Annotated in this window: 48 protein-coding genes and 1 tRNA gene; 20 read left to right on the top strand and 29 right to left on the bottom strand. The window is 44.5% G+C overall.

Annotation, left to right across the window (positions count from 1 at the left end; all coding sequences use genetic code 11):
• Positions 1-20: 20 nt before the first annotated feature.
• From QUA24_RS13575 to QUA24_RS13565, 3 genes are read left to right on the top strand one after another with little or no spacing between them, the layout of a single operon-like run.
• Positions 21-899 carry a PD-(D/E)XK nuclease domain-containing protein gene (locus tag QUA24_RS13575; protein ID WP_333230340.1) on the top strand — a complete coding sequence of 293 codons (879 nt, stop codon included), beginning with the start codon at positions 21-23 and terminating at the stop codon, positions 897-899.
• Between the two features lie 49 nt (positions 900-948).
• Positions 949-1452 (top strand): DUF4365 domain-containing protein, encoded by a 504-nt coding sequence (locus QUA24_RS13570; protein WP_333230338.1) that lies wholly within the window; start codon positions 949-951, stop codon positions 1450-1452.
• Complete coding sequence (locus QUA24_RS13565) at positions 1449-1991, top strand: hypothetical protein (RefSeq protein ID WP_333230336.1); 543 nt, start codon at positions 1449-1451, stop codon at positions 1989-1991. The genes QUA24_RS13570 and QUA24_RS13565 overlap by 4 nt, the downstream gene beginning before the upstream one ends.
• A gap of 27 nt (positions 1992-2018) precedes the next feature.
• Here the strand turns inward: QUA24_RS13565 and QUA24_RS13560 are convergent, their stop codons facing one another.
• From QUA24_RS13560 to nuoB, 4 genes are all read right to left on the bottom strand, one after another.
• Entirely contained in the window at positions 2019-2834 is an 816-nt protein-coding gene (locus QUA24_RS13560) for an alpha/beta hydrolase (protein ID WP_333230334.1), read from the bottom strand.
• Positions 2835-2866: 32 nt separating this feature from the next.
• Positions 2867-4066 carry an FAD-dependent monooxygenase gene (locus QUA24_RS13555; RefSeq protein ID WP_333230333.1) on the bottom strand — a complete coding sequence of 400 codons (1200 nt, stop codon included), beginning with the start codon at positions 4064-4066 and terminating at the stop codon, positions 2867-2869.
• 80 nt (positions 4067-4146) lie between these two features.
• Positions 4147-4563: a VOC family protein gene (locus QUA24_RS13550; RefSeq protein ID WP_333230331.1), complete on the bottom strand. Its 417-nt coding sequence runs from the start codon at positions 4561-4563 to the stop codon at positions 4147-4149.
• The gene (nuoB, locus tag QUA24_RS13545; protein ID WP_333230356.1) at positions 4556-5269 is read right to left on the bottom strand and encodes an NADH-quinone oxidoreductase subunit NuoB; all 714 of its coding nucleotides are present in this window, start codon (positions 5267-5269) and stop codon (positions 4556-4558) included. The genes QUA24_RS13550 and nuoB overlap by 8 nt, the downstream gene beginning before the upstream one ends.
• Before the next feature lie 497 nt (positions 5270-5766).
• Here nuoB and cax point away from each other — a divergent pair, with 497 nt between their 5' ends.
• A complete protein-coding gene (gene cax / locus QUA24_RS13540) occupies positions 5767-6888 on the top strand; it encodes a calcium/proton exchanger (protein WP_333230329.1) in 1122 nt (373 codons plus the stop codon).
• Between the two features lie 1109 nt (positions 6889-7997).
• Positions 7998-10073, top strand: a complete 2076-nt coding sequence (locus QUA24_RS13535) for a serine/threonine-protein kinase (RefSeq protein ID WP_333230327.1) — start codon at positions 7998-8000, stop codon at positions 10071-10073.
• Positions 10074-10357: 284 nt separating this feature from the next.
• Here the strand turns inward: QUA24_RS13535 and QUA24_RS13530 are convergent, their stop codons facing one another.
• Complete coding sequence (locus tag QUA24_RS13530) at positions 10358-10996, bottom strand: transaldolase family protein (RefSeq protein ID WP_333230325.1); 639 nt, start codon at positions 10994-10996, stop codon at positions 10358-10360.
• 279 nt (positions 10997-11275) lie between these two features.
• On the opposite strand from QUA24_RS13530, the gene QUA24_RS13525 reads away from it, so the two are divergent.
• Complete coding sequence (locus QUA24_RS13525) at positions 11276-11500, top strand: hypothetical protein (RefSeq protein ID WP_333230323.1); 225 nt, start codon at positions 11276-11278, stop codon at positions 11498-11500.
• A gap of 379 nt (positions 11501-11879) precedes the next feature.
• Here the strand turns inward: QUA24_RS13525 and QUA24_RS13520 are convergent, their stop codons facing one another.
• Entirely contained in the window at positions 11880-13043 is a 1164-nt protein-coding gene (locus QUA24_RS13520; protein ID WP_333230321.1) for a quinone-dependent dihydroorotate dehydrogenase, read from the bottom strand.
• Positions 13044-13273: 230 nt separating this feature from the next.
• Between QUA24_RS13520 and QUA24_RS13515 the strand changes: the two genes are divergently transcribed.
• Positions 13274-16195: a GAF domain-containing protein gene (locus QUA24_RS13515; RefSeq protein ID WP_333230319.1), complete on the top strand. Its 2922-nt coding sequence runs from the start codon at positions 13274-13276 to the stop codon at positions 16193-16195.
• A 182-nt stretch (positions 16196-16377) separates the two neighbouring features.
• Here the strand turns inward: QUA24_RS13515 and QUA24_RS13510 are convergent, their stop codons facing one another.
• Positions 16378-16836: an ABA4-like family protein gene (locus QUA24_RS13510; RefSeq protein ID WP_333230317.1), complete on the bottom strand. Its 459-nt coding sequence runs from the start codon at positions 16834-16836 to the stop codon at positions 16378-16380.
• A 178-nt stretch (positions 16837-17014) separates the two neighbouring features.
• Here QUA24_RS13510 and QUA24_RS13505 point away from each other — a divergent pair, with 178 nt between their 5' ends.
• Positions 17015-18025 (top strand): leucine-rich repeat domain-containing protein, encoded by a 1011-nt coding sequence (locus QUA24_RS13505; RefSeq protein ID WP_333230315.1) that lies wholly within the window; start codon positions 17015-17017, stop codon positions 18023-18025.
• A gap of 139 nt (positions 18026-18164) precedes the next feature.
• On the opposite strand, the gene QUA24_RS13500 is transcribed toward QUA24_RS13505, so the two are convergent.
• A complete protein-coding gene (locus QUA24_RS13500; RefSeq protein ID WP_333230313.1) occupies positions 18165-18428 on the bottom strand; it encodes a hypothetical protein in 264 nt (87 codons plus the stop codon).
• A gap of 18 nt (positions 18429-18446) precedes the next feature.
• On the bottom strand, positions 18447-19946 hold the full coding sequence (locus tag QUA24_RS13495) for an NAD(P)/FAD-dependent oxidoreductase (RefSeq protein ID WP_333230311.1): 1500 nt from the start codon (positions 19944-19946) through the stop codon (positions 18447-18449).
• Between the two features lie 70 nt (positions 19947-20016).
• Here QUA24_RS13495 and QUA24_RS13490 point away from each other — a divergent pair, with 70 nt between their 5' ends.
• From QUA24_RS13490 to QUA24_RS13480, 3 genes are all read left to right on the top strand, one after another.
• Positions 20017-21708: a hypothetical protein gene (locus tag QUA24_RS13490; RefSeq protein ID WP_333230309.1), complete on the top strand. Its 1692-nt coding sequence runs from the start codon at positions 20017-20019 to the stop codon at positions 21706-21708.
• A gap of 182 nt (positions 21709-21890) precedes the next feature.
• A complete protein-coding gene (locus QUA24_RS13485; protein WP_333230308.1) occupies positions 21891-22886 on the top strand; it encodes a pentapeptide repeat-containing protein in 996 nt (331 codons plus the stop codon).
• 97 nt (positions 22887-22983) lie between these two features.
• Positions 22984-24318 carry a serine/threonine-protein kinase gene (locus tag QUA24_RS13480; RefSeq protein WP_333230306.1) on the top strand — a complete coding sequence of 445 codons (1335 nt, stop codon included), beginning with the start codon at positions 22984-22986 and terminating at the stop codon, positions 24316-24318.
• Positions 24319-24519: 201 nt separating this feature from the next.
• Here QUA24_RS13480 and QUA24_RS13475 read toward each other — a convergent pair whose 3' ends face one another.
• From QUA24_RS13475 to ndhL, 5 genes are all read right to left on the bottom strand, one after another.
• Entirely contained in the window at positions 24520-26931 is a 2412-nt protein-coding gene (locus QUA24_RS13475) for an ATP-binding protein (RefSeq protein ID WP_333230355.1), read from the bottom strand.
• Positions 26932-28263: 1332 nt separating this feature from the next.
• Complete coding sequence (locus tag QUA24_RS13470; RefSeq protein WP_333230304.1) at positions 28264-28899, bottom strand: DUF6658 family protein; 636 nt, start codon at positions 28897-28899, stop codon at positions 28264-28266.
• A 504-nt stretch (positions 28900-29403) separates the two neighbouring features.
• Positions 29404-30201: a tryptophan synthase subunit alpha gene (trpA, locus tag QUA24_RS13465; protein ID WP_333056348.1), complete on the bottom strand. Its 798-nt coding sequence runs from the start codon at positions 30199-30201 to the stop codon at positions 29404-29406.
• Between the two features lie 287 nt (positions 30202-30488).
• Complete coding sequence (locus tag QUA24_RS13460) at positions 30489-30794, bottom strand: DUF3007 family protein (protein WP_333104690.1); 306 nt, start codon at positions 30792-30794, stop codon at positions 30489-30491.
• Entirely contained in the window at positions 30795-31010 is a 216-nt protein-coding gene (gene ndhL / locus QUA24_RS13455; RefSeq protein WP_193972727.1) for an NAD(P)H-quinone oxidoreductase subunit L, read from the bottom strand.
• A gap of 198 nt (positions 31011-31208) precedes the next feature.
• Here ndhL and QUA24_RS13450 point away from each other — a divergent pair.
• Positions 31209-31293: transfer RNA gene (locus tag QUA24_RS13450), tRNA-Leu, on the top strand.
• A gap of 280 nt (positions 31294-31573) precedes the next feature.
• On the opposite strand, the gene QUA24_RS13445 is transcribed toward QUA24_RS13450, so the two are convergent.
• The 4 genes from QUA24_RS13445 to QUA24_RS13430 all read right to left on the bottom strand — a co-directional run bounded on the left by QUA24_RS13445 (position 31574) and on the right by QUA24_RS13430 (position 37707).
• Positions 31574-33352: an ATP-binding protein gene (locus QUA24_RS13445; RefSeq protein ID WP_333230303.1), complete on the bottom strand. Its 1779-nt coding sequence runs from the start codon at positions 33350-33352 to the stop codon at positions 31574-31576.
• Positions 33353-33630: 278 nt separating this feature from the next.
• The gene (gene phnD, locus QUA24_RS13440; protein ID WP_333230301.1) at positions 33631-34521 is read right to left on the bottom strand and encodes a phosphate/phosphite/phosphonate ABC transporter substrate-binding protein; all 891 of its coding nucleotides are present in this window, start codon (positions 34519-34521) and stop codon (positions 33631-33633) included.
• Between the two features lie 991 nt (positions 34522-35512).
• Positions 35513-37288: an ATP-binding protein gene (locus QUA24_RS13435; protein WP_333230300.1), complete on the bottom strand. Its 1776-nt coding sequence runs from the start codon at positions 37286-37288 to the stop codon at positions 35513-35515.
• A gap of 236 nt (positions 37289-37524) precedes the next feature.
• A complete protein-coding gene (locus QUA24_RS13430; protein ID WP_333215583.1) occupies positions 37525-37707 on the bottom strand; it encodes a hypothetical protein in 183 nt (60 codons plus the stop codon).
• A 142-nt stretch (positions 37708-37849) separates the two neighbouring features.
• Between QUA24_RS13430 and QUA24_RS13425 the strand changes: the two genes are divergently transcribed.
• The 7 genes from QUA24_RS13425 (at position 37850) to ureC (ending at position 45211) form a co-directional block, all read left to right on the top strand.
• Positions 37850-38773 (top strand): radical SAM protein, encoded by a 924-nt coding sequence (locus QUA24_RS13425; RefSeq protein WP_333230298.1) that lies wholly within the window; start codon positions 37850-37852, stop codon positions 38771-38773.
• Positions 38766-40079: a photosystem II assembly protein gene (locus tag QUA24_RS13420; protein WP_333230296.1), complete on the top strand. Its 1314-nt coding sequence runs from the start codon at positions 38766-38768 to the stop codon at positions 40077-40079. The genes QUA24_RS13425 and QUA24_RS13420 overlap by 8 nt, the downstream gene beginning before the upstream one ends.
• Positions 40080-40141: 62 nt before the next feature.
• Positions 40142-41017, top strand: coding sequence for an urease accessory protein UreD (locus QUA24_RS13415; protein WP_333230294.1), 876 nt, complete (start codon positions 40142-40144; stop codon positions 41015-41017).
• 162 nt (positions 41018-41179) lie between these two features.
• Positions 41180-41482 (top strand): urease subunit gamma, encoded by a 303-nt coding sequence (ureA, locus tag QUA24_RS13410; RefSeq protein ID WP_006635319.1) that lies wholly within the window; start codon positions 41180-41182, stop codon positions 41480-41482.
• 33 nt (positions 41483-41515) lie between these two features.
• Positions 41516-41833, top strand: a complete 318-nt coding sequence (locus QUA24_RS13405; RefSeq protein ID WP_333158442.1) for an urease subunit beta — start codon at positions 41516-41518, stop codon at positions 41831-41833.
• A gap of 336 nt (positions 41834-42169) precedes the next feature.
• Positions 42170-43297, top strand: a complete 1128-nt coding sequence (locus QUA24_RS13400) for a glycosyltransferase family 61 protein (RefSeq protein ID WP_333230292.1) — start codon at positions 42170-42172, stop codon at positions 43295-43297.
• A 177-nt stretch (positions 43298-43474) separates the two neighbouring features.
• Entirely contained in the window at positions 43475-45211 is a 1737-nt protein-coding gene (gene ureC, locus QUA24_RS13395; RefSeq protein ID WP_333230290.1) for an urease subunit alpha, read from the top strand.
• A 227-nt stretch (positions 45212-45438) separates the two neighbouring features.
• On the opposite strand, the gene QUA24_RS13390 is transcribed toward ureC, so the two are convergent.
• The 4 genes from QUA24_RS13390 to QUA24_RS13375 form a co-directional block, all read right to left on the bottom strand.
• Entirely contained in the window at positions 45439-46074 is a 636-nt protein-coding gene (locus QUA24_RS13390) for a hypothetical protein (RefSeq protein ID WP_333230288.1), read from the bottom strand.
• A 253-nt stretch (positions 46075-46327) separates the two neighbouring features.
• On the bottom strand, positions 46328-48016 hold the full coding sequence (locus QUA24_RS13385) for a calcium-binding protein (RefSeq protein ID WP_333230287.1): 1689 nt from the start codon (positions 48014-48016) through the stop codon (positions 46328-46330).
• A gap of 131 nt (positions 48017-48147) precedes the next feature.
• Positions 48148-49818 (bottom strand): S8 family peptidase, encoded by a 1671-nt coding sequence (locus tag QUA24_RS13380; RefSeq protein WP_333230285.1) that lies wholly within the window; start codon positions 49816-49818, stop codon positions 48148-48150.
• A gap of 171 nt (positions 49819-49989) precedes the next feature.
• Positions 49990-50886 carry an aspartoacylase gene (locus tag QUA24_RS13375; RefSeq protein ID WP_333230283.1) on the bottom strand — a complete coding sequence of 299 codons (897 nt, stop codon included), beginning with the start codon at positions 50884-50886 and terminating at the stop codon, positions 49990-49992.
• A gap of 244 nt (positions 50887-51130) precedes the next feature.
• Between QUA24_RS13375 and QUA24_RS13370 the strand changes: the two genes are divergently transcribed.
• Positions 51131-52036: a LysR substrate-binding domain-containing protein gene (locus QUA24_RS13370; protein WP_333083738.1), complete on the top strand. Its 906-nt coding sequence runs from the start codon at positions 51131-51133 to the stop codon at positions 52034-52036.
• A gap of 307 nt (positions 52037-52343) precedes the next feature.
• On the opposite strand, the gene QUA24_RS13365 is transcribed toward QUA24_RS13370, so the two are convergent.
• The 7 genes from QUA24_RS13365 to QUA24_RS13335 all read right to left on the bottom strand — a co-directional run bounded on the left by QUA24_RS13365 (position 52344) and on the right by QUA24_RS13335 (position 57563).
• On the bottom strand, positions 52344-52514 hold the full coding sequence (locus tag QUA24_RS13365; protein WP_333215090.1) for a hypothetical protein: 171 nt from the start codon (positions 52512-52514) through the stop codon (positions 52344-52346).
• Between the two features lie 223 nt (positions 52515-52737).
• Positions 52738-53070, bottom strand: a complete 333-nt coding sequence (gene crn3 / locus QUA24_RS13360; RefSeq protein ID WP_333083735.1) for a CRISPR-associated ring nuclease Crn3/Csx3 — start codon at positions 53068-53070, stop codon at positions 52738-52740.
• Positions 53071-53122: 52 nt separating this feature from the next.
• Entirely contained in the window at positions 53123-54052 is a 930-nt protein-coding gene (locus QUA24_RS13355) for a DUF192 domain-containing protein (protein ID WP_333230281.1), read from the bottom strand.
• A 19-nt stretch (positions 54053-54071) separates the two neighbouring features.
• Positions 54072-55802 (bottom strand): NAD+ synthase, encoded by a 1731-nt coding sequence (locus QUA24_RS13350; protein WP_333230279.1) that lies wholly within the window; start codon positions 55800-55802, stop codon positions 54072-54074.
• 87 nt (positions 55803-55889) lie between these two features.
• Positions 55890-56183 (bottom strand): isochorismate lyase, encoded by a 294-nt coding sequence (locus tag QUA24_RS13345; RefSeq protein ID WP_333159752.1) that lies wholly within the window; start codon positions 56181-56183, stop codon positions 55890-55892.
• Positions 56184-56253: 70 nt separating this feature from the next.
• Entirely contained in the window at positions 56254-57003 is a 750-nt protein-coding gene (locus tag QUA24_RS13340) for an NrtR DNA-binding winged helix domain-containing protein (RefSeq protein WP_333215099.1), read from the bottom strand.
• The gene (locus QUA24_RS13335) at positions 56964-57563 is read right to left on the bottom strand and encodes a nicotinate-nucleotide adenylyltransferase (RefSeq protein WP_333230277.1); all 600 of its coding nucleotides are present in this window, start codon (positions 57561-57563) and stop codon (positions 56964-56966) included. The genes QUA24_RS13340 and QUA24_RS13335 overlap by 40 nt, the downstream gene beginning before the upstream one ends.
• Positions 57564-57671 lie beyond the last annotated feature (108 nt).

Below are 57671 nucleotides of genomic sequence, written 5' to 3'. Positions count from 1 at the left end.
ATAGAAGCAGAAACCTAATTATGTTAACCTCAAACAATTTTAAGAGATACCTTGCTCAGTTTAATGAACTTATAGCTGAGGGAGAGGCTATGTACAAAGCAATAAAAGTCCTACCAGTAGAATATTTTCCATCTCTACAAGCGTCTGAAAGATATGTATTGGATCGAGATTATGATTGGCAAAAGTGGCAGACTAACTACAACTTACTTCTAGAGCAAGTTATCCCATTAACTAACAGTCAGCGAACCTCATTAATTAAAGCATCCTCGGGCGGGAATCTTAAAAGGAATTTAGAGACTCATCTGTCAAAGTTGAAGGCAGTTAAAGAAAATTACGAAAAAGGGTTGCTCATTTCTTCTCAATCTGCTTTAGGCTCCTTTAGCTTGGAAGATGTTAGCAAATTATTAAAACGAGTTCCAGCGGGACTTCGACGTTGGACATGGGAAGAAAAGTCACGCACAAAGGGCGGTACACCTCGGCAATGGTACATAGAAAATGAATATCACGTGCAAAATTTGCTATATTTTTTATTAGCTGCGGTGTTCCCCGATATCAGAGAAGAAGAATATACTAGATCGGTAGGGCAGAAAAAACCAAGAGTAGACCTAGTAATTCCCTCGCTTAAATTAATTATTGAAATCAAGTTCTGGTATCGCAATGACAAGCCCCAAAAAATTATTGGAGAAATTGCCGAAGATACGTCTTTATACCTAGCTCAAGGCTCCCCCCACGAACAAATGATTGCTTTTATCTGGGATGACTCTTGCAGGACAGAAGAACACGACTTATTAGATAGTGGACTAAAAAATTTGAAGGGTATTTTTGACGTAGTTATAGTTCCTCGTCCAGGGCGTATGGCAGACAATACATCAGTAATCAATGAAGAAGATAATGAATGATTAGCTATTTTGTAAAGACCTGTTTAAAATGATCGAGGTTAAAATAAGCGTGGTTCTGAACACCCAAAAAGAGGAATTTAGCTATGCTTATGTCTATGCGGTAACAGCCGCGGCAAGCTACTCATTCCAAATAGCCCCGCGTCCCTTAGATGCAGAAGGAGTTGACGTAATTCTTACAGGTTTGGGACCATCACAATCAACGCGCCGCCCTCGCCTAGATGTCCAAATAAAATGCACCTCCAGAAAATTACTGGATAATGAAATTATCCGATATCCCCTAGAAGTTAAAAACTATGAAGAATTAAGGCTAGAAAACCCTTTCGTCCCCCGCATTCTGATTATCGTTTTAGTACCCGACAGCCAAGAGGATTGGTTGCACCAATCTCAACAAGAACTCTCCCTTCGCTATTGTGGCTACTGGGCATCGTTGCGCGGGCTACCGCCCACCCAAAATCAAAACACTGTCACTGTTCAAATACCCATACAAAACATTTTCAACACAGACGCTTTAAAAACTCTCATGCAGCGCATTGAATCAGGAGAACTCCTATGATAGTAACAGTCCGCGACCCCGATATTCTCAAAACCTTAGAACCGCCTCAAGTCGCTGGTTATTTACAAAAACACGGATGGCACGAACAAAGCCGAGATGGTGACAAATCATCTATCTGGACTCGCAAGAATGAAGCAGGCGAAGACTACGAAATTTTGTTGGCTCTAAAACCCGAAGTCAGCGGTTTTGCTCTGCGGATGTACGAAGTCATGGAAACCCTAGAAATTGTCGAAAATCGCTCTCAAATTGAAATATTAGCAGACTTGATCACCTCACTCCCCAATATGACCTTACAGGGAATTGTCATGCAAGTTCACACCCCCAACACCGACAAATTAAGTGGCGAAATAACCTTAATAGGCGTCATTGCTGACAAATTGCGGAAAATTCAAACTTCACTCGCAGACAAAGATTATATCCTGGCGATTAAAGCTTATCAAGAACGCTTACCGATTCTCTGTAGCGGTGACTTAATCAAAGACAACAGCGCCTTCATCCTCAAAAACCCCCACAACTTAACTCTCGATGAATTCTGGTAAGACTAACAGATTTTGTCTAAACCTAGATTAAACACCTTCCAAACAGATATCAAGTTCCCTAGCAAAGGCCTCTGGCGCATCCAGCATCAGCCAGTGTCCAGTATCGGCGATCGTAGTTGCCGTCAGTGTGGGACGGAGGATGTGGAGGCTGAACGGAAAAGTGTTTGAGGGAGCAATAATGGCGTGGGCCCGCGTTCCAGGGGCTGCTAGGTAGCGATCGAGAGCATCAACAGCTTCAAAGGCAAACATCCCGCGATACATTCCACACAGGCAATCCTGTGGAGTCGCGGCCAAGCAAGCAAGTATCCGATCGCGCGTATGGGCCGTGCTTCCTGTCAGCGCCTCGTTAAAGCTGGTTTCCACAGCAGCCCGCCAATCCTCCGTCTCCAGAGCCCTCTGGTAGGGGACGATCCGTGCCTCGTGTACCTCTGCAGGCACCTTGGTAAAATCTCCAGGTGGGTCTGCCAGGATCAACTGCGCGATGCGGTGCGGTGCGGCGGCTGCTGTGGCGAGGGCAATACAAGCACCGAAACTGTGCCCGACGATCGCCACTCGATCGAGTCCCAGCCCATCCAGTACCGCCAAAACATCCGCTGCACAGGAGGCGGGCGCATAGTTGCCGTCCTCCGGCGGTGCGGAATCACCGTGTCCCCGCATATCAAGGGCGATCGCGCGTCGGGTACGGGCGACATGGGCAAGCTGGGCATCCCAGATGCTCGCGGAAACCGTCATACCGTGCACGAACACCACCGGCAGCGGTTCCGAATCCCCAGCGGTGACAGGGAGGCTGGCTTCGATGATGTGAATAGTGCCGATCGGTCCTTTGATATTTGTCGATCGCATACAATTTTCTCCTAATTGTGAATTTCCTCTTTTCACACAACCAATTTTACCTCTGTTACTCCTTGGCGCAATTCATACTGTCCTTTTACCCAAAATTGTTTAATTTTTTCACCCAAAAACGGAGCAGCTTGCATCATCAATAAACGCAATAATCCATTTTTTCGCAGTTGTTCGCCTTTCCACCCTTCTTGTGCTTGAAGTTGTTGGGCGCGAATAATTTCTGGTTCGCGTTCTGCCTGAATCCGCGATAATGCTAAGTCAATATCCTCGGAATTAGCCCCTGCTTTCAATAAAGGTACAAGGTGATTGGCGGCAACAATTACATCGCGTAACGCCATGTTAATTCCTTGAGCGCGAACGGGAGACATCGGATGTGCAGCATCCCCCAAAAGTATGATTCCTGGCCGATGCCAGCGCGGACAGCGACCAACTACAACAGATAATCGCATCGGAGATTCGATCGTATCCGCACAGTTGCGGAAATGTTCTGCCATCCACGCAGGCGATCGCGATGCGAAAGTTTCTGCCCAGTCTGTGTGTTTCCAATCGGTTTTGTCATCTGCCGATAGCACCCAAGCCAGATGAAGTTTTCCTGATTCTGCCCCATGAAAGACACTAAATCCGCTACCGCCATTCAGGACGGAATAAAATACATTATCCGCCACAAACCGAGGATGAGCGGCAAGTTTAAACCACAGAACATCTATACTATTCTGCTGTTTTACTAACTCTAATTCTGCACGTTGTCGTACCACCGAGTTTCTACCATCTGTACCAATCACAAGTGCAGCAGGAATCTCTCGCCCATCTCCTAGCTTTACACCCGCAATGCGATCGTTGCTGTACAGTAAATCTTTTACGGGAACACCTGGGATAAATTCAAATTCTGGATGCAACTGAGCTTCTGAAATTAGTGCTTCAAGGAATGGCGGTTGAGAAACTAGCGTACAAGGTCGATTTGACCCCATTGGCTCATCAACTCGAAATAACTGCCGATCGCCCACAACGAACTCCCAGGCATCAATTTGTCGGTGTGGAACACCTTCTAGCATAGTGGATAAGCCCATTTGGGCGATCGCATCCAATCCGCTGGGCATTAACCCTTCACCGCGAAACACTCGGTAGGAATCTTTTGCCGCCTCAACCAAAGTTATGGCAATACCTCGTTTCACCAGCAGTAAGGCAAGTGCCGCACCAGTTGGCCCCGCTCCCACAATTACAACTTGCCTCATTGCCATTCCCCATTGCTTTTTAATGTATTCCCCAGCTTAATTTACATCCTTAGAGATAAAGCACTGCCCGCAGCTCTTCATCAAGTAGCTTTCTCCACTGTAAATCCGATTTCTTGCCCGTAGGATAGTTCCAGCGTGTGACCGTCCGGGTCTCGCAAAAAAGCCCAGTAGCCGATCGGAGATCCATCATCTTTTGGTTCCTCAAGCAATAGGCCTTCTTGACGTGCTTGGTCGCAGAGATCGTCCATATATTCGCGGCTTTTGCAGCCAACTCCGAGGTGTGCCCAGGGAGACAGAACGGGATGTACGGAGTCTGTTTGAATTAGCACAATTACAAAAGGGCGAGTGCGATCGGAAAGCCAGACCACAGCAACACCAGTTTCTGCATCGATGCGGCGGTGAACTACTTGCATTCCAGCATATTTGAAGTAAAATTCGATACTGCGATCAACATTTGAAACCGGAAGGGCTATATGAGTCAGTCCAATATCAATCATGAGAGGTATAAGAAGTTAATTGAAACTGTTGGACTGTTGGCAATCCCGATGATGTAATTTCTTTTGGCGGCACCTGTCGCGCTGAAGTCTCCAGGTATTTTCCCTCGTGGGTTGGTGAGACGATTTTCATCCGGTGAGGGCGACTGTAATAGCGGTGGGTTGGTTCCCTCAGTGCCTGTTCTTGGAAGCTTTCGTTGGCAATTTTCTTGCGGAGTTTGACGATCGCATCCATAATCGCTTCCGGGCGGGGCGGGCATCCCGGCACATAGACATCCACGGGAATTAACTTGTCTACACCGCGGACAGCAGTCGGAGAATCTGCACTGAACATTCCGCCTGTAATCGTGCAAGCACCCATTGCAATCACGTATTTGGGTTCTGGCATTTGTTCGTACAGGCGCACCAAAACCGGAGCATACTTCATCGTGATGGTGCCGGCGGTAATCATCAAATCTGCCTGTCGGGGAGACATCCGGGGAAATACACCTAATCGATCCAAATCGAAACGGGCTGCCAGCATGGCGCTAAATTCAATGAAGCAACAGGCAGTCCCAAACATCAGCGGATACAAGCTGGACATTTTTGCCCAGTTATAAAGGTCATCGACTGTTGTGAGGATGATGTTTCCAGATAGCTGATGCGTGACTTCAGGAGCAGCGATCGAATTGGCAATCGGCAAATCTTCAGAAGGAATATGCAGTGTCATGTCAGGTAAGTTCATTTTGACAAACTCCTTAATTAATCTAGCGGTTGGTTATCGGTAGTTGCGTGTTTATTTGTATCTGAATACTAAAAATATTATAAAAAATTGAATAAAAAACAACTGATAAATACAGTTTTTCTTTAATTATGGTATGGCATTTTAGATGTAGCAACCAACTGTAATATACTGTAAAATATCGGATAAAAATAGCGATTTTGGAATTTATACTTCAACTGCGTGGGATTCGCTATCGCGCTGTACAAAAGCTCGATCGACCGGCGACCAACAGCTAGCGGGCCAAAGAGGGCGATCGTCTCAGAGTATCAGCCTCCGGATTTATCGGTGCGGGTCGCTTTCATCAATCTAAAACTTGTGCTAAGCGAAGTCGAAGTATCTAAAATCTAAAATCGATTGACGGAACGCTTAATTCCAGAACCCAAGCTTTTTTTTTTATTTGCCCGCAGGCTATCATTGTCAGTTGACAGCTTTTGAGAATCTAAATGCTAAACACAAATACAATAATTTCCAGCCTGCTGTTATTTATCCCGGTTTCCATCGCCGGACACTTTCTCGGCTGGGAATCCTCCACAATCTTCGTCACCTCGGCTTTAGCCATCATCCCCCTAGCCGCCTGGATGGGGACAGCCACCGAAGAAATCGCCGTCGTCCTCGGCGCCAACTTGGGGGGGTTGCTGAACGCTACCTTCGGAAATGCCACGGAACTGATTATCGGCATCGTCGCCCTCAACGCCGGACTAATAGATGTTGTCAAGGCCAGCATCACCGGTTCAATTATGAGTAACCTTTTGCTGGTGATGGGATTTGCGATGCTGTTGGGCGGCTTGCGCTACAAAGAACAAGAATTTCAGCCGATAGTCGCCCGGTTGAACGCTTCAGCGATGAACTTAGCCGTGATTGCCATTTTGGTGCCGACGGCAGTGAATGCCACCTCTACGGGCATCCCTCCAGAAACTATGCAGAACCTCTCTAGCGCTGTTGCTATAGTCCTGATTGTCGTCTACGTGCTGACGCTGCTGTTTTCGATGAAAACCCACAGTTATCTGTACGATGCAGGGGTGGCAGAAATAGAAATGCTTGAAGAATTAGCCGAAAGTAACTTAGCGCCAGATAGTCCTGACCACAAAGTCAATCTGCCACTGTGGATTGGGGTGCTATTGGCCTGTACCCTGATGGTAGCTGTCGAGTCTGAACTGCTGGTGGGTACTCTGGAAGAAGCGACGGCGCGTTTGGGGCTGACATCACTGTTTACCGGGGTGATTTTAGTGCCGATTATTGGCAATGCTGCCGAACATACGACGGCGGTGACGGTGGCGATGAAAAATAAAATGGATTTGTCGGTTTCTGTGGCCGTGGGTTCCAGTTTGCAAATTGCTTTGTTTGTTGCGCCCGTGTTGGTTTTGGCAGGTTTTGTCTTGGGCAAACCGATGGACTTGAATTTCAACCCGTTTGAACTTGTAGCGGTTGCGGTGTCGGTGCTGATCGCCAATTCTATCAGTTCTGACGGCAACTCTAACTGGCTAGAAGGTACTTTGCTGTTGGCAGCTTATACGGTTTTGGCGCTGGCGTTCTACTTCCATCCGGTAATTGAGGGACTTGTTTAAAAGGCTTTCTTCTGCTGAAGGAAGAGGGAAGAGGGAAGAATGCCGATTTTTTCACTCCCTCACACGCCCACTCTCCCACTCTCACTTCTTTCTTCGAGAGTGGTGGTTGCGATCGTACAATTGAAATGTGGCTGTTCTCTCGTTATTAGTTCTGGTCTGTTTGTACATTATGTGCTCTGATCAGGGATTTGTGACCTCGATCGGCTATGACAAACAACAAAAGCTTTGACCTCAACCCGATCGTTAGATCGCAGTGCTCCCGGTTATAAAAAACACGGAATGCTGAAGTCAAGCGAGACTAAAACCTCCCTTGACTTCAGAGACGCTGCAAGATTTAAATCAAGGGTGCTGATGAGTCTTTTACTAGGTGTGCTACGATCGTCATAAGTTGAAAACTGAGTTGGACTTCCATAGCCAAAAAGTTCACCAAAGTTAGTCATACTTAACTTGACTGATTAACATTCTGGGCGATATGATTAAATCAATTCCGAAAAAAAGGCTTAATTATCTGGGAGAGTAAACCGAGCGTGCAAGTCAAAAATGACCAGCCTGTCACAAGGTAGAACGGGAGCCCGCGTTTCGTTAAATTGGTTGAAAATAGTTGATGAATAATGGCTACAAGCTTCAACTAAAATTAATTCAATTAGGGCGTTGCTCCGCCCGAATTAACGCCTGTGGACAAGAAAGAGCCGACTCCCTTGGGTGAAGCAGGAAACAGACCCTTCAGGAGTAATTCTGATTGAATGGTGAGGCTTAAATAAGTTTGGCCAAGTTTGGTGTAGCAGTAAACGACGGTCGATTTAAAACTGACCAGCCTATAAAAAGGTCGAACGGGATACCACGATTCGTTAAATTGGTTGAAAATAATGGTTAAACAATGGCTAAAAGCTTCCACAATAATAAATAGTTGTATAGACTTCAAAAATAGGGTGCTGCTCCACCCGAATTTACGCCTGTGGACAAGTAAGAGCCGACTCTCTTGGCAGAAGCAGGAATCAGACCCTCTAGAAAATACTTCTAGTTGAATGGTAAAGCTTAGATAAGTTTAGCCAAGTTTTGTATAGCAGTGTCAAAGTAAAACTTGATAGAGCAACCTCAATCAGGGTTATGTGGCTTCTGTGAGTTATTGCCTCAATCCCAAATGCCCGAATCCCTCCGATCCAGCCAACTCTGGCAAATCCGTGTGTATCCACTGCGGGTCTGAACTGTTGTTGCAAGGTCGATATCGGCTAGTCGCGCCTCTCGGAGGCGGTGGCTTTGGCCGAACATTTGAAGTGGACGACAACGGCGCCCGAAGAGTGCTTAAAGTCCTGCTCAAAGACCATCCCAAAGCTGTAGAACTTTTTAAGCAAGAAGCCGACGTATTGGTCAGGCTGAGACATCCAGGTATTCCTAAAGTCGATCGCGACGGTTATTTTACATTTACGCCAGCTCACAGCACAGAGTCTTTTCACTGTCTGGTGATGGAGAAAATTGCTGGGGCCAATTTGCAAGACTGGCTGAAACATCGGGGTCGCCCCATCAGTCAAGAACAAGCTCTGAATTGGCTCAAACAACTGTCGGAAATTTTAGACCAAGTTCACCGACTCAACTATTTTCATCGGGATATCAAGCCGCACAATATTATGTGCAAGCCCAACGGGCAGTTAGTGCTGATAGACTTCGGAACTGCTCGGGAAGTGTCGGGGACTTATTTCGCTAAGGTTGGCCAGGGGCAAAATGTGACTGGTATTGTTTCTCCTGGCTACACGCCGCCGGAACAAACTAATGGCAAAGCTGTTCCGCAGTCGGATTTTTTTGCTCTGGGGCGCACTTTTGTTTATTTGCTGACTGGAAAGCCGCCGACTGCGTTTCCAGAGAACCCGCGCACGGGCAGATTAATGTGGCGCAAAGGAGCTCCTCAAGTTTCCGACGCCGTGGCTAATGTGATCGATTACCTGATGGCGCCTTTTCCGGGCAATCGACCTCAAAGTCCCCAGATGGTTTTGCAGTGCTTGGAGGAAATTAATCTCGACGACGCAGAAACTCAGGTGCCGACTCAGTTGCCGACGACGGGGCAAACTAAAATTCGCGGAACTTCCGGGCCGTCTGGGGCGAAGAAGCAGAGTTCAATGAACCGCCTCAGACCTCTGAATTCGGGATTGAAGAAGCCCGGGCAAGAGGCTTTGGATTGGTGGAAAAATAAGTTGCTGGCGGGCACGGCTGTTTTGATGGTGGGTATTGGCGCGTCTCAAATTTACGGTTCGCTGCGTTACGGGGTGTTCCCGGCAAACCCGGTGTGGCTGCTTTCTAGTTTACCTAGCAGTCAGTTTTTGCAAAGAAGTTTGGATAATAAAGGGAGTGTAAATGCGATCGCCCTGTCGCCTGACGGTCAAACTTTGGTGAGCGCAAGCTTTGGGACGATTAGAATTTGGAATCTGAGGACGGGAGGCGTGCTGCATACTCTCTATTCGGTGCATTCTAAAAAATCGGTCAAGACGTTGGCGGTGAGCCCGGACAGCTCGATTTTGGCCAGCGGCGGCGGCGATAATAATGTGATTCTCTGGGATTTGAAGACGGGGCGACGGATGCGGACGATTGCCGCTCACAAAGCCGCCGTCAATGCGATCGCTTTTAGCAGGGACGGTCAAACTCTCGCTAGCGGCAGCGATGACAAAACTGTTCGTTTGTGGAATGTCAAAACCGGCAGCAGGTTGCGGACTTTGAGCGGCCACGCCGGAGGAGTAAACGCGATCGCCTTGAGCCGGGACGGTAAAACTCTTGCTAGCGGCAGCCAGGACAAGACTGTGCGTTTGTGGAATCTCGATACCGGAGAAGTCAGAAGAATTATCACAGGTCACGGGGGCCCGGTTAATGCTGTGGCTTTTAGCCCAAACGGGCAAATTGTGGCTAGTGCTAGCACCGACAATACGATCCGTTTGTCAAACGTACAAGACGGGAAGCGCACCCGCACTTTTAAAGGGCATTCGAGCTGGGTGAGGACGATTGCCTTTAGCCCGGACAGTCGCACTTTGATCAGCGGGGGCGGAGATATTATAGTTTGGGATTTGAAGACGGGAAAAGAAAGAAGCACTCTTTCTGGTCACACTCAGTTTGTGAGTTCTGTTGCTATTTCCACTAAAGATAGCAAGACTTTTGTGAGCGGCAGTCCCGATCGCACTATTAAGATTTGGCGAATGCCATAGTCATACTATTTTAGATTTTAGATTTTAGATCTAAGAATTGCTAATGACTGCTTTTGTATGGGTTTGGAGTGAGGGTCTACAGTTGCATTGTTTTTTTACTGGCATCAGTAGTCATATCAATTTCAGTTGCATTAGAATGATTAAACTGCTCTTGACCCTCTCAGCGCAGAGGAATAGAACAGAGGGATGAATAATTCCGATAGTACCGGATTTAATATTATTCAAAACCCAGACCAATTACCCATTACCAATTCGTAATTTTCAAGTTTCACATAAATTGGGTATTATCCAAAAATTCCTCGCCCGTTTTTCGCAAATTCATCCACAGTTTGCTGCGATAATTCATGAACTGTCATTGCTTGCAAAACGTCAAAAGGCAATGTCAAATGATGGGCGCCAGCTAATAAAGTCTTCACCGCTTCTTCGGGCGATTTAATGCTAGCTGCCAAAATCTCAGTATTACTTCTCTGCAACACATTTGCCATATCCCGCACTAAGGCAAAACCGTCTCCTAACAATCTGGTGGCGCGATTCACGTAGGCGATCGCATATTTGGCCCCCGCTTCTGCTGAGACAACTGCTTGTGATGCGTTGTAAATAGCTGTCACCGCGCAAGGAATTTCTGGTGACAAATGCGCTACTGCTTGAAAACCAGCCGCCGTTGCTGGAACTTTCAACACTGTTTGCTGTCCAATTAATTCAAAAGCCGCTTTTCCTTCTGCTACCATGCCATCAAAATCAGATGCAGTTAGCTGATAATACATTTCCCCCGGAATAAGTTTCGCCAGTTGTGTGAGCGTCACATCGGGAGCTAAATCGCTTTTTCCCAGGAGGGTTGGATTAGTAGTAATACCCGAAAGCCAGCCGAAATGGCTCGCCTCTTTTGCTTCTGCTACAATTGCAGTATCGAGATAAATTCCCATCAGCTCTACACCTTTATTTTTTTAGTTTATTGTGACTTTTCCGAGGCTTAGTTTCTATTTGATGTCACTGAGCGTCAAATTGATTGTTAGGTATTAAGTGTAGCAGATTTGTGAAAACATCGCTAGGAAGTAAAAATAACAATTAAGTGATGGGTATCACCTCCTTGGCTGATTACGATCGCCATGTAAGAAAACTTCGATCGCCAAATGCCGGAAACAAACAATTTATATTTGTAGTATGGGTTATGTATGCAATAACTCAAGGAGGTGACTCATAAAATGAGAGAAAAAGAAAATCATCAGTCACAAGTCAGTCTTGAGGAATCTTGTGACAAAGCGGATTTGAAAAAACCCGCAGCCACTCAAGACTTGTCAGAAAATAATAATTCTCAAACCGAGTCTAAAGCATTTGAAAATCACGGTGAAGATGGTTTGAAGGCTCTAGCACGCTTAATGATGGTGAGTCTAACTTGGTCGCTGGCAGGACTTTCTAAACCAAAGTAAATTTTTGGGCTATTGGTTATATCGTTTCCGGTTGGATGGGAATGATCAAGTCAAGGTTGCACAATTCCACATTCCCCCACTCCCCACGAACCACTCTCCATCATAGAAAGTGTAACCGGAATTGATATTATTGGTTATTGGTAATCAAGACTGGTATTCTGCCAGAGTGCCATGAATCTTTAAGTTTTAATATCCAATTCCTAATCTCTCGCCTGTGCTTTTTATAGTACAGGCTTGCCCATTTCCCAATCGGATGGGACTCAATGCCTCATCCCTGGGCTTCGCCCAATTCCCCATATCAAACTTTTATTTATATCAACCGTTTTGGCGGTTGCTATAAATCCGCCCCAAAGACACAATATTGTTGTGTCCTGATCTGCTACTTAATATTTTCCGAACCTACTGCCTCAGAAATCGAACTAAATCCGCGTTCTTCTAACTTTTGCAACAAACCTTGGAGAATCCGACGCACCATCCAAGGCCCTTCGTAAACCCAACCAGTGTAAACTTGAATTAAACTCGCACCGGCGGCTATTTTTTCCCAAGCATCTTCGGCGGTGAAAATGCCGCCAACTCCAATTATCGGTAATTCGCCTTTTGTATATTGCCAGATAAATCGGATTACTTCTGTCGATCGCTCTCGCACTGGAAGCCCGCTAATTCCCCCGGCTTCTTCGGCGATTGGTTTGCCTGTTTCTCGCAATATTTGTGTTTTCAGTCCGTCGCGGCGGATGGTGGTATTTGTGGCGATAATTCCTGCTAGTTGGTAGGTTTTTGCTAAGTCGAGGATTGATACGATCGCCTCTGACTCCAAATCCGGCGCAATCTTGACTAAAATTGGCTTGATTCCCTGATTTTCTTGTTGCAAAATTTCCAAAATCGTGCTAAGTCCAGCAGCATCTTGGAGCGATCGCAACCCAGGTGTATTCGGAGAAGAAACGTTCACTACAAAATAGTCGCCCCAATCTTTCAGCAGCTTAAAACTCTCCAAATAGTCGGCTGCTGCTTGCTCTAACGGTGTTACCTTAGATTTACCGAGATTGATGCCCAAGGGGAATGAGGACTGAGGCATGGGGCGCTGGGCATCAAATTTTGACTGTTTCTGTCCTGCCTGAAACCGGGCTGCCATTGCCGCGGCTCCTTGATTGTTAAATCCCATGCGGTTGAGGGCTGCACTGTCCTCCGTCAAGCGAAACAAGCGAGGTTGGGGGTTTCCCGGCTGTGGTTGACAAGTGACAGTGCCAAGTTCGGCAAAGCCAAAGCCAAAATTTGCCCAAATATCGGCAGCTACGCCGTTTTTATCAAATCCGGCGGCTAAGCCGACAGGATTATTAAAGCTCAGTCCCCACAAAGATTGTTCGAGGCGAGAATCTTGGACTCCCAAAGATTTCTGCAATCGAGAGAGCATTTGGCTGGTGGCGGGGTTTGACTGGGTTCGGGCTGCGAGTTCGAGAACTTGGAGAGTGCGGTTGTGCAGCCACTCGGCATCGGTTTTCAATACGGAAAACAACAGCGGGCGTACACTTGATTGATAAATATCCAATGATTTGTACTGGGGCAATTTACAAATTAGAAAGGAGAAGAGAAATAAAAATATTCACGAGCAGGCAGTGAAGGTGAGGTTGTTACTTCAACTTCGATCGACTTTATCCAATGTTTGAGATTGAAGGATAAGTGAGACGATTATATTATAAGTTGATTCTTTGGCATTTTATTTTTTTGAATATTTAAGTTAGTAATTTTAAATTAGACAAGGTGCGGGGAAGCTTGGAAATGGGGCAGCAGCAAAGACCGAAGGATTTAGACGAACAAATCGCGACCCTAGAGCGCGTTCTCCAGACTCTCCGAGAAGAGGAGAATGTTGATGTGCTACTTTCGACCACACTCGGTTACTTGCAAGCGGAATTTGACTGGCGGTTGATTTGGATCGGGTTGTACGATCGACAGGCGCACAGATTGTTCGGGAAAGGCGGCATGACTCCTAACGGCGACCAGTCTTTTCTCAAACAGCGGTTTGCCCTCAGCCCAGGAGATTTGCTCGAACAAGTGGTGATTCAGCTCCGCCCGGTGGGAGTCCCGGATTTGCGATCGGAAAGTAGAGCCGGAGAATGGCGCAAAGCAGCTCAAACTTTCAATATTCAAGGCACGACTCTGTTTCCCCTGCGCTACAAAGACCGCTGCTACGGCGTGATTTTGCTCGGCACTGAGGTATGGGGAGCGTCGCCAAAGTCCGGGGAAAAAACGCAGTTGGCGATCGTATTTGGAGCGCTGGCAACTGCTCTTTACCAAATAGAAAAAGACTGGCAGCGACAACAAGTTAAACACCCAGATGAGTCTCTTTTAGCGCTGATTTCGCAGTTGGGGGAATTGCGATCGCTCGACCAATACTTGCAAGCTGTTGTCGAACAAACTCATGAATTTATCGAGCCGACACGCACCAATGTTTATTGGTTCGAGCGAGAGCGACGCTATTTTTGGCGCCGAGTCAGCAACCGCGAAGTTACTCCGGGTTTGGGCGGGCCGGCCCGACCGGCTTCGGGCATCACCGTCCAAGACTTGGGAGAATTTTATCAGGCTTTGGGCAGGGAAGAAATGGTTTGGATCGGTGAATCTCAAAGTTCTCTGAAAACTGAGCTAACGGGGCGGTTGATGCAGCAAATCCGCGCTCGCTCTCTGTTGGCTGCGCCGATTGTTTCGGAAGGGGAATTGTTGGGATTTTTGGCAGTCGAAGCCGGCGAACCCCGGATTTGGCAAGACAATGAAAAGCATTATCTGCGGGGAGTGGCGCAGTTAGTGGCTCTGACGGCTCCTGTCTCGGAGATGGAGGAGAAAATTCAGCAAATTGAGATCGATCGAGATTTAACTGCCGGAATAGCTCACGCCATCTACAGCGATGCTGACTGGGAGACGACTTTGAAAAATACCGCCGAACAGTTGTGCGATCGGCTCAAATGCGAATACTTTTTGCTGCTGCTGTACGGCGAAGAACAAAATCGCTTTGAAATTGTCTGCCAAAATCTGCCCCGCAACCGCAGGTCAGTGCCGTCGCCACTCAACGCCCTCGATGTGGCTGACGTGGGGCTGTTGGAAGAAAGTGCACCTCTAGCTATTGAAAATTGGGAGGAAGACGAGCGGTTGGGCGCTTGGCGGGATGTGTTGGGGGAAGCGGGGGTGCGATCGCTTTTGGCATCGAGCACGAGGGGGAAAAAGAAAGACGGAGAAAACCCCAATCTAAAATCGAAAATCGCCAATGGCAAATCGATCGAGGGTTTGCTGGTTGTCGGACACAATGCAACTCGCACTTGGAGGCGATCTGAGCAAGAATTAGTTCGGCTAGTGGGCGAACAACTCGGATTGATCCTGCACTCGTGGCAGCAGAGTTCGGCAATCGACAAATATCAGCAATTTGAGCGATCTCTCAAATCGGGTTTGGCGGTTTTGCACCATTATCCTGATGAGCAATCTGAGCAAGAGATAGCTGCTGCTTCACCGACGATGTTCCCAGAGTTGCCGCTACAAAAGCTCGATCGTAACTTTGCTCAACACGTTTCCCAGACAATTTCCTGTCCTTTAGTAGCCGTAATTACTTGGAATCCCGGTGAGGAGGAAGGTTCCATCGTAGCGACGGTAGCTGCCAATCCCGTATTTGCCCTCAATCCCGAGGCGGTGATTCCTGTCAAAACAGATGCTTTGATCCAACAAACCCTGGCTGCTAACTCCGTGGTGCAACAGAGCACGAGCCAACTGCAACTGGCGACGAAGCGGTGGCTCCGCAGTCCGGGAATTGGCGAGATTCTGACGGTGGCGCTGCGGACGGCCCCAGAACACGCTCCGGCGGGCATTGTGGTGGCTGCGGACGCTCCGGGCCGCCAGTGGTCGGAGTTGTCGGTGAGTTTACTCAGCTCGATGGCGTCTCAGTTGGCTTGGTGGCGCAGGTATTTGGCGGTGCAATCGATCCAGGAGTCGCAGCGATTGGATCTGGAGTTGCTCAACTGGTACAAACAGCGCCGTTTTGAGGAGTTTTACCGCACGGTGGGAGCGGGGGTGAAGGAGTTGGGGGAGTTGAGTCAGTCGATTTTGCAGTCGGCGAAGGAACAAAAGGATGCTCTGAAAATTTTGCGCTACCAACAGGTTTTGCGGCAAATGGGCAATGCTTTGGGGTCAACTCATTTGCTGCTGAAACAGGAACATTGGCGGCTGCAATTCGGACAAGATGCGGTGCCTGTGAGCGCTTGGCTGAGGCGATCGCTCGATCGAACGGCCTCCCTGGTCAAACAGTCGAAAGTCTTGCTGGATGTGCACAGAGAAACTGCTGTGTCGATGCCTGCGGGTCAGACTTTGAGCGTTCGCGGGGACAGTATCAAGCTGGATTTGATCCTGTGCGAATTGCTGGCGACGGCTTGCAGGCGCTCTGCTGTTGGCGCCAAGATTGAGATTCGCTCTCAGTTGTTGGGGGAAGATTTGTTAGAATTGTCTGTGATCGATAGCGGCGCGTGCGATCGACAGTTAATTGCTGCCTTCAACGGCGGTTCCGAACCCGATATATTAGCGGTTTCTAGTTCCCATCGGTCGATCGTGCAAAATCTTTTAATTTGTCAGCGAGCAGTACGCTTAATGGGGGGAAACTTTTCTATAGAAATGTTAGAAAACAATTTAATTGTGGCTCGTTTAGTGCTGCCCCTAGCCAATTCTTAAAATTCTGTACGGGCGAGTTCGCCCGTACTTATAGTTATTGTAGGGTGCGTCAGGGTAAAATTTTTTAGTCTTTAGTGGTCACATTCAGCCCTGACGCACCCTACTAACTAAAGGGACTGTGTTTCCCACTTACCGAATTTTTTTATGAATGATTAACCTCCAAGGTATTAAAAACCCTCTGCCTAAACCGATGAAGTAACAGTTTCCGCCGCCTCAGAACTGGGGAAAAACCTTTGAGTAATCCAAGCAGTTACAATATGAGAAAGCAATCCCATCGGCCCAGCAAAAAAACACAAAGCCAAAGAGTGAACCGTCCAAACTCCTGTCCGCTGTCCTTCCCAATAAATCCAGCGCCCGACAAACAAGTCCATCACTAAAAAATGTATCCATCCCGTAGCCGCCGCCGTTTCCTCCCCCAGAAACTTAGCAATATCTGCTAGCTTGGGATTGGACAAAGCTGCCGCATTTTCCGCCGTCAGACTGCTACCAAACAAATATATGTACAAAGCGGCGAGCACTGCAAACGGAATGAAGGAGTTCATCACTTTTCGGGTAATTCCCCAGTTGGGTAATAAAATCATAATTGCCCAGAAAGGCACAACGAACAGATTACCGACATTAAAAATTAGTTCTGGTGTCATAGTTGGCTCTTGGCTCCTGCGAAGGCAATGCAATTAAGGATGTTAAGATTACTTTACACAATTTTTGCGGAAATTTCTCAAAATCCGAAAAAAATCTCATTCACAAATGAAATAGAATTGCTATACTTATCTAAAATTTCAAATCTCGCATCTAAAATCGATTAAGGCAGCACAGCCCATGACAAATTATAATAACTTTGCCGACTGGTGCAAGCACAAAGAAAATATCTCTCCCGGCGTCAAAGATACGGTAGAAATACTGTTGCAAATATCAGATACTTCAGATTGCGATCGAGCTAACGAACTGCTTTCTAATACAACCGAACTTAACCTCAAAAATCTTCAAATTACCGATATCAGCCCCCTCTCATCTTTCACTCAACTTACTAATCTCATCCTCGGCAGTAATCAAATATCTGACATCGCTCCCCTGCAATCTTTAACTAACCTGAAAATTCTGGTTATAGATGTCAATCAAATATCAGATATTAGTCCGCTTTCATCTCTAACAAATCTGAGTATACTTGTTCTCGATACCAACCAAATCTCAGACATCATTCCCCTAACTGGTCTAACTAATCTTACCGCACTTGTCCTGTTTGACAACAAAATTTCCGACATCACTCCGGTGAAAAATTTAACTAACTTAAATGCGCTGATTCTCTACAAAAATCAAATTTCCGATCTCGCTCCTCTGGCAAATTTAACTGAGCTCCAGACACTCTACCTTTACAATAATAAAATATCGGATATCACCCCGCTGGCTTCCTTGAAAAATCTCAAGACGCTGTTTCTCTTCGGAAATGAAATATCTGATCTTACTCCGCTGGAATCTCTAACAAACTTAAATAAATTGGTTTTATTCCAAAATCAAATATCCGATATTAGTCCTTTAAAATCGCTCACTAATTTAATTGAACTAAACCTGGGTAACAATCAAATATCAGACATCAGTCCGCTGAAATCGTTAACTAACTTGACTCAACTTTATCTATTCAACAATCCGATTTCGGATAGCAGCGCGCTACAAGCTTTAAATAATTTATTTTTACTAGACTTGTACAACAATCAAATCTCTGATATCAGTTCCCTGCAATCTTTGCAAAAGTTGACTACACTGGACTTGCGCGGGAATCCCATTGTTAATAAAATTTGTCCTGTCAATCCTGAATCTATATGTAGGTTTTAATTAATTATTAAGGTCGAGGCAAGATTGCGGTTTATAGAGTATAATGTCAAAGGTCAATATCAGGAGAAAGTAATGAGCGGACATGATGCTTTAATGTTAGGATTGCTACTGTTGCCAGGTTTGGCTTTGTCGATCGCAATTATGGGCGCTTTTGCCGCTGGTGGATAATCAGTTTCGGGAACAGGCAGATTTTGTAAAAAGTAGTTTTTCCCTCGTTTTCCTCCTTCCCTGGCTCTGGCTGGGAACGCATTTCACTATTGCTCTGCCTCCTGTTTTTTTGCAAGCGAGGCAGAGCCTCTGGATCTCGGTTTCCAGCCAGAGGCTGGGAACCAGTTAATTTCCCTTCTTCCTTCTTCCTGACATCCGTTACATCCGTTACATCCCGTACATTGCTCGTTGCCAAACTTCCTTCTTCCTTCGCTTACAAAAATTGTGCTGTAACATCCGAATTTACTAAAGTATTCGCGCACAAAATACCCGATGCTGCGACAGCGGGCACGCCAATTCCCGGCATGGTGCTGTCTCCCACCCGATACAAGCCTTTGACTGGTGTTTGCGGGCCGGGAAATGTGCCTTTTCCGGCGGCACTTGCAGGCCCGTAAGTTCCTTGATATCGGCGTAAAAATCGGGCGTGGGTTAGCGGTGTGCCGATCGACTCTAAGACTATCCGCGATCGCAAATCGGGTATAATTTTTTCTAAAGCTTGAAACAGAGATTGCGATCGCTCTTGCTTTTTCGGCTGATACAATTCGCCATATTCCCAACCTTCGTAAGGTTCCAATGTATAAGCGTGAATGGCGTGATGCCCCGGCGGCGCGAGAGTTGCATCCCACACTGTAGGAATCGAAATCATGCAAGTATTTCCGGGTACTGTAATGTCAATCTTGCTGTCGTGAACGACGACGTGGTGGCCGGTCAAACCTTCGAGTCCTTCGGCTTTAATTCCTAAATGTAGGTGCATGAAACTGTCTACTGCTGGCATCGACAAAGCGTCTTTTCGGTAGCTTTCCGGCAAATCTTCAGGGCGCAGTAATTTTGTATAAGTATCCCAGATTGTGGCATTTGAAATGACAATTGGGGCGCGGATAATTTCGCCATTTTTCAAGCGAACGCCGGTGGTTTTGCCGGATTCAACTAATATTTGCTCGACGGGAGATCCCAGGCGCAACTTTCCTCCCCAGCGCTGCAAACCTCTGACTAAAGCATCGACGATCGCACCGCTGCCACCTACAGGATATTCGATCGCACAGCGCGATCGTTCGCCAATCATAAAAGCTATTTCCGGCGCGACAGTTCCGTGCGCTTTCAAACCCGACAGCAAAAAGCACTCCAAATCTATCAAACGTCGCACCCAAGGGTCACGCACGTCCCGATCCATCAAGGAACCTGCTGAACCCGCGATCGCACCTACTAGCGGCAACAGCTTCAGCAAAGCAGGCGAGTACCGGGACAGCAAAACAGGTATTAACTGCCAGTCGGATCTCAGCGCTAAAGCCGGAATTCCACGCAAAGCTTCATACAAAACTAATAAATTTTGTTGAAATTGCTGTAATTCTACAGCACCTTGCGGTGCGAACTTAGCTACAGCATCTAAGTAACTTCTCGCATTAGCATAAATCGGTAAACTTCCCTCTGGAAAATGGTAATGCCCCAGCGGATCGTAGGAAATTGCTGCGATCGATTCCTCCAAAACATTAAAAACTTGCCGCAAAGGATTAAACGACCGGGGGTCAGTCAAACCGCAATAAAAAGAAGGCCCCGAATCAAAGTGAAATCCCCGGCGGGAAAAGCTGTGAGCCGCCCCGCCCGCTATGATGTGGCTCTCGCAGACGAGTACCCGCTTGCCGTAGCGAGCTAGCATCGAGCCAGCGACTAAGCCCCCAATACCGCTGCCAATTACGATCGCATCAAAGTCTTGCATTTATCAAATGTGGTATAATTGTATTATTTCTTGCTGAGTGTTGACAGGGTATTTTTATGGGAGGAAAACTATGAAAGCTTTATCTATTTTAGATGAAGTTGTTCGCGAATTAGAACAAGACGTGAATCTTTCGCGCATTAAAAAAATAATATTTTTTGCTTGTAGAGACTTCTGGGAAAACGACCCTGCCCAACTCGCCAGCGCAGATGTAAGGATATTAATCGAAGAACTGTGCGCCAAATACAGCAGGTTAGAAGATATTGAAGCTGTTTTAAATAGTATAGTCTCTAAGGTTAATAAAAAAACCGAATATGCTTTAGTAACAGATCTTATAGTCTGTCAACTTAGCAGGCTGTATGAATTTGAAGACTTCACTAAATTAGAAATAAACATATCTAGTTTTGGCGGTCAGGAAGCTCCCGCATTTGAAGAGCACTTTAGTTCGGAAGTACCCACCAGCGAAGAAAGGGGCAGAAACCCCGGCAGTTTATTTGATGTCAGACAAAAAATTTTGCAGCAAACAAATCCGCTGAGGGCGAAAATCCTAATTTTTTCTACTCTTTATCACCAGTTTACTTTTAGCGATCGCGACTGGCTACTGCTGAAAACTCAAGAACTTGACATTCTGCTGCGGCAACTGTTTAATGTCTGTGGTAGCCTAGCTGAACTGGAATCTCAGTTGTACAGAACTGCTAGCAATCTCGACAACAGGGATGAAAACGACCAAGCTGCGAGCGTAATCATCAAAGCGATGAATCCTTGTTACGCAAAAATGCAACAGGAAGAATCCTATGAAGCCGAATCTTCGGCTAGTCAAGATTACGATCAGACACATTTAAACAACAGTGTTTATGAAGAGATCGAGCTGGTGGACAAACGCAGCGATTATTTTGATCCAGGCGAGATTACTCACATCCTTCAAGCTGCTCCACCTCATTATCATTATGACCCTCAAAAGAGTTACTTAGTGCCTGACACGGCAGAAAATCTACCGTTTAAAGAACCCGGAACCAGCAATAATTATGCTACCGAGTTCAGACAGGAAATCGTAGAAACATTCCCAGTTGCAGAAATGCCGACTATTATCGAAATTTTAGAACCTGCTGCTCCTGTTATTATAAATATTAGCGATTCCATTAAACAAAAATTGGAATTGGAAGAAGAAATGACAGGATTAGTCAGTCAAAGTGCTAACTCCGCAACGGCGCAAATAGAAAATATATTTACCCAGTTAGAAGCTGCTTTGAACGGAAAATTTTCTACGGGAAGTGCTGAGGAGCGTTTGTACTGGAAATACAAAAATCTCAGAGAGTATGTAGCCAAAGTTCAGAAGTTTACTGATAAATTGCTGGAAATTTTGATTGAACTGGAATCAAAAGAAAGCGGAAAATATCCTTCTGAAATTCCCGAAAACATGGCAGACAATATTTCCGAAATACCGCCGGAAAACTCTAGCCATAAAGCAAATCAGTATCAGCTTCTGGAAATGGCAAAGCAAGGCAAACCAAAGGCGATCGCCCAATTGATTAATCAATTACTACAGCCTAAAGGAATTGCTGCTACAGCGGGATTTAAAGATGGTTGGCTCCATGTAATTCTGGAGTCTGCTGAAGTACCAAACCAACAGGTTACAGCTACATACATTCACAAAAAACTCTGTACTTTAAAATCAAAATATCTTACTCATGTGAAAATTCACGGGCGACAGTTAGGCAGCAAAACAGTTTTTTGGACTCAAGAATTTGTCAATCAAACTTATTAAATGCCATACTCAAGTCTTGGGTAACACAAACTAAGTCCGCCTGGGTAAACTGAAATTCAAGAAATTTTATCAAATTTCTCAGACTCAAGTCTGGCGCTACAAAAATTAAGTCCGCCTGCGCGAACAGAAACTTAAGCAGTCTAGAAATAGCAGATTGTACCTAATTCACAACAAAAACAAATATGAATGCCAGCGAAATTTTAAGGCGATATACATCAGGAGAACTAGATTTTCAAGGTATGAATCTCAGAGGGATATACCTGAGTGGTGCCGATTTAATTGGCGTCAATTTAAGCAGTGCTGACCTCTGGGGTGCAAACTTAGCGATGTCGTACCTGAGCAGAATTAACCTTCAGCGCGCAAATTTAACTAATGCAAAGTTGTGCGGTGCTAACTTAAATCAGGCAAACTTGAGCGGAGCCAATTTGTCCGATGCAGACTTCCACGGAGCGACTTTGCAAGGTGCAGACTTTCGCAGAGCCAATATCTCTTTGGCAGTTTTTATCGATGCCAATTTGAGCGATGCAGATATGCGAGGTGTCAATTTGCAAGGTGCTGATTTGCGCGGTGCGTGCTTGCGGGGTGCAAATTTGCGGAAGGAGCCGCGGATTTTTGAGGGTGCAAATTTGCGGGGTGCAAATTTGCAAGGTGCAGATTTGCGGGGCGTCAATTTGCAAGGTGCAGATTTGACTAAAGCTAATCTCAGCCACGCGAATTTGACAGAAGCATCTCTGGGGGAAGCAAATTTGACTCAGGCAAATTTGAGCGAAGCTATTTTAGATGGCGTATTTTTGACTGAAGCAACTTTGGTAGAAACAAATTTTTCCTGGGCTGTAATGGCAAATGCTAAGTTGGAAAGAGCTGTGTTAATTGATGCTGAATTGGCTGGCGCTAATTTGCGGGGTGCATTTATGACTGATGTTAAGTTGAGCAATGCTAATTTAATCATGGCTGACTTGAGTCGAGCTAATTTGGTGCGGGCTGATTTGAGTCGAGCTAATTTTAATCAGGCAAATTTGAGTGAAGCTAATCTGACTGATGCTTATATGGCTAGAACAGATTTGCGGGAGGCAATTTTGCACCGCACAACTTTGATTAGGGCAGATTTGAGCACTGCTAATTTATCAGGTGCTCAGTGGCGCGGTACAATTATGCCGAATGGAGAAATGCACGGGTAATTACTTCGACTAGCAATTTAACGCTCTCGGCCAAATAGTTAATTTAATAGTTAATAGTGAAAAAGATTTCTTGTAAGTAAAAAAATAGGACAAGGCTGTGTTAAATCCAGAAACAATTTTACAAGAACGTTATCAATTGCAACAGCGTTTAGGACGCACAGCGGCCGGTCATCAAACTTGGCTAGCAGTAGATTTAGAGTCTCAAGAACAGGTGACACTGAAAATGTTAGCTTTTAGCCCGGAAATGCAGTGGGAAGAGCTCAAGCTTTTTGAAAGAGAAGCACAAGTTTTGCAGGCCCTAAATCATCCCCGCATTCCTTGCTATCGAGATTATTTTTCCCTGGAGCGGGAAGCCGGAGCAGGATTGCCTTGGTTTGGGTTAGTGCAAGATTATATTCCGGGATTTTCACTTCAGGAATTTTTAGAAAATAGTCAGCATTTTTCCGAAAAACAAGTACGAAAAATTGCCACTGAAGTGCTAGAAATTTTAATTTATTTGCATGAATTGAGTCCCCCGGTTTTGCACCGAGATATTAAGCCGAGTAATTTAATTTTGGGGGAAGATCAGCAGGTTTATCTAGTAGATTTTGGTGCGGTACAAGCTCAAGCGGCAGTGACAGGCGTAACGTTTACAGTTGTAGGAACGAGTGGCTATGCACCCTTAGAACAGTTTTGGGGGCGGGCGGTGGCGGCTTCCGATTTGTATGCTTTGGGAGCTACTTTAATTCATTTGTTAACGGGGGCGACACCTGCGGATTTACCACAGAAAGATTCTCGGATTCAGTTTAGCGATCGCGTGAGTGTCAATCCTACTTTGGTAAGCTGGATTGAGAAGATGACGGAAATTGGGTTAGAAAAGCGTTTCAGCAAGGCTAGAGAGGCTTTAGCAGCTTTGAAATCGGGCAACATACAAGGGGCTAATCTTCAAATTGTGACTGTTCGGAAAATTGCTAAACCGCCTCACTGTCGCATTCAAGTTAGCAAATCACCGACGGAGTTACACATTAAAATTCCGGCTCTCTTACTCAGAAAGCCTTTATTATCTGCTTATCTAGGAACAGTAATGCTAATGACATTCATCCCGACAATTATCCCCTTCTTAACAGGAAAATTGAGCATAGGGGTAGTAATTTCGGTACTTATAATAGGCTTATTAGTTAAGGTTATTTTTGAAATAAAGCAAGTTAAATTTAATCGCAAATTTTTTAAAATAACACATCAAGTATTGGGATGTAAATACTTACAAGAAACAGGAGAAGTATCAGAAATTTTGGGTGCTTTCATTCACAATAACTCTCTTTCGGGAAATCAAATCAAGATTCGTGCCGGTAACGATATGGGAACTTACTTTTATGTTTTAGGAAAAAATTTGACAGAGATTGAGGCGGCTTGGTTAGCGCAAGAAATTCAAGATTGGTTAAATTTAAGATAAATTTTTGTAGGCGAAGCCGTGGTGATTAATTTTTTGTATAATAGACATCTCCCAACTAAAAATGGGTGACGCGCTCACTTATAGGGTGTCTAAAATACAACTTTAAAAGAGTGATGCCAAGGCTTTCAAAAAAAGACCCGAATTAAAGTCAGTATATCTTATTACGCGATCGCCTAAAAAACATTGAATTTTAATTAAATTTTATCCCTTCACAGGCAAAACGATAGCAAACTCAGTCCCCACTCCCGGCTCGCCATTCACCTCGATGCTTCCGCCATGTTTCTCTACCGCAATCTGGTGGACAATTGCCAACCCCAATCCAGTTCCTTTGCCGACACCTTTCGTCGTGAACAAATGGTCGAATATCTGCTGTTTAACTTCCTCTTTTATCCCAGTGCCGTTATCAGCAATGTTTATTTTAATGTACCCTTCGCCGACTATATCCGTGCAAATCGTGATGCGGTTAGGATTGGCGGTAATTTCGCTAAAAGTGCGTCCTATATTTGACTCTTCTAAGGCATCGATCGCATTGGCAAGCAGGTTCATGAAAACTTGATTCAATTGACCGGGAAAACATTCGATTTTAGGGAGATTGCCGTATTTAGTTATCACTTCGATCTGCGGGCGGTGTTCGTTTGCTTTGAGACGGTGTTTCAAAATTAAAATAGCGCTATCAATGCCTTCGTGAATATTAAAAGGAACTTTGTAGTCTTTGTCGCCTCTGGAGAAGGTACGCAAACTGTTGCTGATGCTGCAAATGCGCTCGCACCCAAGTTGCATTGAGTCAATCATTTTCGGTAAATCTTCCAAAAGATAATCGAGGTCTATTTCTTCGGCGTGGTCGGCTATTTCCGATGACGAGGCAGCGGAGCGATACAATTCTAAGTGTGCGATCACATCTTCCAAGCTCCTTTTACCTTCGCTTAAATTGCCAGAAATAAATCCAATCGGATTGTTAATTTCGTGGGCCACTCCGGCAACTAAATTACCCAATGCCGACATTTTCTCGCTTTGCACGATTTGCAGTTGTGCTTGTTGTAAATTTTTTAAAGTTCGTTCTAGCTGTTGATTTTGCTCTTGCAAAAGTTCGGCTGCTCGCTTGCGCTCAGTGGCATCAACACCCAAACCAATAATCCCGATTGTCTCGCCCTGGGAATTTTTTAACTGCACTTTCGTGATTTCTAAATCGTGTAGTTTGCCGTCAACAAGTCTGAGAATTTCGCTGGAGTAATGCGGCAAATCTTGAGCAAGGCAGGCGGCATCGGAAACCAGACATCCCGCTGCATTCTCCCCCAGTATATCTTGATAATGATCGACAGCTAGGAAATCGCTCAGAGGCACGCCCACATCTTGAGAAAATGTCTTGTTCAAAAACTGTACTTTACCACTGGGATTAACCATCCAAATCCAAATCGGAGCGACATCAAGAATCGCTTGGAGCATTTTTTTCTGATCGGCAAGCTGAGCTTCGGTTCGGCTAATTGTTACTAGCGATCGCTCTAATTGTTGGTTGTAATCCTGATATTTTTTATAGAGAAGAGCATTTTGCAAACAGATGGCTGCCTGGGAAGACAGAAGATTGAGAAGTTGCAGGCGATCGCGAGTAAAAACTCTTGCGGTTAAGCGATTTTCCAGATACAAAATGCCGACTAAGCTGCCTTGATCGAGAATCGGCCAACACAGCAGGCTCTGCGGTTGGTATTTGAGGATGTAGGAGTCGGAACCCCAATCACTTTGTTGAGCGAGATCCCGAACAATCACAGGTTTCAATAAATTTTTAACGCAGTCAACAATTTTCAGGGGCAAGATATCGCTGTTTTCATCGAGTTTTGCGGATGATAAGTCGATCGCCCACTCGACTCCCGAATTGTCGAGCGTGCTGGTAGCCGCGATTTCCCATTGATTGCCGTTTGGCAAAATCAGCGCTCCTTTGTCAGCTCCTGTATTTTTCATCGCCAGTTGCATCAGTTTGGCAATCAGTCGATCGAGTTCTCTTTCACTAGAGAGCGCTTGACAAGCTTTTAGCAGTGTTGAAAAATTCCCGAAATCTGAGACACTCGCCGAAACAGACGGATGAATGGATGGATGAATGGATGGATGAAGCGATGGATTTTGCCCCGCAGGTGTTGGAAAATTTGCTAATGGATTTGCAGGGAGTTTGGCTGGTTCTAAAATCGGTTTTAATAATTGAGGATAACGTTTTTCTAAGTCGTCTATTTTTGCTCTATCTCCCCAGCGGACATAGCAATCATAGGCATCTATCATGTAGAGTCTGGCAATTTTTTCCCTTCCTAATGACAGGTAAAATTTAGCAGCGAGTTCGCAGGCAAGAGCTTCTTCATTGACATATTCGTTAGCTTTAGCTCCGGTAATAGCTCGATCATACAGTTCCATTGCTTCTGCTATCTGTCCCAAAACGCCCAGCAATTCTGCCTCAAGCAGATCGAACTTGTGTTGGTAATTTATCGGCGTATGATGCGCGAATTCTTTGAGTTTTTTCTGACTAGCCCCAACGCGCTTCAGGATTTGTTGGCGCTCCGCCGGTGCGGCATCTGCATAGATTGCCAAATGTGCCAGTGCATCATAAAAGTCGTGCATCATCGTTACTAGCATCAAAACACAATTCCCAAGATAAGGTTTGCCTCCATTTCGCCTGTCGATTGGCTGCGGATTACGGCTCGAATATATCCCGAATCCGTGGCCTCTGTTTGCTAAAATTTATACACCTCAATCTAGCAGGTAACAGGTAAAATCAATTGAAAGATTGGAATGTTTAATGTATTTGTAAATAATCGGTCTGCGTTCGAGTTCGTCGAGAATGTCTGTTCGGGTGAGGACTATTTCTACCGATGCAATTAACGGTCGCTAATGCAACTTTTTGGGATTGTGGCAGCACCGCCTCCCGCAAATCCTCCGCCACAATGACGTAGGTTTGAGAATTTTAGCTGCCAATTGTTGGTCTTTCTCACGCCTGAACCGATCGATAGCCGATCAAGAATCTGTGTACGATTGCGCGATTGCGCGATCGATACCCCGGTATTACGCTAGTCAAATATACTGCATTTATTATTGTGTCCATATTGGCTGACCTCAACCCAGACATTAACTTGACAAAACTTAGTCTATCTATCTTAGGGCATAAACAGCATAATTTTCGAGCTGTCGATCAAAAAATCAAATTATCTATTAAAGAACAATATTTTATACTTGGGCGATCGCGATTAAAGCTTTTTACTTACGTATAAGTTTCTACTGTTAATCTCAAATGCGATTCAATGAACGCGAAAGACCGTATAAACACTGCCTTATCATGTCTTCAAACATACAATTGCTAATTAATTAAATTTAATATAGCTCGATCACCAAAATTTCCGCAAAGCAGATCAAAAAGTTATTACCTTAAAAAGTCCAAATATAATCTATAGAAATTATAAAGAATCCGTCGTGAAAGCAGTGGCACTCCAGTCCCCCCTAGAAAAGGACAGGGCCGTTGGATTGTGGTGAAACCCCCCTGCACTCTACTTCCGGCCTCATAGCCCTCCCTGCGGTTAAAACCCAATCCAATATTAATAGGCAGTAGTCTTCACATGACCGAAAGCACTCAGGATACAAGCCCCCGGATTCATCCGTGGAATCAATGCTTCAATCTAAAATCTATAGCGTTTCTCAGTCAAATGAGGTACATTTTTAGAGCTAAAATCCTTAATGGATAAGGATTGGTTGTACCTGATCAGCTAAGGAAACGCTATAAAATCTAAAATCTAAAATCGATTGACTTTACCTACATTCCGACAGGGGTTAAAACCCCTGTCGGAATGTAGCTTCCAGAAAAGGAAACAGCGTTATTTGAGATTAGTCGTCTGTCGCTCTTTCGGCCGCTCGTTGAGTTCAGTCAATATCTCCATTCACTTTCTAGCAAATATTGTCTGAGGCATCTTGAGCCTTCTATCTTGCATCTCGTGCTGCATCATTGATATTTTCTTGGCCGCCGGCGGTATTATATCTCAGAGACTCAGTACCTTCTGATACTCTTTCTTTTGCTCCCTCGGTGGCTTCTTTAACAATATCTTTTGCTCCCTTCAAGCCTTCGCGAGTGTTTTCTTGAAGATTAGCAAAGCCTTGTTTGGTTTTGTCGCCAAAGTCATCAGCTTTGCGCTGGGCGGTGCGAGCATCGTCCTTGACCTTTTGGCCGATTTGGTCGAGTTTTTCAGGCGCATCATCCGCTACCCGCCGCACATTTTCACCTACATTGTTGCTAGATTTCGTGTCAATGCGGTGCTGCGCTTGCTCTTTGAGAAGCTGAGCTTTTGCTTCTGTTGTTGTCACCTTTTTGTTTCTAGGATCGACATCGCTGTAATCGTTCATGCCGCCTTTGAATTCGGACGTTACAGCGCCGGTCGGCACTTCTTCTCTAATTTGGTCGGCAGTTTTTCCTTTTCCTGTCATCACATCAGTTTTTCCTGCCATAATATCAGGGGCGCTGCTGCAAGCCGTACTCACAAATACTAAAATGCCAGCCAGAAAAACTGTTAAAATTTGTACAGCTCGAATTTTTTTCAGAAATGCAGTTAGTCTCTTCATAAAAATGCTCCTTTCTATTGTGAGATGTTCAAATGCCTTGTGGCTTTGTCGATGTCTAGCCTTACCAAATTAGGTACTTAAACACTTTTTTAAGTATAGGAATAGAAACCGTAGTTTTTCATCTATCCCAAGTTACATTCCTTAAGTTATAGTAAAAGGAAGAAGGAAGAAGGAAGAAATAAGAAGGCTCTTCGGCTTGGCGACCGGATAGAAATCAGCAATCAGGAAGAAGGAATGAATAATCCTCAATCTTCTACCAATTATTAAAAGTCGCAGCACCCTGCGCCGGACAAGGCAATGCCGTTTCCATACATAGCTTTTTTGATCTCCAGACGCGCACTATGTTCAAATGTTGTGCGTGTTCGTCAAAAAAAAACCTTCTAGTCAGGAACTAGAAGGAATGTGGTGTATTATCTCAAGTACAACAAGGTCTTTAATCGCAATTGTGATGGCATATCCCGATCGCACACATCTGTCTAATGGCTGAAAGTATCTGTACAGTTGCTAAGGATTTTGAATCGCTGTTTTTAGACTTTTGCAGAATTCGCCGATCGCCTCTAAGCCCTGTTCGGGAGTACCTTCTGCCAAGCGTTTGACAAAAGCACTGCCCACAATCGCAGCATCTGCACCCCATTCTTTCACTTGGCGAGCGTGTTCGGGTTGCGATATACCAAACCCGACGCCGATGGGTTTGTCGGTGACGGCGCGAAGTTCTTGCAGCAACTCTTTTGCTCTCGTTTCTAAGCCTTCGCGTACTCCCGTCACCCCCGTCACACTGACTAAGTAAATAAATCCTTGAGACTGACGAGCGATCGCCTCTATACGACTTTTGGGACTGGTGGGAGCAACTAATAATGTTAGTTCAATCCCTAATTTGTTGGCAGGTTGGATGAGACTGTCGGCTTCTTCTAAGGGCAAGTCTGGTACAACCAATCCCTGAACTCCAGCACTTTTGATTTGCTGCAAGAAGGTTTCTATACCTCGGTACAAAATCGGGTTGTAGTATGTGAACAGAATGATGGGCGATCGCAAATTTGGACTAACTTTCGCTACCATTTCCAGCACCGCATCTAACCGCGTTCCCCGCTGTAGAGCCCTTGTAGCAGCGGCTTGAATCACCGGCCCGTCAGCTAGCGGGTCAGAATAGGGAACGCCAAGCTCGATCGCGTCTGCACCGTTATCATCCAAAATTTGCAGTGCTTTAGCCGTTGTCTCCAAGTCTGGGTCGCCAGCAGTAATAAAAGGAATCAATGCACATTGGTGGTTCTTGCGTAACGTTTCAAAACAATTAGAAATAGTCATTAGTTATTAGTCATCAGTCATTGGTCATTAGTCATTAGTCATTAGTCATTGGTCATTGGTCATTGGTCATCAGTCAGCGGTCATTAGTCATTAGTCAGCAATCATTTCTTGGCGGTCTATATTCATCTTCCTTAGCTTTTAGTCGGCAGTCATTATTTCACCGTTTATTGCTAATAAGCTGTTTAGCATTTAAACTGCGTATTTCAGAGCCTGAAACCCTTTAGTGGCCTAGATAGCCTCTGAGATTTAAATGGTGAACAGCTTAACTAATGACTAATGACTAATGACTAATTATCTTTTTCCTGCTCAATTTCGGCTTGAAGTTTGGCTAATTCTTCAGGAGTGAGTGCATCTAGCTGCTTCTGCAAGACAGCTTCTTTGTAGTCTTGCAATTGCTGGCTGTAGGTCATATTTTGAGTCAGTGCTCGAAATAAATAAGTCACCAGCCAGCCAATCAAGCCAGCGACCAAAAATAACTGACTCCAAATCCCTGCATTCATGCTGTCGAGTCCGGCAAATTGCAGTAGCAAGTAGACAAACCCACCTGCTACAAAAAAGCCGACACTGATTCCAATTACGTCAATACGTCGCATTTAGGCTTCTATCTGCCGCCGTTTGGGGCGAAAATTCAAAAATGGAGCTAGGAGAAACATACCTGGGAAGAAGAAGAACATCAAGAAGTACATGAAGCCACGCTCAAAAGAGGTAGCGACGTACCAGCGACTGTTCAGGTAAGCGTAGGTGGCTGCGGGTACTACCAGGAGGTAGGCTCCTGCCAAGACGGCGTAAAGCAGTAAGGTAATATACATAGATTTGCTTTAGGGGAATAATAACACGGGTAAGTCAGTTGACACGCTCCGTTAGCTGGTTAACTATTGTACCGCTTGGGGAGATCCAGCGCGACTTTTGAGAATTTTTTGATTAGGGGTTGCGTAAATTGGGGTTTTGCCTGTAGAATAAAAGGCTGTTACTGTTAGTGGCTCAAAACCATAGCAGCTTGACCAAAGGGGGGCGTGGCGGAATGGTAGACGCTACGGACTTAAAATCCGTTGACCCGAAACGGTCGTGTGGGTTCAAGTCCCTCCGCCCCCATCCATTTCAATCCTTTGTGATTCAACGGTTTCAGATTTCTTGTCACCAAGAGTTCAGTTTTCCGCTCAATTCTCGCGCTAATGGTTTTCTACTATGTCCAAAAGCGCCTCTATATCTGCCAAGTTCGCCCCGGACTTTTTGCGTCAGGCTTTCAACTGGTTGAGAAAATAAGCTGGTTCTGGAAATTGGGCGGCTGTCTGAGCTGAGTTTAAATAGTCGAATAATAAATTATGTGCCGTCGTTAACACATTAATGTCCTCAAAATAGACAATATCTAGCTTCAAGTTTGAGATGAGACGGGAAGTGCGATCGCAAACTCTGCTCCCCCTCCAAAAGATGAAATTATCTCTATTTTCCCCCGATGTTTTTCCACAATCTGGTAGCAAATTGCGAGTCCGATACCAGTGCCTTTTCCTGGTTCTTTAGTTGTAAAAAATGGGTCAAATAGCTTACTGTGGATGGCGGATGGAATGCCAGGGCCGTTATCGCAAATTCGCACCAGAATTTGGCTACTATCCAACTTTTGCGTCTGAATTAAAATCTGAGGATTTTTCCCTTTTTTAGAGTCCTGGGATGACCCTTCTAGTGCATCTATCGCATTGGCTATAATATTCATAAATACTTGATTTAGCTGCGCTGGATAACACTCTACTTCTGGCAAGTCTCCATAGTTTTTGACAACTTCAATTCCCTGCTTGAGCCGACTGTTCAAAATCAATAGTGTATTGTCAATACCTTCATGGATATCAACTAATTTCATTTGAGCTTCATCTAAGCGAGAGAAGTTTCGCAAAGACAAAACTATTTGCCGGATGCGTTCTGAACCTATTTTCATAGATTCAAGCAGTTTTAGTAAATCTTCTGTGATAAAGTCTAGTTCTATTTCTGCGATTTCTTCTGCGATCGCCTCTGTGGGTTGCGGGTATTCCTGCTGATAGAGACGAAGTAAACGCAGCAAGTTTATAACATACTCGTTGGCGTATTCTAGGTTGCCGTGAATAAAGTTAATAGGGTTGTTTATTTCATGGGCGACGCCTGCCACCATCTGCCCTAAACTGGACATTTTTTCGGTTTGAATTAACTGGGTTTGGGTGTGTTTAAGTTGGTGAAGCGCTGCTGTAAGCTCTTCTGTTCTTTCTTCTACTCGCTCTTCCAAAGTTTGGCGACCCAGCTCTAATTCATCGGTGTATTCTGCTACCCATTGAACTAATTGATTGATGGATTTTGCTAAGGTTCCTACTTCATCTTCTGTGGTGACAGGTGCTTGCAAATCAAAATTTGCTTGTTGAGTAATAGTTTTAGCAACGCTGGTTACAGCTTGGATAGGGATGGCGATCGCGCGGCTGGTACAGATGGCTAGAAAAGTAGCGATCACAACTGACACTAACATACTCGCTACGATGATTTGCACTCGCAATTTCTCAGCTACCTTAAAATTAATGTAGGCTTGTCTTTGCTGTGCCTTAGCTACTTCAGTCATCAAGCTTAAACTCTCTGACAGTCGCTCAAACTTAACATCGAGCTTAACTGCTCTATCCCCTCTGATTAAATCCAATACCTGCTGCTGTGCCTCTTTAACTTCTTCTGGTTTTAGCGAGGAGGAAGCTATTTCTTGCCAAAAAAATGTGAGCAATTGAGAATACGAATCTGTCGCAGTTGTGTAACCATCTAACAATTTCTTTAATTCAGCATAATTTACTGCTAATTCTGTGGAATGTTTTTCACTAAAAGTGTCTATTTCTGCAATAAGTTTTTTAACGACCTTAACATCTTTCGAGAACTTAGCAGTTTCATATTCAAACCAGATTGAATCTCCCAAGATAGATATTAGTCGTTTGGGATGTGACTGCACTACCTGCACGGAATATTCTAAATCCCTGAGCAAATCCTGTTGCTGGTCGGCGAAAGTTAGAGCTTGGAAAGCTTGGTCTTGGTAATAGTCTCCACAGATCATTCCCCCTGTGGCTCCTAGTACGGCTATTCCAATTGCTAGTGAGTAGCCATAATTAATTTTTTTGGCAATGCTTAACCGAGAAATGAAGCGGTTAATTGCAGTCAAGGGAGTTTTTTTGAGAGGATTTTTGAGGTCGCGAGATCCTTCAGTGACAGCGATATTATTTTTTCGTCTATTTAGGATAATGTTTTTGAACCTCACAGCCCTATTCTCTCCCTGTTCAAACTTGTGCATACTGGCAACCTGAGCTAAATTTTAACAACTTTATTAGTAAATGCACATAAATAAAGTCTCTTATTCATAGTAGGCAATCTTCCCTAGAGTTTATGGAGGATTAAGGGCTAAAGCCCTACTACAAAGTAGGCATTAGATAAAATTTAACCTTAAAAGACATTCCCCTGACCAATAGCCTTATAAACTTCACGAATCATGTTATAATCACTGTCGTTAGCTGGCATCAGTTTAGCTCCTTGATACTTATCATTATCTTTCCCTACTAAAATTGCTTCAATTAGCTGATCTTGATTTTCTACCAAGCGATCGCGAATTTTTTCAACAATAGTATTAGGCAGGTTGCTACTAGCAACAAACAAATCACTAGGTAAGGGTTGCCCTGTGGCAATAATCCGAAAATCATTGGTTGATAAACTGTCTGTTTTGAGTAAATCTTTGTATCTATTCACACCAATTGCTAAGGCATCAACTTGGTCTTGTTTGAGAGCCTGCAAACCCTTTCTTTCCAACATTGAGATTTTGAAGTCGGATTGGGGATTTAAGCCAGCATCCAGGAGAATTTTAATCGGGCCTAGATGACCACCAGTTGCACCTATTTTCCACATAGCTATTGTTTTACCTTTCAATTGTGCTGCTGACTTAATCTCACTATTGGCACGAACAACAATAATTGAGTGATAGTCCGGGCGGGTGATGGCAATGATGGGAACAGCATTTGTCCGGGCCCGCATAATCACATATTCAGATGGCCCTGTTAGAGCTAATTTTAGCTGATCCGACTGGAGAGCTACGGCTGCTGCTATATAGTTATCTACGGGGAACAATTCAATTTTTTTCTCCAAAACTTCCCCAAGAACAGTCCGAAAGGTTTGATAATTTTGCTGCAAATCTTCTGCACCCTGAACATCAGTTACAGCAAATTCAAGGGTTTCAGGTTCACTTACGACCAAACTGGAAGAGCTGCGATTAGATTGATTTACTGTTGTAGAACAGCTTGCTACAGACAATAGCGATAACCCAACAAAATGCCGCCGCTTCATTATTTTTAAGAGTTTGAGTGGCCGTTGAAAATTGCATAACTATTATAAGCTATTTGGAAGAAACTGTCATTAAAATAGATTATCCGTTGGTTAAGCTTCAGTCAACTGTTGTGACCAAATTATTAATAAATTTTTTATCTATAGGTTTTATGGTTGGGAGGATAAGGCAGCGGATCTTGTAAACCTAACTCCTTAAACGCTGGCAGACTTAACTCACAGGAATCGCAAACGCCACCAGCAACTTCACCGCCGTAACAAAACCAAGTTTTTTTCGCAAGGCACTCCCCCATTATTGCCTAATTTATTTAATGATTTATGTCTTCTTTAGCTCAATCAGAAGTATTAAGATAGAGAGTGCATCACGTTCTTTCCCCTATTGTGTCCCTATCCGAAATACTTCTTGAATGGCTTAAATATAATGGGGGTGACAGTCCCGATAGCCGGAATAATCTCAAGTGTTGATACTAATATAAACGCGATCGGCGTTGAGAGTTTCGGCCCCGGCGATGCCAAAAGTTAGAAACATTGTATTGCGATCGAGAACGTAGGTGATGGTGAGGCTTTCGGACATTCTATCGAGGGTACAATCCCGTATCACCAGGACGCCTCAAGAGGACTTTGATTGTCTAATTTTTACAAGTCCCGTTTTTTAAGAAGCGACACAAAATTTGTCAAAAGTTTAAATAGCGACAACAAACCTGTTAAAGTCACTGCTGTACTTTTGTGGTCCAAAAAGCTGCTAGAATCTTTATAGAGCGAGCGCTTCAGTTAATGTTATGGAGACGGGATTAATTTTTAAAAGCGACGAATAATATGTTATTCGGCACTAATCGCCATCTCATGCCCGGTAAAAAAACCATGATGTCTGTAGGCACTGGTTCACCAATATCTGTAATATAAGAATATAAGTTATCTATCCCGTAAATCGGCCTAATCGAGACTTCACAACCTTGAGTCCAGACACATAAAAACGAAGTCGCCCCGCGTGATATTACACAGCAACTGGCAAAGTAATCACAAATTCCGTGCCCTGTCCTATTTGAGAATTTACCTCAATTTTGCCTTGATGCTTGGCAAGGATTTGATAGGAAATAGCCAATCCTAATCCAGTACCTTTGCCGATCGACTTTGTAGTAAAAAATGGGTCAAATATCTGTTGGGTACTGGCGGACGCGATTCCCGGCCCGTTATCCCGAATCTTGACGGTGACAGTATTGTCTGCCGTAATTTCCGTGCTAATCCAAATCGTTGGCGAATAGCCTTTGTCTTCTTTTTTCACCTCCTCCAGCGCATCTATTGCATTGCTAATAATATTCATAAATACTTGATTCAGTTGCGCGGGATAGCACTCAACTGCAGGCAACTTGCCGTATTGTTTAATAACTTGAATACCTTGTTTGAGCCGGTGATTGAGAATGACGAGGGTGCTATCTATTCCTTCGTGAATGTCGGCTGATTTCATTTTTCCGTCGTCGCATCGCGAAAAATTACGCATGGATACGACAATTTCGCGAATGCGATCGGCTCCCATTTTCATCGAAGATAGGGTTTTTGGTAAATCTTCTCTGAGAAATTCTAGTTCAATGTCTTCGATGCGCTCTAGAATGCCATCTGGTGGGTTAGGATAATATTCTTGATAGAGAGTTACCAAACCTGCCAAATCTTCGATGTATTGGTTGGCATAGTCAATGTTTCCGCCGATGAAGTTGACGGGATTGTTGATTTCGTGGGCTATCCCTGCCACCATTTGACCGAGAGATGACATTTTTTCGGTTTGAATTAATTGGGATTGAGTTTCTTTGAGTTCTTTTGTATACTCGCTAACTCGCTGAATTAATTGATTGAAAGAGACCGCTAAAACTCCGATTTCGTCGTCGGTTGTGACTGGTACTTGCAGATCAAAATTTGATTCGCGAGCGACTTGCTGAGCGACATTAGTGACGGTTTCGAGAGGTTGGGCGATCGCGCGGCTGGTTTTGTCTGCTAGGGCGGCGGCGATGAGTGCTGAAATTAGCATACTTCCGAGAATAATTCGGTTTCGCAATTTTTCAGATTCTTCTAATGCTTGAGTTCCTTCCTGTTTATGAATTTCTACGGTAGAAATTAGGTCAGTTAAACTTTGAGCAAGGTTATCTAGTACGATCGCCTCTTGGCCGCTGCTAGTCCTCAACATTTGTAGCTGTGCGGACTCGATGCTGTTGGGCTGCAAATTCCAAACTTCCGCTTCTTTTAACTGCAATTTAATTAGCTGACCGTAGTAATCAATGACGAGGGCAGATTTCTTCAAGATAGCCTGCAATGTGGCCTCTTCTGTTGCTAGTCGATCGGGATGTTCTCGTGCGAAAGATTCAATTTCTGCAATCATAATTTTTGCTTGATTGATTTGCCCGAAAAAGCGATCGTGTTCGTATTGCAGCCATACGGCGTTTCCCAAAACGACTGGCAATCTCGCCGCGTGCGATCGGGCTTCAAATACGGTATTTTGCAAATTTTGCAGCAGTTGCTGCTGCTGTTGCGCCACATTTACCTGAACTAAAGCTTGCTTGCGAAAGTAGTCTCCGAATCTCATTCCCGCACCAGTTCCCAAAATCGCTATGCCGACAGCTAAAGCATAGCTATAGCTAATCTTTTGACCGATCCGCAAATGCTTGCATTCTGCCTTTAGCCCAGTTAGATTAATAGTTGAAGTTTGTAACAAATCTTTTTGAGCATAGTGCTTTTGCTCTACTTTGCTATTCTTGGACTGACTGTGGGTAAATAATAACATTGGAAGTTCCTCCCAAACTAATCAGGAGTAATTGAGCGAAGAAAAGCAGAATGCACTTATGCTGAAGGTCGAAAGCAGTTTTGAGTGTTGAACTTTGAATTTTGAATTCTTTCACTCAAAACTCAACGCTTCCCCTAGTATCTCTCTTTTTAGACTAGAGTGTTTGTGATCTCAATCAACAATCTATGTGATTATACGCAAATTTAGAAAACTTAGGGCTACAGCGATTAGTATTTTTAGTCGGTTGGGAAACAAGGCCCAACTACCGCTTCTCCCCGTTTTTCTTTTTTGGCCAGTTCTAGGTTTAATTCCAGCACTTTTGCTAAAATATCGTCGCTGTCAGTAAATCCGTAAGCTTGCATTACATTCGCGATCGAGCTTAGCGTGGAGTTTAAAGAGCTGACTTGTTGGTTCTTCAAAAAAATTATTGTAAAGTTGACTAATTACCCACTTTTTTGCTAACATTTGTTGAGTGGGGTACAGTGAAGTAGCAAGATAGAAGCGCCCTTGCCTTTCTCATTTATAAACATTTTCCATTTTAATACTGTAGCAGGTTCAATCATGGTAAAGTCTCAGTATGAAGAATATTCCATCGGCAAGAAACACACTGTCGCACTCAAAGAAAACTTCGGAAGTTCTAAAGTGTATGCACAAAATGCACAGTCAGTGCTTAACAAAGCTACTGGATTTATCAGTGCTTACGATTTCACGCTAAATCCTTATCGCGGCTGTCAGTACGGATGCAGCTATTGTTATGCTGCTGCTTTTAGCCCTAATTCGCAGATGCGTCAGGATTGGGGAAATTGGGTTATCATCAAAGAAAATGCCACCGATATTTTAAAGAAAGAGTTGCATAGTTGGTACAAGAAAAACCCGGATCGACCACCTAGCATTTACATGAGTAGTGTCACCGATCCGTATCAGCCCATTGAAACTAAAAAACTATTAACTAGGTACTTGTTACAAGTAATGCTTTCCTATCAACCGACGCTAGTTATCCAAACTCGCAGTCCTATGATAACTAGAGATATCGATATTTTACAGAAATTTCAGCGGTTGCGAATTAACATGAGCATTCCCACTGGTAGCGAAAAAGTAAGGAAAGATTTTGAACCAAAGTCGCCGAGTATTCCTGCGAGACTCAAAGCTATGGCAAAACTGAAATACAGCTTTCCTTACCAAGAAAATTGCGAAGTCAGATTTTCTATAACTGTGACGCCACTACTCCCTACCTTACCGGAAGATGAAGCGGATTTTATTAGCAAGCTGGCAGTTGTAGATAGAGTGGTGATTCAGGATTTTCATGCCAGCAACGGGCGATCGCTAATTGCGTCAACTCGCGAGGAAGCATTAGCTCTTAAACACAAGTACGCTTGGTGGTACAATAGCGAACAACAGAGTTATCGCAAGTTTAAAAATAAATTAATTGCGCTGCTCCCCGATGTTGAAATTATGGAAGGCAAAGAGGGATTTGGCTATGAATAACTCGCTAGCTAACTGGTGGCGTTCCCATCAGTTTAACGAAGCCGTTAAGAGTCAAAATAATCGACTTGCCAAACAACTGTTAAAACAAATAGAAAATTCCGGGGCAAAACTCTCATGGCAGCAGAAGCTATTTAAAGAGCGCCTACAGCTTGAGAAGTTATTACAGAAAAAAAATGACCGCATCAAAGAAGCCGAGCGGCATTTAGAAGAATTAGAAATGCAACTAAGCTTCGGGCAACTTGACCATTCGCTGGCGCGGATTGATCAATTAACATTGTTTCCCGACACAAAGTTCATTGAACATATTTCAAAATCTTTCAAATTGATAGACTGCGATGAGAGTATGATTCAATGCACTGGCATTGACGACAAAACATTTAATAATTTTGAACAACATTTGGCTGGATTTATTAAGAATGAGCTTAATAAGTTGAGCAGGGAAAAAAACAATATTGATTATTTACTTGAACAAGCTATTGACGATATACAGAAACTGAAAGAAGGACAAGATCCTAAATACAATTTTGAGCTAAGTCCTCACGTCTATTTAATTAGGTATTTCCTAGATAACGTCTACTGTACATATCTAGCTTGGTTCCTGATTTACAAGGCTGGATTATTACCGACTAAAGTTAATATCCTCGATATTGCTGCTGGGCCGGGTACTGTTGCTTACGGACTCGGTTTGTTGCTGCAAAGCAGTAGCGACTTTTTTTCAATGCCACCAATGCACATATCATACTACTCTCTGGAACAGCAAAAAGCTTTTCAATATCGCGGACTCCAGTTTTGGCGGCAGTACATGGAACCCCAGGCGATGAATGCTTACTTTCGTTTTGACACTTCTAGTATATTTGATGGGAAAAATCAATCTCAAAGACTGCCTCAAAAATTCTTTGATTTTATAGTGATTTCTCACTGTTTTTTTAACGATGAGGAGAGAAGAGAAAAATCCCTTCTAATTTACAAGGATATATTTACAAACAGCCTGAATGATTCGGGTTACGCTTTGCTAATTATTCAAGATAAGAAGTTGCTGATCCCATACAATGTTCGTCGAGTTGATGATTGCCAACATGAGCTAAGTGTAGTAAGACAATTTGTTGATGAACTGGGCTTAAACTTAGTTTGGTATAAATATTTAAATTCAATCGGTAGCAGGACATCCCATCCTAATTTTGGCAAGTTTGCTAGAGAAAATCTACCTGTACAGAAATTCATCAGTCCACTTTTCCGCCAGCACCTTAAATTACCTTACGAGCCGCATTATGGGCTTGATGACTATGTAATATTAGCAAAAAAATAATAAGTATACATCTCGAAAGAAATGAAAAAAGTTTCCAATTTAACATTTAATCGTAAAAATCTGTGATTCAAAAATCGACTGAAACACCTACCAAGAACATTCAAACTGGATGGCACGGCAGCCTGAATTTAGCCTACGCTAACCGATCCGGTGCAACTCAAATCATTCACAATCAAATGCAAGCACCCCTAAAGGTGCAGCGCCCGTTTTATCCTGAAGGGAAAGAGATTTGTCACAGCGTCATCTTGCACACGGGTGGGGGAGTTGTCGGGGGCGATCGACTTTCCAGCCATTTTCACCTCCAACCCAAGGCGAAAGCCTTGATTACCAGCGCCGCTGCTAGTAAAATCTATCGCAGCAGCGGACTAGAATCACAACAAAATATTGACATTCAGCTAGATACTGGTGCTAATTTAGAATGGCTGCCACAAGAAACTATAGTTTTTGACGGCGCAATATATCGGCAAAATTTGCGGGTAGAATTAGCACCAACAGCGAGGATTTTACTGTGGGAAATTACCAGATTTGGACGCAGTGCTAGGGGCGAAAAGTTATTGTCTGGAGAATGGATCTCGCACACCGAAATTTGGCAACAAAACAGCCCTTTATGGATTGACAGACAATTGCTCAAAGGAGGAGAAAAAATGCTCGAAAGTCCTCACGGCCTCGCAGGAAAACCCGTAGTTGCCACCCTCGCTTGGGTAGGCGAACCCGTTACAGCCGAGCTCATGGAAAAAGTGCGAGATTTGCCATCTGAGGCAACAATTTCTCCTGGTAATTCCACCGTCGGCGTGACTCGTATTCCTAACGGTTTGCTGTGCCGATATCGCGGTACATCCACAGCCGCAGCGAGAGACTGGTTTGTCAGCATTTGGCACTTGCTGCGCTTATCTTTTTCAGAACGCCCTTGCTGTTTACCCAGAGTTTGGATAAAATAGGATGATCTTTGAGTTTCAATGTAGAGTTGCCCTGCTAACAAGATTATTCCTGTCTCTCTTTTCTGACTCTGCGCCCTCTGCGCCCTTTGCGGTTTAATCATTCAGAAACAACCGTAAACGATATCATCACCAAATAATGCGATCGCACTTACAAGAATAAAAATGCAACTCACCCCCCAAGAAAAAGACAAACTGCTGATTTTCACCGCCGCCCTGGTAGCAGAACGCCGCAAACAAAGAGGTTTAAAATTAAACTATCCAGAAGCACTCGCCTACATTTCCGCCGCCATTTTAGAAGGAGCGAGAGATGGCCTCACAGTCGCCGATTTAATGAGTTATGGAACAACTCTCCTGACGCGGGAAGATGTGATGGAAGGGATAGCAGAAATGGTGCATGAAGTCCAGGTTGAGGCGACTTTCCCCGACGGAACAAAGTTGGTAACAGTGCACGATCCGATCCGTTAAAAAATCAACCACCGATACTCAGAGGAGGAAAAAATGATTCCCGGAGAAATGATTGTTTCAGCAGGCGAAATAGAATTAAATGCCGATCGCCCAACGGTGCGGTTGCTGGTAGGAAATAAAGGCGATCGACCCATCCAAATTGGTTCACACTATCACTTTTATGAGGCAAACGAAGCCTTAGAATTTAATCGAGAACAAGCAAAAGGAATGCGGTTGGATATCCCCGCAGGTACAGCAGTCAGGTTTGAACCAGGAGATGAAAGGGAAGTTCAATTAGTGCCGTTTGTTGGTAGTCGTCAAGTCTACGGCTTTAATGGAAAAGTGAACGGTCATCTGGATGCTGAAGTATGAAGCCAGATGACCGTTCACGATTGTTGATTTGGGAATTTGAAGCTTTTTAACTTAAAAGTCCTACCAGTTTCAAAACATAATGCAACTGTAGGCTCTCTCCACACTATCATAGTGACACTCATCCCAATCCCAAATGTAAAATCGCAAATGGTATCATTTCCAGCCCTATGCCTGGAGAATGATAAAGTAAGATAAAAACTTTTTCTCTGCCTTCTGTATAAATGCCTTCGGGCTTTTTTTGTTAGTTCAATCTCCTACTTTTGAGCGAGTTAAAATCTGCCGTTTGCGGTCTAATGTGGTTGTAAAAACTGCAAAGATATACAGCAAAAGTGCGTGATGAACCCAAAATTAGTTGACCAGATCAAACAGAAATTGAAGCAGAGCTTGCTGGCAACATCAAGGCGTGTCTGGAGAACCCCGTTAGACCGACGCACCAGCATCAAATTGTTAGATGACAGCATAGTTTATAAAAAGCAGCACCAACCCATCAATATACCCGCATTAACTTCTGTAAAAAAAGTGCCTTCTAGGTTTTTTGCCACGGAAAAAGCCGTGTCTTTTGACCCAGATTATGTATGGAAGATTTCTTTGAATCAAAAAATAAATTCTTTAACTATTTGTACGTCGGGCAACACGCTGCTGAATAAGAAATTGCTTTTAGACTTGGATTTTCGGATTAGCGGTGCGGGCATTCTGGAATGGCCTTACAAACCTAACCAAATTACCTATCCGCTGGTAGTTGCTCCTTGGTCGCATTTGTGGTGCAGTTATTATGATTATGTGATTTTTGTGCTGGCTAAACTTTGTCGAATTGAGGAGGCTTTAGGTAAGGAAATTTGGCAAGAAGCTAAAATTTGTTATCCTTTACGACATACAGATTTTGAGTTGGGCTTTATGACCAAACTCGGTATTCCTGAAAGTTCACTAATCGACACTCAGGCTAGAGATACGGGATATCATGCAGAAAGTGTGGTGGTGGGAAACAATCAAGACTGGTATTTTCCCAGTCCTTACGATATAGAGCTTTTGCGGAAAAAATTCTGTCTTAAGGAAAAGGTAAAGCCTTATAGAAAACTTTATCTGTCTAGAAGCGGCCGGCGCAAGGTTAAAAATGAAGTACAAGTGCGAGAGGTTTTGAAAGAATTTGATTTTGAAATTTTGGAAGATATCTCGCGCAGTGTTGATGAACAAATTCGTCTGTTTGCAGAAGCGGCGGTGGTTGTCGGCCCTCACGGGGCAGGTTTTACAAATTTGCTGTGGTGTCAGCCGGGAACGAAAGTATTGGAATTCTTTTATGGAGGGTACACTCCGCCATATTTCTATTACATTTGCCAGCTATTGGGATTAGAATACTCTCGCATGGTTGATGACAACAATGTAGCGGAAGATTGGAGTTTCATTGGCATGGATATGACGGTGGATGTGGAGATTTTAAAAAGGCAAATCCAGAAAATACTGGAGTAAATTTGCCCGATTATACCATTTTAGATTTTCGAGGGGCAGAATTGATGACGATCGGGGTTTTAAAGCTTGCCTAATGTTGTATTTTTTTTACTGTTTCAGATTGAGGAACTCGTCACATACTATAATTGAAGTGGGTCTCAACTGCTAACTAAAAATTTATTAATATTAGGAGTGAACATGAGTTACAGAATGGATCGTCGCGCCTACGCGGAAACCTTCGGGCCGACTGTGGGCGATCGCGTCCGGTTAGCCGATACAGAATTATTCATAGAAGTTGAAAAAGACTTCACAACCTACGGGGATGAAGTTAAATTTGGCGGTGGCAAAGTTATTCGCGACGGCATGGGACAATCGCCGATTTCTAATGCAGACGGCGCTGTTGACACGGTGATTACTAATGCTTTAATATTAGACTGGTGGGGAATTGTTAAAGCAGATGTCGGTCTTAAAGACGGCAAAATTTACAAAATTGGTAAAGCCGGAAATCCTTATATTCAAGATAGGGTAGATATTATTATCGGGCCTGGTACTGAAGTAATTGCCGGTGAAGGAATGATTCTCACCGCCGGGGGAATCGACAGTCACATTCACTTTATTTGCCCGCAGCAAATAGAAGTGGCGATCGCCTCTGGAATCACTACAATGATTGGCGGTGGCACAGGCCCTGCAACGGGTACAAACGCCACAACTTGCACTCCGGGGCCTTGGCATATGTACCGAATGCTGCAAGCAGCCGACGCTTTCCCGGTAAACCTAGGATTTTTAGGTAAAGGAAATAGCAGTCAACCCCAAGGATTAATTGAACAAATCTTGGCCGGTGCAATGGGTTTGAAACTCCACGAAGATTGGGGAACTACACCAGCAACGATCGACACTTGTTTGAGTGTAGCTGACGAGTACGATGTGCAAGTTGCAATTCACACGGATACTCTCAATGAAGCGGGATTTGTGGAAGCTACAATTGCTGCTTTCAAAAATCGAGCTATTCATACTTACCATACTGAAGGTGCTGGCGGCGGACACGCACCTGATATTATCAAAGTTTGCGGCCAAGCTAATGTTTTGCCTTCGTCAACTAACCCGACTCGCCCTTACACTGTCAATACTTTAGAAGAACATTTAGATATGTTGATGGTTTGCCACCATTTGGATCGAGGTATTCCTGAAGATGTCGCTTTTGCTGAATCGAGAATTAGAAGGGAAACTATTGCTGCTGAGGATATTTTGCACGATTTAGGTGCGTTTAGTATGATTTCTTCTGATTCTCAGGCGATGGGAAGAGTGGGAGAGGTGATTATTCGGACTTGGCAAACGGCTCATAAAATGAAAGTGCAGCGGGGACATTTACCCCCCCTAACCCCCCCTTACCAAGGGGGGGAAACAGAGGGAGAAAATGATAATTTTCGGGTGAAGCGGTACATTGCCAAATATACAATTAATCCGGCGATTACTCACGGAATTAGTCAGTATGTGGGTTCGGTGGAAGAGGGGAAATTGGCGGATTTGTGTTTGTGGCGGCCGGCTTTTTTTGGGGTGAAACCGGAACTGGTAATTAAAGGAGGGGCGATCGCCTATGGGCAGATGGGAGATGCTAACGCCAGCATTCCCACGCCGCAACCGGTGCATATGCGGCCGATGTTTGGCAGTTTTGGCGGGGCGATTGGGGCGACTTGTCTGACGTTTGTTTCCCAAGCTGCGCGCGATCGAGATATTGCCGCACAGCTCGGTTTACAAAAGCCCACTGTAGCCGTTTCCGGGACGCGACAAATTAGTAAAAGAGATATGAAACTCAACGATTATTTGCCACAAATGGAAGTCGATCCAGAAACTTATGAAGTTAGGGCGGATGGGGAATTGTTAACTTGCGAACCGGCAACTGTTTTGCCAATGGCGCAGCGATACTTTTTGTTTTAACTGATATCTTGCACCATTTTCAGCAACAGGCAAGATGCCTGTTCCACAATAAAATTTATATTTTGTGGAACAGGCATCTTGACTGTTCATAAAAGGCTAACTAACAATTGTGCAATATCTCAGTTTTAACCGATTATACAATCATGTAGTGGCGGGTTTTACAAACAATATTTGTCAATAATAGATAATCTCAAAAACTCGCCCCCACCCAACAGCAAATCTTCATCTTAGTTCCATTCTGTATTTGAGTTCGTGTTAGAAAAATTGAACGATCGCACTATCAAATCCTGGCACACAAACCAAAAATAAAGTGCAATATTAATCCCGCTCAACAGCTTCGGTATTCCCTCCAGCAAGCTCGACACAATCTCGTTTTTTAAGGGCAGCGCTTCTGCAAAAAAGGCAACAAATAACAAACCTACGCCACTCAGCAGTAAAGCATAGGGAGTCGAGGGAATATGCCTCCGAAAAGTTAATCCGTATGCAATTGCGAGCACGGCGTAAAATATGACAATTGTCACTTTCGGAAAACCCGCACGTCCCAGATGAACATGGGTGCGAAAAACTTCATTGAACAGAAAGCAACCTGCAAACAGTGCCGAATATAAAAGAAATCGATTTCCTGGGCGATCTGGTTGAATAATTCTCAGCAATCCAAAGGTAAAAGCGCACACCATTACCGATAAATAAAATAACATTTGAAACGCCAAGAAAAAGAAACCTGCACCCGGATACGTGGCAGAGCAAGGCGGCAAAAACAACCCTTTTACCGAAAAACCGAATAAATTCAGACACGCCGTCACTATCCCAACTAGCACTAAAGTTAAACTATTGAACAAAAAAACTGTTTTATAATTTGCCATAATTAATAACTAAAAGCTAACAACAGTATATTGCGCGTCAAACCATTTTTTGCTAGGGCTTGTGCATGGGGGTTCAGAAACCGGGTTTTTTACGAAAATACTGCGTTGTGACCCGAAGATTCGCAAAAGAACTCGGTTTCTCTGTCGGAGTGCGTAATTCCCGATCGTGTTCTTTGAGTAAAGGTGAGATATTCGGTGAAAGGACAAAGCATTGCTGTGTTTCTACAGCAGGCAATTGAGAATCTACAGATATTTAAACAGAGACGAAATCTTCAGGACCGATGAGATTGGGAGCAACACCTGTCAAAGCAGCTAAAATTTCACCGCTGCTAGCTAATCCAATTAATGTGCCGTTAGTTCCAGCGGAAATTGATAGTTGTCCGAAAGTCAAGCCGTTGATTAATTGAATGGTATCTTGAGCGTTGCCGAAATCAGAGATTGTATCAACTCCCAACCCCGCACCTAAAACAAATACATCGTTGCCCGCGCCGCCGACTAGAATATCGTTTCCCAAACCGCCGTTGAGGGTGTCAAAACCTTTGCCACCAAACAGGTTGTCGCTGCCGCCGCCCCCGACAAGGATATCGTTGCCTTGTCTGCCGATAAGTGCGTCATCGCCGTCAAAACCGTTGATATTATCGCTGCTGGGAGTGCCTATCAGGTTGTCGTTGCCGTTTGTGCCGTTGATGTTGTTACTAGAAGTATTGATGACGCCTGGAGTGTTGGTTAAGTCAACAATAAAGAGGTCTGAGCCATTGTTGGTATCTCCCGGCACGAGGTTGGAGGCCTTAGATGAAAACGCCACTTTCTGCCCGTTGGCGGAGATGGAGGGGCTGTAGGATTCGCCGTTCCCCTGATTGCCCGCCCCTGAAACAGAGACGCGAGTGGTGGTATTGGTTGACAAGTCGCGCACGAAGATGTCAGTGCTATTGTTAGTGTCCCCCCGCACGAGGTTGGAGGCATCAGATTCAAACACCACAAACCGTCCGTCGGCGGAGATCGAACTATAGAGGGAGGAGTCGTTCCCCGGATTGCCTGCTGAGTCAACAGAGACGCAGGTAGTGGTATTGGTTAACAAGTCGCGCACGAAGATGTCGCCGCGATTGTTAGTTTCTCCCGGTACTAGGTTGGTGGCACTAGATACAAACGCCACAAACCGCCCGTCGGCGGAGATGGAGGGAATGCGGGAGGAGTCGTTTCCCTGAATGCCTGCTGAATCTACAGAGACGCGGGTAGTGGTATTCGTTAACAAGTCGCGCACGAAGGTGTCGTTACTATTGTTAGTGTCTCCCGGCACGAGGTTGGAGGCATTCGACGCAAACGCCACAAACCGCCCGTCGGAGATGGAGGGGAACTCGGAAATGCCGTTCCCCTGATTGCCTGCTGAATCTACAGAGACGCGGGTGGTAGTGTTTGTTAACAAGTCACGCACGAAGATATCACGGGTATCGTTAGTGTCTCCCGCCACAAGGTTGGTGGAATCCGATGCAAACGTCACAAACCGCCCGTCGGCGGAGATGGAGGTCAACAAGGAATAGGAAATGCCGTTCCCCTGATTGCCTGCTGAGTCAACAGAGACGCGGGTAGTGATATTCGTTAACAAGTCGCGGACGAAGATGTCGGCTCTACCGTTAGTGTCCCCCGGCACGAGGTTGGAAGCATTCGATGCAAACGCCACAAACCGCCCGTTACCGGAAATGGAGGGGAGGACGGACAAGGCGTTCCCCTGATTGCCTGCTGAGTTAACTGAGACGCGGGTGATGATATTCGTTAACAAGTCGCGCACGAAGATGTCCTTGCTATTGTTAGTGTCCCCCGGCACGAGGTTGGTGGCGTTAGATAAAAACGTCACAAACCGCCCATCGGCAGAGATGGAGGGGATCTCGGAGTCGCCGATCGCCTGATTGCCTGCTGAGTCAACTGAGACGCGATTAATAGTCATACGTCCTCACATTAAAATTGCAAATTTGGTAAATAGACGAGTGTTCGATCGCCCGAAGCTTCTGACAAAACAGATTCGCGCGCTTGTAAGGCGATCGACTAATGTTTCTGAATAGTTGCTGCCTATTTTTTCTAGGCTATTATCTCATTTTGGTTGGCTGTTGCAGTCAAAATTTGCTCAACCTGAGCCGGAGTTAGATTCGGATTGGCATTCAAAACTAAAGCCGCTACACCCGCTACGTGAGGGGCTGCCATCGATGTGCCGCTGTAGGTTTCGTAGGTGTTGTAGGGAGTTGTAGAATAGATGTCTACTCCCGGTGCAACTACGTAATCCAAAGGTCGGCCACCTGCACGGTTAAAGAATTGATCCATCCTGCCATTTATATCAATTCCTCCCACAGCAATTCCGAAGCGATCGGCATATCTAGCTGGATAGTCTGGTTCAGAAAAACCATCATTTCCTGCTGACATGACGACAACAACTCCTTTGTTAGTGGCGTACTGAATTGCCTCATCAACCTCCATGCTAGGCGACCAGCCACCAATACTAACGTTAATTACATTAGCTCCATTATCAGCAGCATAACGAATTCCAGCAGCAAAATTATTAAAGTTCCCAGAGCCAAATGCCGGCAAAACTCTCACAGGCATAATCTTTGCATTGTAGGCAACTCCAGTTATGCCAAAATCATTTCGTTCGGCCGCAATCGCGCCTGCTACGTGAGTCCCATGACCGTCCCAATCCATTGGGTTGTTGTCGTTCCACACAAAATCCCAACCCCGAATATCATCAATATATCCGTTGCGGTCGTCGTCAATTCCGTTATTGGGAATTTCACCCGCATTCTGCCAAATATTGGCATCTAAATCGGGATGGGTGTAGTCAACACCGCTATCGACGACAGCTACAACAATCCCATTTCCGGTAATTCCCCCCTGCCAAACTTCCGGCGCATTTACCATGTCTCTTGCCCAATCATTCCCGCCCAAATTAGGAACTTCGGGGAATTTAACGGGACTGTTAAAAGTGCCGGCTACTGCTGCATTTGCATCTACTAAACCGTATCCGTAATTGCTGCTAAAACCAGTAGCAGGCGTTGCAGCTAGATTCAGGTTGTAATTCTTATAGTCAAAGTAACTATAAACTGCGACATAGTAATCTCCAGGAGTCAGGTTGAAGAAATTTATCTCGCCGGATGCACCGGGCGAGGCATAATCGCTGCCAAGAAGTTCATCATAATCAGCCTCGCCGTTGCGATTCTTATCTTGAATCAACTCGATTCCTGCTCCATTCAAAACATCGATACGCAAGCTTACATCGCTATTGTTGTTAATAGTAAAGCGATAATAATCCTCGTTATCGTCAACTCCGACAAAATCATTGAAGATGAGGGGATTGTTATCAGCAACACCCATGTTGCGTGCAGTGGCTAAGGAGTTGTCTGGGTCTGATAAATTCAACTGATTAGCCGTTCTCGTTCCTGTGAGGGGATCTGTGCCGACAGCGATCGCATCTGAGTTCGATTTTTGTTGAGCAAGAGATGTAATGCTAGCGACTTGATTGTTGGCTGAGTAACTGAGGCTCTCGCTGCTTTGGGTTACTACAAAATCTGCTATTTGTCCTTGTTCGCCGATCGCGCTCGCTGTCAAATTATCAATGTCAAGGCCGTTGCTAGGGATGCTACCGTTAAATTGACTGGATGCAGTGAAAAAATTAAGCTGACCGCTGTTACCAAAGGTTGTTAATGCTGCTGTGAGCTGCTGTTCGCGATCGATTGCAAATATACCGAGCGTACTTTCCATAAATTCACTCCTGATAATTTGAGATTCACTGGTGTTTAGGGGAGACAATGCGTGATTTTAAATTAATTAACATTCTTCCATCGGCGAGATGATAAGTCAATTCATAAATTCATTGCTTGAGTTCATAAAAGTCATAACCCTAATTTCATAAAAGTCATATTTTTCGGCAAGTTATGCCGTTTCAAGCTGAAGCTGTTGTTTTTGCGTCAAAACCATCGCTATGTGTTTTTCGTAATAGGCTGCTTCGTTAATGAATACAGGGAAAACAGTAGATTCTCCTTTATAGTGGAGCGATTCTCCCGTAAATGTGAGAAACATCGGTTCACCGGGATGTAAGGGTTCATAGTCTTTGAACTGAAGTTGGGGATGGATCGCGGCTTGCAGTTCACCTAGTGAATTTCTGGGATAGTCTACTGAGCCGATCGCCTGATATACAGTTAAATATGATGGTATAGGAAGCGGCTTTCCCCGATTTTGTGCGTCGAGATAATCCAGAATGGCGTGGACTAGCATTTCGGTTTGCTGAAGCTGACGGGCGTTAATGACTCCCTGGGCGATGGGCCCAACTTCTATGGTGCCACCGAAAGCAGAGAGCGATCGAAGCATTGGGGCATCCTCACCAGAATGCTCTCCGAAACAAACTCGCAGTGAGGGTTCGATCTCACTCAAATAAGCTAATAATTGCAAATTGAATGGATGTTTGCTAGATGGTAAAATTGTCAGCCCCATGTTGGCCGTTGTGCTGTGAAGGTCAACGATCACATCAGCCCCATGTTCGTCTTTCGGACATAGTTGGGCGGAGATTTCCTTAGCACGTCTGTTCTCGTAACCCATCAAATCTGGGTTAGACAAATCTTCCTCGGCAAAGCAACGGTTCAAATCGCGATCGACATAACGCCGATTGGACTTTACCGCTTGAGGATTAGCTAATAGAGTAACCACCTCAAAGCTCGATCGTTTCAGTAAGTCTGGGAATTGTTGAAACTTCTTAATCAGATAAACCCCAGTCAACTCGTTTCCGTGGGTTCCTCCCACAACTGCAACTCGTCGAATTACTTGCGAAATCATGAATAATCCTCATTAAGCAATACTTAAATAGGTATTTTGTGCCGAAATTTATAACTATTACTTTCAAAATAAAGAAGTTATAGCTATATGTCAAATACTTTTTTATATATAACAATATACTTAAAAAATATAGTATTTAATCCCCGTTACCAAAGAGAATATAACTGTAGGCTCGTGCTCCAAACCATGATAGTAATCATTCATTCCCAATCATTCAATTCTCAAATCTAAAATCGTATAACCTATGGAACTTCGCCATCTTCGTTACTTCATTGCAGTGGCAGACGAACTGAGCTTTAGTCGCGCGGCAAAGCGATTGCACATTGCCCAACCGCCCCTAAGTCAACAAATTAAAGATTTAGAGGCTGAACTGGGTGTGAAGCTATTCGATCGCAAAAGTCACCCGATTCAGCTAACCCCAGCAGGACAGGCGTTTTTAGAAGAAGCTCGCGCAACTTTGGTACAGTTAGAACAAGCGGTACATAAAACCCAGCGCATTCATCAGGGTGAATTGGGTTATTTGACGGTGGGTTTTCCCAGTTCGATCGCGAATGGTGTCTTTCCAGAGATGCTGCGAACTTTTCGACAGCGATATCCAGAGGTAAAACTGATTTTGCAGGAAGAACATAGTGCTTCCCTAATTCAGAGGTTGCGCGATCGCCAGACTGATATCATTTTTCTCTATCTCTACCACGATATTTCTGAAGCCAATGATTTAGAAACGATGTCTCTCACACAAGAACCACTTGTCGTCGTTTTACCCAAAAACCATCCGCTTACAGCCCAATCCAAAATTTCGCTTTCCGACCTAAAGGATCAAGAATTTGTAATGCCCCTTCATCAGATTGTGGCTGGCTTATCTGAGGAAATTTACCATGTATGTTCGCAAGCAGGGTTTGTTCCTAAAGTTGCTCAAACAGCCGTCTTTATGGTCACAATTTTGGGATTAGTCGCAGGGGAAACAGGTATCAGCATTCTGCCATCTCACGTACAGAATCTTCAACGGGAAGGAGTGGTCTATCGTCAGATTCAGGAACAAACGACAACCACTCAATTAACTGCTGTTTGGCGGCATAATCATTCGTCCACCATTTTGCAGCAATTCCTCAATATTATTAAAACCCTCTCAATTTATAGCAATCCTAAATAATTTGTGAGAAACAGGCATAGGTAAAAAGCTTTGAAAAGTCAAGCAAGTAAGGTGCGTCGCCATCAACAATCTGCAAGTTTTATCTAATATCTCGCAGATCCGCACCCTACAGATTAACACCACACAATATAGCTGCTACTGTAGTTCATGAACCAGGAATATGCTGTATTAACTGTTACTTGCCGCAATTGGCGAAAGTAGAAAATCGGTTAAATTTTGTAACTTTCCACGCTTGTCATATCTGCGCGCCAGCAAAAAGACAGTACCTAGTTATGCTTTTATCGCTGTCAACATAACTTTGCCAACTTCATGCAGCAACTGTTGGATACTCCCCTGGTATAGGGATTACTTGCGAGCTCATGTTCCATCCTACTTGCTTGCTAAAATTTTGAATTTGACCTTCACAAGTTCGACAAGTATAAGCGCCGACTTTCTGCCAAATTTCTAACTGCGAAGTCAATCCATATTTGCCATCCATTGCTGGATTGCATCCACATCCCATCCGCGCTGAGGTTCGGACAAAACAGATTCGCGCGGGTGTATGGCGATCGATTAATATTTCTGAATAGTCGCTGCCTATTTTTTCTAGGCTATTATCCCATTTGGTTTGGCTATTGTCGTCAAGATATACTCAACTTGAGCCGGAGTAAGAGTCGGGTTGGCATTCAAAACCAAAGCCGCTACACTCGCTACGTAGAGTCTTAATCGCTCGGTAAACTCAATTTTAATACCTGTCCAACTGATACCTCGTGCTTGTGCGTCGCTACTACCACGGCACCTTCTAATCGCGGATCGTAACATCCCACCCAAGCCGCAGGATGACATTCATGTACTAAATACCCGTACAGCCAAATTGCTCCTCTACCTTCAATGACAATTCCTTGGCTTAATTGAACGTCTTGAGGAAGTTTCAAACCTTGTAAATCATCGGGTGTGATGATACCGTCTTGAGTTGTAATTCGCAAGCGCAAATGTTGGTAAGCTAAACCGTCTTGAGTTTGATGGGGGATTATTTTTAATTCAATAGGATTCATAGGATTCATTGGATGCAAAAATGTTGAATGCTGCGATAAAATCATATACCTTTTAGGGCAAATTGGGAATCCGATCGCCAACTTTGAGTCCCAATTGGGCTGCCCTTCCGCCTCTGAGTTCAATAACTCCATCAACGGGAACATCCGGGCCGTAGTTGGGGCAGGTTTCGCTCAAACACGGCGGTACGTTAGGGATTATCGCCTGCACGACGCCTTCCCGCAGAAAAACCATATCCAGCTCAATCAACACGTTTTTCATCCAAAAACGCACGTTTCGCGCGGGTTCGATGGGGAAAAACATTCCTCTGTCGTCAGGCAATTCTGTGCGAAACATTAAACCTGTCGCTTGTTCTTGGGGAGTTTTCGCCACTTCCAGTCCGATCGCGCGATCGGCTATAATCGTGTTAACCGAAATTGGCAAAAGCTGACCCCTATCTAGTCCGCCAAACAGCGAAATAAAGTTTAATTCAGTCAGATTAGAATTTCCCAAAACAACTCCTAAATAATTACCAAATTTTTTGTCTTTCATAATAGTTTGGTTCTCGGAAACAGAAAGCTCTAAATCGCTAAACTTCATGCCTTCTGTCAAGACAATTTTATCATTGCCGTTGCCAAAATCTGTAATTATATCCGCTTTAGTAATAGTAGAGGCGGCGGCGGTTTTTTCAATCACAAATAAATCATCACCCGCGCCTCCTGTTAAGATATCACCGCCTTCGCCGCCTATTAGCAAATCGTTACCCCGATCGCCAAAAATCCAATCGGAGTCTTGTCCTCCATAGATTGTATCGCTTCCCTGACCGCCAGACAGCGTATCAGCGCCTTCATTTCCTGCTAGCAAATCATTTTCCCGATCGCCAAAAATTCGGTCATTTCCTCCCAAACCTTGAACAGTATCATTACCCGCAAATCCTCTAATCGTATCGTTGCTGAGAGTTCCCAGGAGAAAATCGAAGCCGAAACTACCGTCGATGTTAACCATTTTGCGTTTAATGATGCGTTTAATAAAATGAAGATTTGGCGATCGGCATCCGCCAACCGGTACCAAAAGCTCGATCGCTAATTTTCAAACCAGGGGCTGCTTGCCGCCGTTTAAACTCCGCTTGCCTCACTAATTTTACTACACGTTTAACCACGGCTTCATCGTGTCCTGCCGCCACAATTTGTTGGGCAGATTCGTGCTGTTCGATCAACCGCTGCAAGATGTCATCCAAAACATCGTAATCCGGCAAAGAATCTTGGTCAACTTGTCCCGGTTTCAGTTCAGCACTCGGCGGCTTGGTAATAATATTAACCGGAATAATTTCCTTTCCCAAGTTAGCCTGATTTTTAATCTTCTCACTCCCATAATTCAGCCATTGACAAAGCGAATAAACGCGAGTTTTCGGCACATCAGCAATCACCGCCAATCCCCCATTCATATCGCCGTAGAGAGTGCAGTAACCCACAGCCATTTCCGACTTATTCCCAGTCGAAAGCAGCAAATGTCCGAACTTATTGGAAATTGCCATCAACAGATTGCCTCGAATCCGGGATTGAATATTTTCCTCAGCAATCCCGAAAGTTGTATTGACAAACAAATTGGCGAGAGTGCGATCGTAAGTTTTCATCAAACCGCCTATCGGCAACATTTCGATTGCAAGGCCCAGATTTCGTGCTAATTCCAAAGCATCATTAACCGAATGATCCGAACTGTAAGGAGAAGGCATCAACACCCCTAGAACATTTTCGGGCCCGATCGCGCAACTGGCGATCGCCGCCACCAAAGCCGAATCTATCCCCCCACTCAAACCGAGTACAACCTTAGAAAAACCGCACTTGCGAACATAATCTCGCACTCCCAAAACCAAAGCAGCCCAAATCTCTGCATCTCCTTCTGCCGGATGAAAACTTAAATCTGTTGTGGATCGGGCATCTTGCCCAAACCCACCGCTGCCAAATAAATCTTGTTTAGTGGCGTCATATTCCAGCACCGCAAAATCCGTTTCAAAAGAAGCTAATACCTGAATTAAATCACCCCTTCGATTCACAGCAAAACTGCTGCCGTCAAAAATAATATCGTCATTTCCGCCTACCTGATTAGCGTAAATAATCGGTTTCCCGCAGCGGATGACGCTGTGCTGCAACATCGCCGATCGCACTCCCCGCTTCCCCGCAGAATAAGGCGATGCCGACAAATTCACCACTAAATCTACACCCAATTTTGCCAGATCGGAAACAGGATCGCCCGCGTAACTGCGTTTACCCCAAAACTCCTCATTGTTCCACAAATCTTCACAAATTGTCACGCCGATTTTGACTTCGCCAATAGAAAAGTAATTGCTGTTTTCTCCCGGTTCAAAATATCTATCTTCATCAAATACATCATAAGTAGGCAACAAGCGTTTATGAAAAACTGTTTTGACGGCGCCATTTTGCAACAAAACAGCACTATTAAACAAGGATTTTCCGCCGAGTTTAACAGCAGTAGCATTAGGTAAGGCAGTGCCTACTATGACTGCCAACTCAGGCGGCAAAGCTTGCGCCAGTTGCAGCAACTGTGTACCTGCATCTGCAATGAAACTCGGATTAATTAACAAATCGCGCGGCGGATAACCGATCAGGGAAAGTTCCGGTGTTAGCAATAAGTTTGCGCCCTCAACCTCAGCTTTTTTCGCAGCCTCCAGAATCAGGTTGGAGTTGCCCAAGATATCACCAATAGTAGGGTTGAGTTGTGCGATCGCAATTTTCATATCACCAAATCACCTCATAAATATTGCTAACAGTCCGCCCGCGCGGACTCACTTTCCTATAGTTCTAGATTTGAATGTATAGAAACCTTACTCAGATTTGAAATGTTTCAACTCTTCCTCAATATAATAATTTACCAAATCCCGGTAAATATTTTCAACCACATCAGGATTCAAACCTGATTCTAAAGCCCACTCGCGCCGCTGCTGTAACATAGCATGAAAGCGATCGGGCGCTCTAACGCCAGCTTCACTCGTTTTGAACCTTGCTGCCGCGACGACGTATTTAAATCTTTTGCTCAAAGCGTCGATCACTTCTCGATCGATGATATCAATTTCCTCCCGAACTTCGTGAATATTAGCGCATTCATCGGGGTCTTTCATAGTCTGCACTCCTTAATAGCTTATATTCTAATGTTACTAAATTGATCCCAGAATGTCATCCAAGGAACAGCTAAATAAACACCAGTGGCTTATTTTTGAAAGGAGCAAAAGCGGCCGCATCAAAGCGGTACAAACTAGCAGGGCGGCCAGCCCCGCGCGAAACCTTAACACCGGTATCGCACAAAAAACCCAATTTCAACAATCGAGCTCTAAAATTAGAATAATCAGAAAAATTTTCCCCCAAAATAGTTGTATAAAGCTGATACAAGTCGCTCAAAGTAAAAAGTTCCGGCAAAACTTCAAAAGCTACCGGGCTGTATTCAAGTTTGTTACGCAGTCGCCGATATCCGTATTCGAGAATTTGATTGTGATCGAAGGCCAGCTTAGGAACTTGTTGCACGGGATACCAAGCAATACCGCCGACACGGTGCCCGACACCCGCGACTACACTCCCAGCAATTAACTCAGCTTCCTCAAAGCGTACCAAAGCAAAATAACTAACCGAAAGATAACGATCGCCCCTGGTAATTTCCCGAGGATCGCGCCCGGGTTCTCCAAAAGTATACAATTGCTCCAGATACAAATTTTTTACCCGAATTTTCTCAGACAAAATCCGGTAAGCTGCATTTTCCAGAGACTCTCCGTGCCGCACCAAAGTACCGGGAAGACTCCAAGAATCGATAAACGGTTCGTCTTGCCGCATTATCAACAGCACCAACAAGCGGTTCTGCACGGTATCGACGGAAAAAATAACATTATCTACTCCTACTTTAAAGTCAGCTAATGAGCAACCCTCGCTCTTTTTTGTGCCTCGTGCCATGCGTACAAATGCTCCCTATGGATGTAATCTTCGATGGTCGGAGTCAGAGCTTCCCTGTCTCCTTTTTCCCGATAGGAAGTAGAAGAAACATTGGGAGCACTCAAAGATGCGATCGCCACGTCTGCACCCATGCGCCTCAACTGCCACAAATCTAATTGCTCTGATGGATAACCGGGTCGCGGTACTATCAGCAGATCCACTTGTTTTAACAATTGTTCAAATTTGTACCAGCGAGACAGTTGCCCCACCAAGTCAGAACCGATTACCAGCGTCAAATCTGCATCCTGCCACAGCAATCTTGCTTGTTCCACAGTTTCCACAGTCCTCGGACTGCTGAGTTCTGGATGCAAGCAAAGATTGTGTCTGGGCGAATTAATTTCTTGAATCATTAACAGCAGCATTGCCGATCGGTGTTGTAGAGAAGTTTGATGCGACTTAAAAGGATTGTCCGACGCCCAAACTGCTACCCAATCAAAATGTTGCGAAAGCCAACTCAGAATTGTTTTATGTCCCGCTGTGGGCGGATCGGCACTGGTTCCAAAAAGAGCAATCTTCTGCATAGGGAATCGGTAATGGGGAATTGTTGACTGCTGACTAATGACTAATGACTAATGACTAATGACTAATGACTAATGACTAATGACTAATGACTAATGACTAATGACTAA

It is taken from the genome of Microcoleus sp. Pol12B5 (genome assembly GCF_036701335.1).
Lineage (GTDB): Bacteria > Cyanobacteriota > Cyanobacteriia > Cyanobacteriales > Microcoleaceae > Microcoleus.
This window is presented reverse-complemented; position numbering and strand designations above follow the sequence as displayed.

Coding starts and splice junctions, on each gene's coding strand:
- QUA24_RS13575 (WP_333230340.1), top strand. CDS start 21: ATGTTAACCTCAAACAATTTTAAGAGATACCTTGCTCAGTTTAATGAA.
- QUA24_RS13565 (WP_333230336.1), top strand. CDS start 1,449: ATGATAGTAACAGTCCGCGACCCCGATATTCTCAAAACCTTAGAACCG.
- QUA24_RS13560 (WP_333230334.1), bottom strand. CDS start 2,834: ATGCGATCGACAAATATCAAAGGACCGATCGGCACTATTCACATCATC.
- QUA24_RS13555 (WP_333230333.1), bottom strand. CDS start 4,066: ATGAGGCAAGTTGTAATTGTGGGAGCGGGGCCAACTGGTGCGGCACTT.
- QUA24_RS13550 (WP_333230331.1), bottom strand. CDS start 4,563: ATGATTGATATTGGACTGACTCATATAGCCCTTCCGGTTTCAAATGTT.
- nuoB (WP_333230356.1), bottom strand. CDS start 5,269: ATGACACTGCATATTCCTTCTGAAGATTTGCCGATTGCCAATTCGATC.
- cax (WP_333230329.1), top strand. CDS start 5,767: ATGCTAAACACAAATACAATAATTTCCAGCCTGCTGTTATTTATCCCG.
- QUA24_RS13530 (WP_333230325.1), bottom strand. CDS start 10,996: ATGGGAATTTATCTCGATACTGCAATTGTAGCAGAAGCAAAAGAGGCG.
- QUA24_RS13525 (WP_333230323.1), top strand. CDS start 11,276: ATGAGAGAAAAAGAAAATCATCAGTCACAAGTCAGTCTTGAGGAATCT.
- QUA24_RS13515 (WP_333230319.1), top strand. CDS start 13,274: ATGGGGCAGCAGCAAAGACCGAAGGATTTAGACGAACAAATCGCGACC.
- QUA24_RS13510 (WP_333230317.1), bottom strand. CDS start 16,836: ATGACACCAGAACTAATTTTTAATGTCGGTAATCTGTTCGTTGTGCCT.
- QUA24_RS13505 (WP_333230315.1), top strand. CDS start 17,015: ATGACAAATTATAATAACTTTGCCGACTGGTGCAAGCACAAAGAAAAT.
- QUA24_RS13495 (WP_333230311.1), bottom strand. CDS start 19,946: ATGCAAGACTTTGATGCGATCGTAATTGGCAGCGGTATTGGGGGCTTA.
- QUA24_RS13490 (WP_333230309.1), top strand. CDS start 20,017: ATGAAAGCTTTATCTATTTTAGATGAAGTTGTTCGCGAATTAGAACAA.
- QUA24_RS13485 (WP_333230308.1), top strand. CDS start 21,891: ATGAATGCCAGCGAAATTTTAAGGCGATATACATCAGGAGAACTAGAT.
- QUA24_RS13475 (WP_333230355.1), bottom strand. CDS start 26,931: ATGCTAGTAACGATGATGCACGACTTTTATGATGCACTGGCACATTTG.
- QUA24_RS13470 (WP_333230304.1), bottom strand. CDS start 28,899: ATGAAGAGACTAACTGCATTTCTGAAAAAAATTCGAGCTGTACAAATT.
- trpA (WP_333056348.1), bottom strand. CDS start 30,201: ATGACTATTTCTAATTGTTTTGAAACGTTACGCAAGAACCACCAATGT.
- QUA24_RS13460 (WP_333104690.1), bottom strand. CDS start 30,794: ATGCGACGTATTGACGTAATTGGAATCAGTGTCGGCTTTTTTGTAGCA.
- ndhL (WP_193972727.1), bottom strand. CDS start 31,010: ATGTATATTACCTTACTGCTTTACGCCGTCTTGGCAGGAGCCTACCTC.
- phnD (WP_333230301.1), bottom strand. CDS start 34,521: ATGAAGCGGCGGCATTTTGTTGGGTTATCGCTATTGTCTGTAGCAAGC.
- QUA24_RS13435 (WP_333230300.1), bottom strand. CDS start 37,288: ATGTTATTATTTACCCACAGTCAGTCCAAGAATAGCAAAGTAGAGCAA.
- QUA24_RS13425 (WP_333230298.1), top strand. CDS start 37,850: ATGGTAAAGTCTCAGTATGAAGAATATTCCATCGGCAAGAAACACACT.
- QUA24_RS13420 (WP_333230296.1), top strand. CDS start 38,766: ATGAATAACTCGCTAGCTAACTGGTGGCGTTCCCATCAGTTTAACGAA.
- ureA (WP_006635319.1), top strand. CDS start 41,180: ATGCAACTCACCCCCCAAGAAAAAGACAAACTGCTGATTTTCACCGCC.
- QUA24_RS13405 (WP_333158442.1), top strand. CDS start 41,516: ATGATTCCCGGAGAAATGATTGTTTCAGCAGGCGAAATAGAATTAAAT.
- QUA24_RS13400 (WP_333230292.1), top strand. CDS start 42,170: ATGAACCCAAAATTAGTTGACCAGATCAAACAGAAATTGAAGCAGAGC.
- ureC (WP_333230290.1), top strand. CDS start 43,475: ATGAGTTACAGAATGGATCGTCGCGCCTACGCGGAAACCTTCGGGCCG.
- QUA24_RS13390 (WP_333230288.1), bottom strand. CDS start 46,074: ATGGCAAATTATAAAACAGTTTTTTTGTTCAATAGTTTAACTTTAGTG.
- QUA24_RS13385 (WP_333230287.1), bottom strand. CDS start 48,016: ATGACTATTAATCGCGTCTCAGTTGACTCAGCAGGCAATCAGGCGATC.
- QUA24_RS13380 (WP_333230285.1), bottom strand. CDS start 49,818: ATGGAAAGTACGCTCGGTATATTTGCAATCGATCGCGAACAGCAGCTC.
- QUA24_RS13375 (WP_333230283.1), bottom strand. CDS start 50,886: ATGATTTCGCAAGTAATTCGACGAGTTGCAGTTGTGGGAGGAACCCAC.
- QUA24_RS13370 (WP_333083738.1), top strand. CDS start 51,131: ATGGAACTTCGCCATCTTCGTTACTTCATTGCAGTGGCAGACGAACTG.
- QUA24_RS13365 (WP_333215090.1), bottom strand. CDS start 52,514: ATGGATGGCAAATATGGATTGACTTCGCAGTTAGAAATTTGGCAGAAA.
- crn3 (WP_333083735.1), bottom strand. CDS start 53,070: ATGAATCCTATTGAATTAAAAATAATCCCCCATCAAACTCAAGACGGT.
- QUA24_RS13355 (WP_333230281.1), bottom strand. CDS start 54,052: ATGGTTAACATCGACGGTAGTTTCGGCTTCGATTTTCTCCTGGGAACT.
- QUA24_RS13350 (WP_333230279.1), bottom strand. CDS start 55,802: ATGAAAATTGCGATCGCACAACTCAACCCTACTATTGGTGATATCTTG.
- QUA24_RS13345 (WP_333159752.1), bottom strand. CDS start 56,183: ATGAAAGACCCCGATGAATGCGCTAATATTCACGAAGTTCGGGAGGAA.
- QUA24_RS13340 (WP_333215099.1), bottom strand. CDS start 57,003: ATGGCACGAGGCACAAAAAAGAGCGAGGGTTGCTCATTAGCTGACTTT.
- QUA24_RS13335 (WP_333230277.1), bottom strand. CDS start 57,563: ATGCAGAAGATTGCTCTTTTTGGAACCAGTGCCGATCCGCCCACAGCG.